The sequence below is a fragment of the Streptomyces sp. NPDC048606 genome (assembly GCF_040650855.1).
Taxonomy (GTDB): domain Bacteria; phylum Actinomycetota; class Actinomycetes; order Streptomycetales; family Streptomycetaceae; genus Streptomyces.
Genome location: NZ_JBEZIB010000006.1, coordinates 170,195 through 226,877, shown reverse-complemented (window position 1 = coordinate 226,877; position 56,683 = coordinate 170,195). Strand labels below are relative to the sequence as shown.

At 73.7% G+C, this 56,683-nt stretch carries 52 protein-coding genes, 3 tRNA genes, 1 pseudogene and 1 riboswitch (2 of these 57 cut by a window edge); of the genes and pseudogenes, 37 read left to right on the top strand and 19 right to left on the bottom strand.

Annotation, left to right across the window (positions count from 1 at the left end; translation table 11 throughout):
- Both AB0D01_RS09395 and bcp read right to left on the bottom strand, forming a co-directional pair.
- Positions 1-357, bottom strand: partial view of an HNH endonuclease gene (locus AB0D01_RS09395; RefSeq protein ID WP_363054485.1) — the 5' portion only. Its footprint begins 270 nt before the window's first position; the window shows 357 of its 627 coding nt (coding positions 1-357); its start codon is at positions 355-357; the stop codon falls past the left edge of the window.
- Positions 358-494: 137 nt separating this feature from the next.
- Positions 495-962 carry a thioredoxin-dependent thiol peroxidase gene (gene bcp, locus AB0D01_RS09390; protein ID WP_363054484.1) on the bottom strand — a complete coding sequence of 156 codons (468 nt, stop codon included), beginning with the start codon at positions 960-962 and terminating at the stop codon, positions 495-497.
- Positions 963-1,068: 106 nt separating this feature from the next.
- Here bcp and AB0D01_RS09385 point away from each other — a divergent pair, with 106 nt between their 5' ends.
- The 3 genes from AB0D01_RS09385 (at position 1,069) to AB0D01_RS09375 (ending at position 2,247) form a co-directional block, all read left to right on the top strand.
- Positions 1,069-1,386, top strand: a complete 318-nt coding sequence (locus tag AB0D01_RS09385; protein ID WP_363054483.1) for a DUF3618 domain-containing protein — start codon at positions 1,069-1,071, stop codon at positions 1,384-1,386.
- Positions 1,387-1,432: 46 nt separating this feature from the next.
- Positions 1,433-1,774 (top strand): co-chaperone GroES, encoded by a 342-nt coding sequence (locus AB0D01_RS09380; protein ID WP_030239046.1) that lies wholly within the window; start codon positions 1,433-1,435, stop codon positions 1,772-1,774.
- 47 nt (positions 1,775-1,821) lie between these two features.
- Positions 1,822-1,895, top strand: a riboswitch (guanidine-III (ykkC-III) riboswitch).
- A 31-nt stretch (positions 1,896-1,926) separates the two neighbouring features.
- Positions 1,927-2,247: a multidrug efflux SMR transporter gene (locus tag AB0D01_RS09375; RefSeq protein ID WP_030158619.1), complete on the top strand. Its 321-nt coding sequence runs from the start codon at positions 1,927-1,929 to the stop codon at positions 2,245-2,247.
- 21 nt (positions 2,248-2,268) lie between these two features.
- On the opposite strand, the gene AB0D01_RS09370 is transcribed toward AB0D01_RS09375, so the two are convergent.
- Positions 2,269-4,725 carry a transglycosylase domain-containing protein gene (locus tag AB0D01_RS09370; protein WP_363054482.1) on the bottom strand — a complete coding sequence of 819 codons (2,457 nt, stop codon included), beginning with the start codon at positions 4,723-4,725 and terminating at the stop codon, positions 2,269-2,271.
- A gap of 175 nt (positions 4,726-4,900) precedes the next feature.
- Between AB0D01_RS09370 and AB0D01_RS09365 the strand changes: the two genes are divergently transcribed.
- The 5 genes from AB0D01_RS09365 (at position 4,901) to AB0D01_RS09345 (ending at position 9,907) form a co-directional block, all read left to right on the top strand.
- Positions 4,901-5,716: an ABC-2 family transporter protein gene (locus tag AB0D01_RS09365; protein ID WP_363054481.1), complete on the top strand. Its 816-nt coding sequence runs from the start codon at positions 4,901-4,903 to the stop codon at positions 5,714-5,716.
- Positions 5,709-6,590: an ABC transporter permease gene (locus AB0D01_RS09360; RefSeq protein WP_363054480.1), complete on the top strand. Its 882-nt coding sequence runs from the start codon at positions 5,709-5,711 to the stop codon at positions 6,588-6,590. Before AB0D01_RS09365 ends, AB0D01_RS09360 begins: the two co-directional genes overlap by 8 nt.
- Complete coding sequence (locus AB0D01_RS09355) at positions 6,590-7,552, top strand: ATP-binding cassette domain-containing protein (protein WP_363054479.1); 963 nt, start codon at positions 6,590-6,592, stop codon at positions 7,550-7,552. The genes AB0D01_RS09360 and AB0D01_RS09355 overlap by 1 nt, the downstream gene beginning before the upstream one ends.
- Positions 7,553-7,644: 92 nt before the next feature.
- Positions 7,645-8,412 (top strand): DUF1707 domain-containing protein, encoded by a 768-nt coding sequence (locus tag AB0D01_RS09350; RefSeq protein WP_363054478.1) that lies wholly within the window; start codon positions 7,645-7,647, stop codon positions 8,410-8,412.
- Between the two features lie 280 nt (positions 8,413-8,692).
- Positions 8,693-9,907, top strand: a complete 1,215-nt coding sequence (locus tag AB0D01_RS09345; protein WP_363054542.1) for a DUF445 domain-containing protein — start codon at positions 8,693-8,695, stop codon at positions 9,905-9,907.
- A 193-nt stretch (positions 9,908-10,100) separates the two neighbouring features.
- Here the strand turns inward: AB0D01_RS09345 and AB0D01_RS09340 are convergent, their stop codons facing one another.
- Positions 10,101-10,400: a hypothetical protein gene (locus AB0D01_RS09340; RefSeq protein WP_363054476.1), complete on the bottom strand. Its 300-nt coding sequence runs from the start codon at positions 10,398-10,400 to the stop codon at positions 10,101-10,103.
- Positions 10,401-10,470: 70 nt separating this feature from the next.
- Positions 10,471-10,647 carry a hypothetical protein gene (locus tag AB0D01_RS09335; RefSeq protein ID WP_363054475.1) on the bottom strand — a complete coding sequence of 59 codons (177 nt, stop codon included), beginning with the start codon at positions 10,645-10,647 and terminating at the stop codon, positions 10,471-10,473.
- Between the two features lie 160 nt (positions 10,648-10,807).
- Between AB0D01_RS09335 and AB0D01_RS09330 the strand changes: the two genes are divergently transcribed.
- Genes AB0D01_RS09330 through AB0D01_RS09320 form a run of 3 tightly spaced genes read left to right on the top strand, consistent with a single transcriptional unit; the run spans position 10,808 to position 12,893 of the window.
- A complete protein-coding gene (locus tag AB0D01_RS09330) occupies positions 10,808-11,356 on the top strand; it encodes a GNAT family N-acetyltransferase (protein ID WP_363054474.1) in 549 nt (182 codons plus the stop codon).
- A gap of 36 nt (positions 11,357-11,392) precedes the next feature.
- A complete protein-coding gene (locus tag AB0D01_RS09325; RefSeq protein WP_363054473.1) occupies positions 11,393-12,409 on the top strand; it encodes a hypothetical protein in 1,017 nt (338 codons plus the stop codon).
- 49 nt (positions 12,410-12,458) lie between these two features.
- The gene (locus tag AB0D01_RS09320; RefSeq protein WP_363054472.1) at positions 12,459-12,893 is read left to right on the top strand and encodes a very short patch repair endonuclease; all 435 of its coding nucleotides are present in this window, start codon (positions 12,459-12,461) and stop codon (positions 12,891-12,893) included.
- A gap of 79 nt (positions 12,894-12,972) precedes the next feature.
- Here AB0D01_RS09320 and AB0D01_RS09315 read toward each other — a convergent pair whose 3' ends face one another.
- The 5 genes from AB0D01_RS09315 to AB0D01_RS09295 all read right to left on the bottom strand — a co-directional run bounded on the left by AB0D01_RS09315 (position 12,973) and on the right by AB0D01_RS09295 (position 21,049).
- A complete protein-coding gene (locus tag AB0D01_RS09315) occupies positions 12,973-14,304 on the bottom strand; it encodes a DNA cytosine methyltransferase (protein ID WP_363054471.1) in 1,332 nt (443 codons plus the stop codon).
- Positions 14,305-14,382: 78 nt separating this feature from the next.
- On the bottom strand, positions 14,383-17,340 hold the full coding sequence (locus AB0D01_RS09310; protein ID WP_363054470.1) for a Z1 domain-containing protein: 2,958 nt from the start codon (positions 17,338-17,340) through the stop codon (positions 14,383-14,385).
- A gap of 16 nt (positions 17,341-17,356) precedes the next feature.
- Positions 17,357-18,343 (bottom strand): PD-(D/E)XK motif protein, encoded by a 987-nt coding sequence (locus AB0D01_RS09305; RefSeq protein WP_363054469.1) that lies wholly within the window; start codon positions 18,341-18,343, stop codon positions 17,357-17,359.
- Between the two features lies 1 nt (position 18,344).
- On the bottom strand, positions 18,345-19,877 hold the full coding sequence (locus AB0D01_RS09300) for an ATP-binding protein (RefSeq protein WP_363054468.1): 1,533 nt from the start codon (positions 19,875-19,877) through the stop codon (positions 18,345-18,347).
- Between the two features lie 164 nt (positions 19,878-20,041).
- A complete protein-coding gene (locus AB0D01_RS09295; protein WP_363054467.1) occupies positions 20,042-21,049 on the bottom strand; it encodes an SEC-C domain-containing protein in 1,008 nt (335 codons plus the stop codon).
- Positions 21,050-21,105: 56 nt separating this feature from the next.
- Here AB0D01_RS09295 and AB0D01_RS09290 point away from each other — a divergent pair, with 56 nt between their 5' ends.
- The 4 genes from AB0D01_RS09290 to AB0D01_RS09275 all read left to right on the top strand — a co-directional run bounded on the left by AB0D01_RS09290 (position 21,106) and on the right by AB0D01_RS09275 (position 24,366).
- Positions 21,106-22,017, top strand: coding sequence for a class E sortase (locus AB0D01_RS09290; protein WP_363054466.1), 912 nt, complete (start codon positions 21,106-21,108; stop codon positions 22,015-22,017).
- 91 nt (positions 22,018-22,108) lie between these two features.
- Positions 22,109-22,483, top strand: a complete 375-nt coding sequence (locus AB0D01_RS09285) for a DUF6412 domain-containing protein (RefSeq protein ID WP_363054465.1) — start codon at positions 22,109-22,111, stop codon at positions 22,481-22,483.
- 216 nt (positions 22,484-22,699) lie between these two features.
- Positions 22,700-23,386, top strand: a complete 687-nt coding sequence (locus AB0D01_RS09280) for a YidC/Oxa1 family membrane protein insertase (protein ID WP_363054541.1) — start codon at positions 22,700-22,702, stop codon at positions 23,384-23,386.
- Between the two features lie 122 nt (positions 23,387-23,508).
- On the top strand, positions 23,509-24,366 hold the full coding sequence (locus AB0D01_RS09275; protein ID WP_363054464.1) for a fumarylacetoacetate hydrolase family protein: 858 nt from the start codon (positions 23,509-23,511) through the stop codon (positions 24,364-24,366).
- Between the two features lie 122 nt (positions 24,367-24,488).
- Here the strand turns inward: AB0D01_RS09275 and AB0D01_RS09270 are convergent, their stop codons facing one another.
- The gene (locus tag AB0D01_RS09270; protein WP_363054463.1) at positions 24,489-25,631 is read right to left on the bottom strand and encodes a Gfo/Idh/MocA family oxidoreductase; all 1,143 of its coding nucleotides are present in this window, start codon (positions 25,629-25,631) and stop codon (positions 24,489-24,491) included.
- 55 nt (positions 25,632-25,686) lie between these two features.
- Between AB0D01_RS09270 and AB0D01_RS09265 the strand changes: the two genes are divergently transcribed.
- The 13 genes from AB0D01_RS09265 (at position 25,687) to AB0D01_RS09205 (ending at position 38,839) form a co-directional block, all read left to right on the top strand.
- Positions 25,687-26,805: an ROK family transcriptional regulator gene (locus AB0D01_RS09265; protein WP_363054462.1), complete on the top strand. Its 1,119-nt coding sequence runs from the start codon at positions 25,687-25,689 to the stop codon at positions 26,803-26,805.
- A 464-nt stretch (positions 26,806-27,269) separates the two neighbouring features.
- A complete protein-coding gene (locus tag AB0D01_RS09260; protein ID WP_363054461.1) occupies positions 27,270-28,004 on the top strand; it encodes a hypothetical protein in 735 nt (244 codons plus the stop codon).
- Between the two features lie 90 nt (positions 28,005-28,094).
- Positions 28,095-28,859: a GntR family transcriptional regulator gene (locus AB0D01_RS09255; RefSeq protein WP_363054460.1), complete on the top strand. Its 765-nt coding sequence runs from the start codon at positions 28,095-28,097 to the stop codon at positions 28,857-28,859.
- 148 nt (positions 28,860-29,007) lie between these two features.
- Positions 29,008-30,129 (top strand): TIGR03364 family FAD-dependent oxidoreductase, encoded by a 1,122-nt coding sequence (locus AB0D01_RS09250; protein WP_363054459.1) that lies wholly within the window; start codon positions 29,008-29,010, stop codon positions 30,127-30,129.
- 5 nt (positions 30,130-30,134) lie between these two features.
- Entirely contained in the window at positions 30,135-30,917 is a 783-nt protein-coding gene (locus AB0D01_RS09245) for a phosphonatase-like hydrolase (protein WP_363054458.1), read from the top strand.
- Positions 30,914-31,963: an ABC transporter ATP-binding protein gene (locus tag AB0D01_RS09240; RefSeq protein WP_363054457.1), complete on the top strand. Its 1,050-nt coding sequence runs from the start codon at positions 30,914-30,916 to the stop codon at positions 31,961-31,963. The genes AB0D01_RS09245 and AB0D01_RS09240 overlap by 4 nt, the downstream gene beginning before the upstream one ends.
- The gene (locus tag AB0D01_RS09235) at positions 31,956-32,939 is read left to right on the top strand and encodes a 2-aminoethylphosphonate ABC transporter permease subunit (RefSeq protein ID WP_363054456.1); all 984 of its coding nucleotides are present in this window, start codon (positions 31,956-31,958) and stop codon (positions 32,937-32,939) included. The genes AB0D01_RS09240 and AB0D01_RS09235 overlap by 8 nt, the downstream gene beginning before the upstream one ends.
- Complete coding sequence (locus tag AB0D01_RS09230) at positions 32,926-33,723, top strand: ABC transporter permease subunit (protein WP_363054455.1); 798 nt, start codon at positions 32,926-32,928, stop codon at positions 33,721-33,723. Before AB0D01_RS09235 ends, AB0D01_RS09230 begins: the two co-directional genes overlap by 14 nt.
- A 24-nt stretch (positions 33,724-33,747) precedes the next feature.
- Positions 33,748-34,827: a 2-aminoethylphosphonate ABC transporter substrate-binding protein gene (locus tag AB0D01_RS09225; protein ID WP_363054454.1), complete on the top strand. Its 1,080-nt coding sequence runs from the start codon at positions 33,748-33,750 to the stop codon at positions 34,825-34,827.
- Between the two features lie 134 nt (positions 34,828-34,961).
- Positions 34,962-36,509, top strand: coding sequence for an alkaline phosphatase family protein (locus AB0D01_RS09220; protein ID WP_363054453.1), 1,548 nt, complete (start codon positions 34,962-34,964; stop codon positions 36,507-36,509).
- Positions 36,510-36,630: 121 nt separating this feature from the next.
- A complete protein-coding gene (locus AB0D01_RS09215) occupies positions 36,631-37,410 on the top strand; it encodes an HAD-IIA family hydrolase (RefSeq protein WP_363054452.1) in 780 nt (259 codons plus the stop codon).
- Between the two features lie 147 nt (positions 37,411-37,557).
- Positions 37,558-38,157, top strand: coding sequence for a hypothetical protein (locus tag AB0D01_RS09210; RefSeq protein ID WP_363054451.1), 600 nt, complete (start codon positions 37,558-37,560; stop codon positions 38,155-38,157).
- Positions 38,158-38,170: 13 nt separating this feature from the next.
- The gene (locus AB0D01_RS09205; RefSeq protein WP_363054450.1) at positions 38,171-38,839 is read left to right on the top strand and encodes a class F sortase; all 669 of its coding nucleotides are present in this window, start codon (positions 38,171-38,173) and stop codon (positions 38,837-38,839) included.
- Positions 38,840-38,899: 60 nt separating this feature from the next.
- Here AB0D01_RS09205 and AB0D01_RS09200 read toward each other — a convergent pair.
- A tRNA-Lys gene (locus tag AB0D01_RS09200) sits at positions 38,900-38,973 on the bottom strand.
- A 220-nt stretch (positions 38,974-39,193) separates the two neighbouring features.
- Here AB0D01_RS09200 and AB0D01_RS09195 point away from each other — a divergent pair.
- From AB0D01_RS09195 to AB0D01_RS09175, 5 genes are all read left to right on the top strand, one after another.
- Positions 39,194-40,579, top strand: coding sequence for a peptidoglycan-binding protein (locus AB0D01_RS09195; RefSeq protein ID WP_363054540.1), 1,386 nt, complete (start codon positions 39,194-39,196; stop codon positions 40,577-40,579).
- 632 nt (positions 40,580-41,211) lie between these two features.
- On the top strand, positions 41,212-43,200 hold the full coding sequence (locus AB0D01_RS09190; RefSeq protein WP_363054448.1) for an SPFH domain-containing protein: 1,989 nt from the start codon (positions 41,212-41,214) through the stop codon (positions 43,198-43,200).
- Between the two features lie 239 nt (positions 43,201-43,439).
- The gene (locus tag AB0D01_RS09185) at positions 43,440-44,057 is read left to right on the top strand and encodes a lytic polysaccharide monooxygenase (RefSeq protein WP_363054539.1); all 618 of its coding nucleotides are present in this window, start codon (positions 43,440-43,442) and stop codon (positions 44,055-44,057) included.
- Positions 44,058-44,083: 26 nt separating this feature from the next.
- Positions 44,084-45,838 carry an AMP-binding protein gene (locus tag AB0D01_RS09180; protein WP_363054446.1) on the top strand — a complete coding sequence of 585 codons (1,755 nt, stop codon included), beginning with the start codon at positions 44,084-44,086 and terminating at the stop codon, positions 45,836-45,838.
- Between the two features lie 65 nt (positions 45,839-45,903).
- Positions 45,904-45,977, top strand: a tRNA-Lys gene (locus AB0D01_RS09175).
- Between the two features lie 101 nt (positions 45,978-46,078).
- On the opposite strand, the gene AB0D01_RS09170 is transcribed toward AB0D01_RS09175, so the two are convergent.
- Positions 46,079-46,837: an IclR family transcriptional regulator C-terminal domain-containing protein gene (locus tag AB0D01_RS09170; protein ID WP_363054445.1), complete on the bottom strand. Its 759-nt coding sequence runs from the start codon at positions 46,835-46,837 to the stop codon at positions 46,079-46,081.
- A gap of 239 nt (positions 46,838-47,076) precedes the next feature.
- On the opposite strand from AB0D01_RS09170, the gene AB0D01_RS09165 reads away from it, so the two are divergent.
- Together AB0D01_RS09165 and AB0D01_RS09160 are read left to right on the top strand one after the other, a co-directional pair.
- Positions 47,077-48,213, top strand: a complete 1,137-nt coding sequence (locus tag AB0D01_RS09165) for an LLM class flavin-dependent oxidoreductase (RefSeq protein ID WP_363054443.1) — start codon at positions 47,077-47,079, stop codon at positions 48,211-48,213.
- A 254-nt stretch (positions 48,214-48,467) separates the two neighbouring features.
- A complete protein-coding gene (locus tag AB0D01_RS09160; RefSeq protein ID WP_363054441.1) occupies positions 48,468-50,162 on the top strand; it encodes a glycosyl hydrolase family 18 protein in 1,695 nt (564 codons plus the stop codon).
- Between the two features lie 32 nt (positions 50,163-50,194).
- Here AB0D01_RS09160 and AB0D01_RS09155 read toward each other — a convergent pair whose 3' ends face one another.
- Positions 50,195-51,964 (bottom strand): bifunctional diguanylate cyclase/phosphodiesterase, encoded by a 1,770-nt coding sequence (locus AB0D01_RS09155; RefSeq protein ID WP_363054440.1) that lies wholly within the window; start codon positions 51,962-51,964, stop codon positions 50,195-50,197.
- Positions 51,965-52,427: 463 nt separating this feature from the next.
- Here AB0D01_RS09155 and AB0D01_RS09150 point away from each other — a divergent pair, with 463 nt between their 5' ends.
- A complete protein-coding gene (locus AB0D01_RS09150) occupies positions 52,428-53,663 on the top strand; it encodes a M6 family metalloprotease domain-containing protein (protein WP_363054439.1) in 1,236 nt (411 codons plus the stop codon).
- A gap of 86 nt (positions 53,664-53,749) precedes the next feature.
- On the opposite strand, the gene AB0D01_RS09145 is transcribed toward AB0D01_RS09150, so the two are convergent.
- The 4 genes and pseudogenes from AB0D01_RS09145 to AB0D01_RS09130 all read right to left on the bottom strand — a co-directional run bounded on the left by AB0D01_RS09145 (position 53,750) and on the right by AB0D01_RS09130 (position 55,565).
- A tRNA-Lys gene (locus tag AB0D01_RS09145) sits at positions 53,750-53,823 on the bottom strand.
- Positions 53,814-54,404, bottom strand: a pseudogene (locus tag AB0D01_RS09140) (bifunctional DNA primase/polymerase). Before AB0D01_RS09140 ends, AB0D01_RS09145 begins: the two are co-directional and overlap by 10 nt.
- 178 nt (positions 54,405-54,582) lie before the next feature.
- On the bottom strand, positions 54,583-54,930 hold the full coding sequence (locus AB0D01_RS09135) for a hypothetical protein (protein WP_363054438.1): 348 nt from the start codon (positions 54,928-54,930) through the stop codon (positions 54,583-54,585).
- Between the two features lie 77 nt (positions 54,931-55,007).
- Positions 55,008-55,565, bottom strand: coding sequence for an NAD(P)H-dependent oxidoreductase (locus tag AB0D01_RS09130; protein WP_363054437.1), 558 nt, complete (start codon positions 55,563-55,565; stop codon positions 55,008-55,010).
- Between the two features lie 136 nt (positions 55,566-55,701).
- Here AB0D01_RS09130 and AB0D01_RS09125 point away from each other — a divergent pair, with 136 nt between their 5' ends.
- A complete protein-coding gene (locus AB0D01_RS09125; protein WP_363054436.1) occupies positions 55,702-56,190 on the top strand; it encodes a MarR family transcriptional regulator in 489 nt (162 codons plus the stop codon).
- A 101-nt stretch (positions 56,191-56,291) separates the two neighbouring features.
- On the opposite strand, the gene AB0D01_RS09120 is transcribed toward AB0D01_RS09125, so the two are convergent.
- Positions 56,292-56,683 carry the 3' portion of a DoxX family protein gene (locus AB0D01_RS09120; RefSeq protein ID WP_363054435.1) on the bottom strand. The gene runs 157 nt beyond the window's last position, so the window shows 392 of its 549 coding nt (coding positions 158-549); its start codon lies off the right edge, out of view; its stop codon occupies positions 56,292-56,294.

Here is a 56,683-nt window from a genome sequence, read left to right as displayed (position 1 = left end):
GGAACCCTTCGGGCGGGCCTTCCGCGCGGTCGCGAAATGGGACGTGTCGATGCCGAGGGCCCTGATCCTCCGGGCGATGTGCGCCTGGTTGCCGCCGACGTTGCCGACGCCCAGAAGGCCGAGCACCTCCGCGAGGGACGTACTCGCGGCCACGACCTCCCTCAGCCGCTCCTCCGTGTGCCGTGCCCATCGCGTGGGGAAGTGGGAGTGGTCTATCCCCGCCTCCCTCATCCTCGACCGCAGATAGCGCCTGCTCCCGCTGCTCGGCGTGCCGCCGCACCAGCGGACGGCGTCGTCCCAGGTGCTCGTCTCGCGGGCCGCCGCTTCCAGCAGTTCGCGCGTGTACCGGACCGCCATCGATCCACCCTCCCGACCGTACGTTCAGCTCTCGTACGGAGTAACGGTTCGGGGTCGGGGTGGTCACGGGGGATTTCGTGGGATAAGCGGAACGTCCCGCACCGGTGGGGCGGGACGTTCTGAGGGGTGGGGCGGTGTCAGATGCCCAGGTCCTTGATGATCTTGGCTACGTGGCCGGTCGCCTTGACGTTGTAGAAGGCGTGCTCGACCTTGCCCTGCTCGTCGACGACGATCGTGGAGCGGATGACCCCGGTGACCGTCTTGCCGTAGAGCTTCTTCTCGCCGAAGGCGCCGTAGGCGGTCAGGGTCTCCTTGTCGGGGTCGCCGACCAGGGTGACCTTCAGGTTCTCCTTGTCGCGGAACTTCGCGAGCTTCTCCGGCTTGTCGGGCGAGACGCCGATGACGTCGTAGCCGGCCGTGGCCAGGGCGTCCAGGTTGTCGGTGAAGTCGCAGGCCTGCTTCGTGCAGCCGGGCGTCAGGGCCGCCGGGTAGAAGTAGACGATCACCTTGCGGCCCTTGTGGGCGGCCAGCGACACCTCGTTGCCGTCCGCGTCGGGCAGGGTGAAGGCGGGGGCGGTGTCGCCCGGCTGGAGTCGCTCGCTCATCGGTGGTCTCCTCGGGAGGGGAACGGTACGTCACGAGACTAAGCTGACAGACTGTTCACGGCGGTCCGCATCCGCCGAAGACGACCACGACGACGGAGGCAGCGCGGTGCCGGAAGCCAGGACCCCCGCACAGATCGAGGCGGACATCGTCCGCCGCCGCGAGCAGCTCGCCGAGACGCTCGACGAGATCGGCGTGCGCATGCACCCGAAGACGATCGTCGGGGACGTGAAGGCCAAGGCCGTCGGCGCCGTGGACCACACCGCGGGCCGGGCCATCGTGGCCGTGAACCGGCTCGTCACCGACGTCAGGGGCGGTCTGCGCCACGAGGACGGCGCACCGCGCGTGGAGCGGATCCTGCCGGTCGCGCTCGTCGCGGTCGGTGTGGTGGGCCTCCTGGTGGTCTCCGTCCGACGCAAGCGGTGAGGACCCGCCGGCGGACGGGGCGGGCGGGGGCAGGTAGGTTCGGGGCGTGAGCGAGAACACCACCCACGACAAGCTGCCCATCCGCATGCTCCACGACCGCGTGCTCGTGAAGTCCGACCTCCCCGAGGGGGAGCGGCGCTCGGGCGGCGGCATCCTGATCCCGGCGACGGCCGCGGTGGGCAAGCGGCTCGCCTGGGCCGAGGTGGTCGCGGTCGGACAGAACGTACGGAGCGTGGAGCCGGGAGACCGGGTGCTCTACGACCCCGAGGACCGGGCCGAGGTCGAGGTCCGCGGGGCGACGTACGTGCTGATGCGCGAGCGGGACCTGCACGCCGTGGCCGCGGAGCGGCTGGAGGGGTCCAAGGACTCCACCGGCCTGTACCTGTAGGGACGCGGCGGACGAAGGGCCGGTGACCGAGGTCACCGGCCCTTCGTCGTGCGCTTTGCTACGGTGGGGGAGAACCCCCGACGAGACGCGCCGTACCGGGTTGACGACAAGACGACGCACCCCGTTCCGCTCTCGTCCCGGAGGTGTCCGTCATGGCCTGGGTTCTTCTTCTCGTCGCCGGTCTGCTCGAGGTCGGCTGGTCGATCGGCATGAAGTTCACCGAGGGCTTCACGCGTCTGTGGCCGTCCGTCTTCACCGGCGCCGGCATCGTCGCCAGCATGGTGTTGCTGTCCTACGCCGCCAAGACCCTGCCGATCGGTACGGCGTACGGGGTGTGGGTGGGCATCGGCGCGGCGGGTGCGGCGGTGCTCGGCATGGCGGTGCTGGGGGAGCCCGTCACCGCCGCCCGGATCTTCTTCATCTGTCTGCTGCTGGTCGCCGTGGTCGGCCTGAAGGCCACCTCCGGCCACTGACGTCGTCGCGCGGGTCCCCGGTCACTCCAGGTAGTCGGCCGGGGGTCGGCGTCCCCGGTCGGGCGATCCGGTGCTCTCCCCGCCCGTCGTCTCCCCTCCGGTGCTCTGGCCGCCGGTGTTCTGTCCGCCGGTGCTCTCGCCGCCGGTCGTGTCCCCGCCGCCCGTGTTCTGACCCCCGCTGTTCTGGCCCCCGGTGTTCTGGCCGCCGTCGGTCTGGCCGCCGTTGTTCTGGCCTCCGCTGTTCTGGCCTCCGGAGTTCTGCCCGCCGGTGTTCTGGCCGCCCGAGTTCTGTCCGCCGGTGTTCTGGCCCCCCGTGTTCTGTCCGGGCGTGGTCTGGCCGCCCGTCGAGGGGCTCGGGGGGAAGGGGGGACGGCTGCCGTCCTGCGGCTGTTGCGGGGTGCTCGGCTGGACCGGCGGGGGCGGCGCGATCCGGTCCGCGCCCGGCTGGAGCTCCAGGTCGAAGTCCACCGGGTCCGACCCCTCCAGGGCCGCCTTCGTGTACGCCGCCCAGATCCGGGCCGGGTAGCCGCCGCCCCCGATGCGGTTCTCGCCCAGGGCCCCGTAGAGGGACTGGAGCGTGCCCGTGTCGGGGTCCTGGCCCATCATCGAGACCACCGTCACGAGGTCCGGGGTGTACGCGGCGAACCAGGCGGCGCGGTCCAGTTCGGCGGTGCCCGTCTTGCCCGCGGCCGGCCGGCCGGCGGCCAGGGCTTCCGTCCCGGTGCCGTTGTCCACGACGCTGACCAGCATGGACGTGGTCGTGTCGGCGGCTTCGCGGCTGATGGCCTCGCGGCCGGTGCGGTCGGGCAGGTCGACGTCCTCGCCGTCCTTGGAGATCTTCTCCAGCAGGGTGTACGGGGTGTACCGGCCGTGGTCGGCGAGGGTCGCGTAGGCCACCGTCATGTCGAGGACGCTCGCCTGGAGGGTGCCCAGGGCCATCGCCGGGACGGGCGGGAAGTTCGGGGTGTTCTCGGGGATGCCGAGGGCGATGGCGGTGTCCTTGACCTTCACGGTGCCGACGTCGACGACCATCTGCGCGTACACGGCGTTGACCGACAGGTCGGTGGCGGTGTTGACGGTGATGGGCCCGTAGGAGACCTGCCCCTCGTTCTCGGGGCTGTAGCGGATCCGGCCGCCGACCACCGGCCGCCGGTTGTCGCCGTTGTAGACGGTGTTCGGGGTGATCCGGCGGCCGTCCTGGGTGCGCGAGTCGTTCTGGACGGCCGAGGCGAACACGAAGGGCTTGAAGGTGGACGCCACCTGGTAGTCGTGCCGGGTCGCGTTGTTCACGTACTGCTTCGTGTAGTCGATGCCGCCGTACAGGGCGACGACCTTCCCGGTGGCGGGGTCGATGGAGACGGCGCCGGCGCGGACGTCGCGGTCGGCGGGGCGGGCGGCCGGGTCGAGCTTCTCCACCATCTCCTTCTCGACGGCGGAGACGAGGGCGTTCTCGCGGCGCCGGTCGATGGTGGTGGTGATGCGGTAGCCGCCCTCGGCCAGGGTCTTGTCGTCGAGGATCCTGTTCTCGCCGATGTACTCCTTGACCGCCTCGACCAGGTAGCCGCGCTGACCGGACAGGCCGGCGGCCGGGCGGATCCTCCCCGGTTCGGGGAAGCGCGCGGCGGCGCGTTCCTCGGGGGTCATCCAGTTCTTCTTCACCATGCCGTCGAGCACGTAGTTCCAGCGGGCGACGGCGCGGTCGCGGCTGCGCGGGTGGGCGACGACGTCGAAGGCGCTGGGGGAGTTGAGGAGGGTGGCGAGGTAGGCCCCCTCGACGGGGGTCAGGGCGTTGACGTCCTTGCCGTAGTAGGCCTGGGCGGCGGCCTGGATCCCGTACGCGTTGCGGCCGAAGTAGCTGGTGTTCAGGTAGCCCTCCAGGATGTAGTTCTTCGACTTCTCGCGGCCCAGCTTGATCGCGATGAAGAACTCCTTCACCTTCCGGCTCACGGTCTGTTCCTGGCCCAGGTAGTAGTTCTTGACGTACTGCTGGGTGATGGTCGAGCCGGATTGCTTGCCCTTGCCGGTCAGCGTGTTCCAGGCGGCGCGGACCATCGCCTTGGGGTCCACCGCCCGCTCCGAGTGGAAGTCGCGGTCCTCGGCGGCCAGTACCGCCTCCTGGACGCCGGTGGGGACCTGGGAGAGGGGGACGTTGACGCGGTTGACCTCGCCGTCACGGGCGAGCGGGGACCCGTCCGCGTAGAGGTAGACGTTCGACTGCGCGGTGGCGGCCGCGTTCGCCGGCGGGATGTCGACCAGCAGGTAGCCGGCGACGAGGGCCCCGCCGAGCAGCAGGAGCAGGGCCAGGATCGTGCCGAGGGTGGTGCGCCAGGTGGGCAGCAGGCGGCGCGGGCCGGTGCGGCGGCCCTTCCCGCGCGCGGGTCCGGCGGGCCCCGTCGGGGGCGCGGTGTCCGCGGGGGGTCGTCCGGGGGTGTCCGGGTCGCGAGGCGTCCAGCCCTGGGGTGGTGACTGGTCGCTCATCTCCGGAACTCCTCGGCGCCGTACGAAACGTCCACACAAGTACCTCATGGTGTCTACCCGATGGCCGGTGATTCCGTGCCGGACGGGTGGAAATCGGTCGCGTGGCTCGCTCCTCCGCACTAAGCTCGCGCGCTTTGACCGACGTGGGAACGACGGGGGGAAACGGAGGGATACGGTGCGTCAGCGAGCCCGGCTCTACCCGGCCGTGGCGGCCGGCGGTTTCCGGCGGTACGCCACGTACGGGACGGCGACGGCCGCGGGGGTGTTCACCAACACCGTCTTCGGGTTGATCGTCGCGTACGCGTACCTCGCGCTGTGGGAGGAGCGCCCCGGTCTGGGCGGCTACGACCGGGCGCAGGCCCTCACCTTCGTGTGGGTCAGCCAGGCCCTGATCGCGGCGGTCGCCCTGATCGGGGGCGGTTTCCAGGAGGAGCTCCAGGAGCGGGTCCGCACGGGTGACATCGCCGTCGACCTGTACCGTCCGGCCGACCTCCAGCTGTGGTGGCTGGCCGCCGACCTGGGGCGGGCCGCCTTCCAGCTGATGGGGCGGGGCGTGGTGCCCCTGCTGGTGGGGGCCCTGGTCTTCCCGCTGGCGCTGCCGTCGGATCCGGCGCGCTGGGCGCTGTTCCTGGTGTCGGTGTTCCTGGGGTTGGTGGTGAGCTTCGCGATCCGCTACCTGCTGGGGTTGTCGGCGTTCTGGCTGATGGACGGCTCGGGGGTCAACCTGATGGCCGCCGTCGTGTCGACGTTCTTCTCGGGGGTGTTGCTGCCGCTCACCCTCTTCCCCGGCGGGTTCGGCGAGGTGGTGCGGTTGTTGCCGTGGGCGGCGATGCTCCAGACGCCGCTGGACGTTCTGTTGGGTACGCACGAGGGGGCGGGGGCGGCCCTGCCCGCGCTGGGGTTCCAGGCGGCCTGGGCGCTGCTCCTGCTGGGTGCGGGCCGGTGGGCGCAGGCGGCGGCGACGCGGAGGGTGGTGGTCCAGGGTGGCTGAGGCGACGCTGACGCGGGAGGACCGGGCCGACGGTCCGCGCGGCGGGGGCGCGGCGCGGGACGGGGGCGGTTGGCGGGAGGGGGTGCGCGGTTACGGGCTGATCGTGGCCATGTGGGTCCGTTCCACGATGACGTACCGGATGTCGTTCGTCCTGGCGACGGTGGGGAACGGGGCGATCTCCCTGCTCGACTTCGTCGCGGTCCACCTGATGTTCTCGCACGTGGACGTGCTCGGTGGGTTCACGCTGCCGGAGATCGCGCTGCTCTACGGGGCCTGCTCGGCCTCCCTCGGGTTGGCGGACCTGTTGCTCGGCAACACCGACCGGGTGGGCGTCCGGATCCGGGACGGTTCGCTCGACACGATGCTGGTGCGGCCGGTGCCGGTGCTGGCGCAGGTGGCGGCGGACCGGTTCGCGCTGCGCCGGCTGGGGCGGATCGTGCAGGGGCTCGGGGTGCTCGGTTGGGCGGTGTGGGCGGTGGACGTGGACTGGACGCCGGCCAAGGCGCTGCTGGTGCCGGTGATGGTGCTGGCGGGCGCGGGGATCTTCGCCGGGGTGCTGATCGGCGGGGCGGCGTTCCAGTTCGTGGCGGGGGACGCGGCCGAGGTGCAGAACAGCTTCACCTACGGCGGTTGCACGATGCTCCGGTACCCGCCGTCGGTGTTCGCGAAGGACCTGGTGCGCGGGGTGACGTTCGTGCTGCCGCTGGCCTTCGTCAACTGGGTGCCCGCGCTGTACGTGCTGGGGCGGCCCGATCCGTTGGGGCTGCCGGACTGGGCGGCGTTCGTGAGTCCGCTCGTGGCGTCGGCGGTGATCCTGCCCGCGTCGCTGGCCTGGCGCGCGGGTCTTCGTTCCTACCGCAGTACCGGGAGCTAGTGGTGTCGGAAGCGTTGATCTCGTTGGACGGGGTGGAGAAGGTCTTCGACGTACGGCGGCGGGTGGGTCCGCTGCGGCGGGAGAAGCGGCGGGTGCGGGCCGTGGACGGGATCGGTTTCGAGATCGCGCGCGGGGAGGTGGTCGGCTACATCGGGCCCAACGGGGCGGGGAAGTCGACGACGATCAAGATGTTGACCGGGATCCTCACGCCGAGCGCCGGCCGGGTGCGCGTCGCGGGGATCGATCCGGCGCGCGAGCGGATGCGGTTGGCGCACCGGATCGGGGTGGTGTTCGGGCAGCGCACCACGCTGTGGTGGGACCTGCCGTTGAGGGACTCGTACGGGTTGATGCGGCGGATGTACCGGATCCCTCGGGCGCGCTACGCCGAGAACCTGGAGCGGTGCGTGGAGAACCTGGACCTGGCGGCGCTGCTCGACGTGCCGGTCCGTCAGTTGTCGCTCGGGCAGCGGATGCGCGGGGACATCGCGGCGGCGTTGCTGCACGATCCGGAGGTGTTGTACCTGGACGAGCCGACGATCGGGTTGGACGTCGTCAGCAAGGCGAAGGTGCGGGCCTTCCTGCGGCGGTTGAACGAGGAGTCGGGCACCACGGTGCTGCTGACCACGCACGACCTCCGGGACATCGAGCAGTTGTGCGGGCGGGTGATGGTGATCGACCACGGGCGGCTGGTGTACGACGGTCCGTTGGCCGGGCTGCACGCGGTGGGGGGCGGCGAGCGGACGCTGGTGGTGGACCTGGAGCGGGAGCTGGCGCCGATCGAGGTGGAGGGGGCCCGGGTGGTGCGGGTGGACGGGGCGCGGCAGTGGTTGGCGTTCCCGGCGGGTTCCTCGGCGGCGCCGTTGGTGGCGGCGGTGGCGGCGCGGTATCCGTTGTCGGACCTGTCGTTGCGGGAGCCGGACATCGAGGACGTGATCGCGCGGATGTACGCGGGGCGGGGGTAGGGGTGGGTAGGGGATGAATCAGGGGCGGCCCCGGGGTGGAGGTCGGGGACGGGCCGTTCTGCGGGGGCGCCCGGGTGCATAGGGTGGTCCACATGAGTGACGAGCGGCCTCAGGAGCCGTTGCCGGAGAAGGCATCGCTGGAGAAGGCCCCCGCGCCCGCCCCCGCCCCCGCGCCCGTTCCCGCCCCTGCGGAGCGGTCGCCGGAGCCGGGCGGGATGAGGGCCTCGGACGCCGACCGCGAGCGGGTGGTGGAGCGGTTGCGGGACGCCGTCGCCGAGGGCCGGCTCGACATGGACGAGTTCGAGGAGCGGCTGGACGCGGCGTACGCCTCCCGTACGTACGCCGAGCTCGAACCCCTGACCCGCGACCTGCCGGCCCCGGCGGGCGAGGCGGGCGCCTTCCCGGTGGTTCCCGCGCCCGGCGCGGCGCCCGCGCCGGCGGACCGGTCCTGGGCGGCGCGGATCGGTGGCGGGGGCACCTCGGCGACGGGGGTCGCGGTGATGTCGGCGTTCCAGCGCAAGGGGCACTGGACGGTGCCGCGCCGCTTCGACGCGGTGGCGTTCTGGGGCGGGGGTGAGATCGACCTGCGCCAGGCGAACTTCGCGGAGCGGGAGGTGGTCATCAACTGCTTCGCGGTGATGGGCGGCATCGAGATCACGGTTCCGCCGGGCGTGGACGTGGAGGTGCGGGGCATCGGCGTCATGGGCGGTTTCGACCAGCGGGGGAGCGACCATCCGGTGGACCCGGCCGCGCCGCGGGTGATCGTCACCGGGTTCGCCTTCTGGGGCGGGGTGGGGATCAAGGTGAAGGAGCCGAAGGGGCGGGGGCGGGCCGGCGGGGGTTCCCGCAAGGAGCTGTGAGGCAGCGGTAGGGGAGCCGTGGGCGAGCGGTGGGCGAGCGGTAGGCGGGCCGTAGGGGCCGTCCGCGGTGCCGTTCGGCGTGCCGGGAACTCCCCGGGCCCGTCGGGAGTCGGAAGATACGCAGACAAAACCGGCCACCGGGGGAAGGCAGGAGCACGTGGACGACGTGGACAGCCGCACGAGATCAGCGGTCGCGGACGCGACCGGGGCGCCCGCCGCGGCCCGGGGAGCCTTCGTCTTCAACGCGGCCGACGAGGAGCGCCGGCGCGGGGTGCGCCGCATGAAGACCACGGCGACGGGCCTGCTGCTCCTGGTCGCGGTGGTGTACGTCCTGGCCAAGTGCGCGCAGCACGCCTGGGGCGCGGGCGGCTGGGCCGGGTACGTCGCGGCAGCCGCGGAGGCCGGCATGGTCGGCGCGCTGGCCGACTGGTTCGCCGTCACGGCCCTGTTCCGGCGGCCGCTGGGCCTGCCCATCCCGCACACGGCGATCATTCCGACGAAGAAGGACCAGCTGGGCGTCTCCCTCGGGGAGTTCGTCGGCGAGAACTTCCTGTCCTCCGACGTCGTACGGGCCCGCCTGCGCGCGCTCGGCATCGGCGGGCGCCTCGGTGCCTGGCTGGCCGAGCCGGCGCACGCCGACCGGGTCACGGCGGAGCTGGCCACGGCGCTGCGCGGGGCCCTGACGGTCCTGCGCGACTCCGATGTGCAGGCGGTGGTGGGCGAGGCGATCACGCGGCGGGCCGAGACCGCCGAGATCGCGCCGGGCCTGGGCAAGACCCTGGAGCGGGTCGTCGTCGACGGCGGTCACCACCGGGCGGTGGACCTGGTGTGCGCCAAGGCCCACGACTGGCTGGTCACGCACGGCGAGTCGGTGATGGAGGCGGTCCAGGGCGGGGCTCCGGGTTGGACGCCGCGCTTCGTGGACCGCAAGATCGGCGACCGGGTCTACAAGGAGCTGCTGCGCTTCGTCACCGAGATGCGGGACATGCCGGGGCACCCGGCGCGCGGGGCGGTGGACCGGTTCCTGACGGACTTCGCGGCCGACCTGCAGTCGGACACGGCGACGCGGGCGCGGGTGGAGCGGCTGAAGTCGGAGATCCTGGCGCGCGGCGAGGTGCAGGACGTGATCGCGTCCGCGTGGACGGCGGTGCGGGCGATGATGATCTCGGCGGCGGAGGACGAGCAGAGCGAGCTGAGGCTGCGGGTGCGGTCCTCGCTGATGTCGCTGGGCGCGCGCCTGGCGACGGACGGGCGCCTCCAGGGCAAGGTCGAGGGGTGGATCGAGGGCGCGCTGGTCTACGTGGTCACCACGTACCGGGCCGAGATCACCTCGCTGATCACGGACACGGTGGCCGGCTGGGACGCCGAGCACACCTCGCGGAAGATCGAGGCCCACATCGGGCGGGACCTCCAGTTCATCCGGATCAACGGCACGGTGGTCGGCGCCCTGGCGGGCCTGCTGATCTACACGATCTCCCGCGCGTTCGGAGCCTGACCCGCGTACGCGGCGGGACCGGCCCGGCGACGCGACACCGCCCCGCGCGGCGGCCCCGCCCGCCCCGGGGTCGGCCCGGAGCGGTCCGGGTCGAGCCCCGTCGGTCCCCCGGCGGCAGGGGTCGGCCGAGGGCGACGCCGGCTCGGCCGGTCCCGCCCCGGGGTCGGGCCGGAGCGGTCCCGGCGGGGCCTCGTCAGGCCCGGTCGGCGACGGCCCAGGCGCCGGCGGCCACCACGGCGGCGGCGCCGATGACGGCCGGCCAGGCGCCGACCTTCTTGGCCAGCGGGTGCGCCCCCGCGAAGCCGGCGAGGTACAGCGCCCCCAGTCCGGCCGCGGCCGGGGTGCCGCCCGCCCGGTGCCACTCGCGGCCGGCCACGAGCCCGGCGGCGCCGAGCACCACTCCGCCGAGCGGCCGCTTCTTGGTCCAGCGGGCGACGGCGTAGCCGCCGACCAGGCCGGCCGCCGCCACCGCGGAACTCGGTACGCGCGCCATGTCGAACTCCCTCGTTCGTTCCTGTGTGTCTGTCGCTCACGTGTCCGTCGGTCACGTGTCCACGGGCAGGCTAACGCGGTCGCCGGGCCGCCCGTCGGGCGCCCAGCGCCCCGAGGGCGAGCACCGCGCCGCCGATCGCGGCGTCCGGCACCGCCTCCCGTACCGCCCTCGGCAGCGTCGCCACCACCCCGAGGACGAGGAGGAAGGCGAGTGCGCAGCGCCCGGCGACCCGCAGCAGTCTGTCCACGGGCTGCTCAACGCGGCGGCCGGGTCCGCGACACGGACACCGGGCGGGCGATTTGTCGCACACTCGCCGGTTCTGCGCACGGCCGGGGCGGGGAACCTCCGGCGCGTAGATTCGGTCTTCCAGGGGGAAACCCGCGCAACCCACCACTGGAGTCGACACCGTGATCTCTTACGGACGTACCGTCCTCGACCTCGCGGACGAGCTGGTCGACACCTATGCCGAGGTGTTCTCCGGCCCGCCTTGGAACGAAGGCGAAGAAACCATTCGCCAGTTCTCGACCCGGCTTCAGTCGGACGTGCGGCGTCCGGGGTTCCGGACGGCCTTCGCCCAGTCCCCGGCCGGCATCGACGGGTTCGCCACCGGCTGGCTGACCCCGGACCCCTTCCCCGCGCACCGCGCCTACCCGCAGGTCGCCGCCCAGCTCGGCGCGGACCGGGTGCGCGGACTCCTGGTCGGGGCGCTGGAGATCGACGAGCTCGCCGTACGCGGCCACGCGCGCGGCCAGGGCACCGGCCGGGCCCTGCTCACCGAGATCACCGCCGACGCCCCCGACGGCCGGGCGTGGCTGCTGACCTCGCGGCTGGCCACGGACACGGTGGCCACGTACCGGCGGCTCGGCTGGCACGAGGTCCCCGCGCTCCCCGGCACCCTCACCGGTGTGATCGTCTTCCTGGCGCCGGGCCACCCGGACCGCCCCGGCGCCCGCTGAGGGGTACGCGCCCCCGGCCCCGGGCATACCCGGGCCATGATCACGAACGGAACCGTCCGCGCGGCCCGCCGCCAACTCGGCCTCGCCACCCGCCACCAGCTCACCGTCGCCGCCGGGGTCCCCGCCGGCACCCTCGCCTCCCGCACCCGGCCCGGCGGGCCCTGGCAGCGGCTGCTGCCCCGGGTGTACCTGCTCCAGACCGGCCCCCCGGACCCACGACAACGGGCCCTCGCCGCCGTCCTGTACGCGGCCGAGCCCACCGCCGACCCGCTGAACGGCGACACCGCCGCCCTCACCGGAGGCGCCGCGCTCACCCTCCTGGGCATCCCGGACGCCCCGCCCGCCCCCGCCGACGTGCTGATCCGCGCCCCGCGCCGGCTCGCCGCCACGGCGCGCGTGCGCCCCCGGGCCACCTCCCGATGGCCCCTCACCCTGACCGTCTCGGGCATCCCCTGCGCCCGCCCCGTCCGCGCCGCCGCCGACTTCGCCGACCGCGCGGCCCCGCCCGGCCCGCTGCCGCCGGCCCGGGCCGACCGGGTGCGCGCGGTGTTGGCCCAGGTCGTCCAGGCGGGCTGGTGCCACCCGGGGGACCTGCACGCCGAACTGCGGGCCGCCCGGCTCCTGGCCCGCCCCGCGATCCGGGCCGCCGCGACGGAACTCCTGGCCGGGGTCCGCTCGATCGCCGAGGCCCGCGCCCGCGACCGCCTCGAAGGCAGCGACCTGCCGACACCCCTGTGGAACGCCCGCCTGCACACCCCCGACGGCGCCTTCCTGGCCGGGCCGGACGCGTACTGGCCCGACGAGGGCGTGGCCCTGGAGGTCGACTCGGCGGAGTACCACTACACCCGCGACTCCTGGCAGGCCACGCTCCGCCGCCGGCTGCGCCTGGAGTCCCACGGCGTCGCGGTGGTCAGCGCCACCCCGGCGATGATCCGCGACACCCCGGCCGAGGTGATCGCGGCGCTGCGCGCGCTCCTCGCCCTCGCCGCCGGCCGCGCCGCACCGCCCGCGGTCGTCGCCCGCGGCCGGCAGCAGCTCACCCTCCCCCTGTGACCAGGGCGGACCCGGGCGTGCTGTCACAGGCCCGGTCCACAATGGGGGCGTGGACAAACTCGTGACGACCGCCGGGGTGCGGGCGCGGATGAGCCGCCAGAAGAGCCGTGACACCTCCGTGGAGGTGGCGCTGCGCAGGGCCCTGCACGCGGCGGGGATGCGCTACCGGATCCACCGCCGGCCGGTGAAGGGCGTGCGGCGCGAGGCGGACATCGTCTTCGGTCCGGCCCGCCTGGCGGTCTTCGTGGACGGCTGCTTCTGGCACGGCTGCCCCGAGCACGCCACCTGGCCGAAGAACAACGCGGAGTTCTGGCGCGCGAAGATCGAGGGGAACCGGCGCCGGGACCTCGACACCGACGCCCGGTTCGCCGAGGCGGGGTGGCTGGCGCTGCGCGTGTGGGAGCACGAGGAGGTGGACGAGGCGGCGGCGCGCGTGCTGGCGGCCGTCACCGACCGCCTCGCGGAGCGCGCCGCCCGCCGCTGACGGCGCGGGCACCGGCGGCGCGGGCACCGGCGGCGCGGGCACCGGCGGCCCCGGCGCGGGCGCGCTCCCGCGCCGGTTCCTACGCCCCGGGCGTCAGGAAGGTGTGGATGGCGCGGGCCAGCGCCGTGCCGAGGCCGACGGGGACGGCGTTGCCGATCTGTCGCGCGATCTCGATCTTCGTCCCGTACCAGCGGAAGGTCTCCGGGAAGCCCTGGATCAGGGCGGCCTCGTAGTGGGTGATGGGGCGGTCCTCCGTGGGGTGGAGGTAGCGGCCCTTCTCCGGCTTGTAGAACTCGGTGCGGATGGTCACCGAGGGCTGCGCCCCGCGCAGGCGCCCCATCACGTCGCCGGAGCCGGAGTTGTGGTTGTCCCAGCTCTCGGTGGACAGGTAGAACTGCTCGCCCTTGAGGCGGTTGTAGCCCTTCTCGGTGGACAGCCGGATGGCTCCCGTACGGTCGAGCCGGTAGAAGAGGCCGCGCAGGTCCTTGCGGTTGCCGTTCTCGGGGATCGCCCTGTACCGGGCGCGGGAGAGGTCCTCGGGGGACCGTCCGAAGTGCAGGTCCGAGGTGAGGTAGTGGCCCGGGACGGGGCCGGCGGCCTCGCCCGTGTCGCGCGGGTCGGGCATCCGCTCCAGCAGCGGGCGCCGCGCGGAGAGCTCGAAGACCTCCGAGACGGGGGTCCAACGCGGCAGTGACGTTCCCCCGGAAGCCGAAGCCGAAGCCGAACCCGAAGCCGAGCCGGAAGCCGAACCCGAGCCGGTACCGGTGCCGAACAGGGCGTCCTGCCCCTCGCCGGGCAGGACCCCGTGCTTGTGGTGCGTCGGCGCCGGGTGGCGCAGCGGCTCGGCGAAGTCCTTGTGGGTGCAGATCACGATGACCCGGCGGCGGGCCTGCGGCACCCCGTAGTCGGCGGCGTTCAGCACGGCCGGGACCACGGTGTAGTCGTGCAGCGGGTGGCCGGGGGTGGTGGAGGCGGAGACCAGTTCGGCGTACTGCGGGGACTTCAGGAAGCGGTCCACGTTCTCGATCACGAAGACCTTGGGGTGGACCTTGGCCACCACCCGCACGTACTCCTGCCACAGCTCGTTGCGCGGGTCCGTCGGGTCCTCCTTGCCCAGGCCCGAGAAGCCCTGGCAGGGCGGACCGCCCATGATCACGTCGACCTGGCCCTTGAAGGGCGTGGGGTCGAAGTCGGTGATGTCGCCTGCGTAGACGTGGGAGCCGCCGAAGTTGGCCGCGTACGTCGCCGCCGCGGCCCGGTCGAACTCGACCGCGGCGACGGGCACGAACGGACTGGGGCCCCCCGACGGCGCGTACCGCCGGAACCCGGCGGAAAAGCCGCCGGCACCGGCGAACAGGTCCATGACGCGGATCTGCCCGGGAGGGGACTGCCGGTGCTGCGTGCTGGTCATGGGGGTCAAGTGTAATCACCGGGACCCCGCGGGCCGTGCCCTCCCGCGGGGTCGTAAAACGCTCTCGGGACGCCGCCCTCAGCGGGCGTCGAGCTCCGTGACGTCGATGATCGGATCCTCCTTGGAGGAGATCGTGGTGAACCGGACGACCTGCCCGTTCGCGCTGTGTGCCGAGGCCGGCGCCACGAAGGTGAACGCCATCACCAGCCGGTCCGCGCCGATCCGCCGGTCGGCGTCGAAGGAGCCCTGGTGGGCGCTCTGCACGATCGGGTAGAGCACCAGGGCGCCCCGCCGCTCGGCGACCAGGGCCTCGGTCGCCGGGTCCGAGGAGGGGCCGAGCGCCCCCGCGATCCGGTGCGCGACGCCGCGGTGCTTGCGGTCGCTGATCGCGCCGAAGAGCGGCCCGCGGTCCGCGCGCCGGTCGCGCGAGAACCACGCGTACGCCCGACCCCCCTCGCCGAGGACCACGCTCTTCGCGTCCGTGGTCGTGGCGTGCTGGGGGGCCAGGACCATCCAGTCGTCCACCTTCCCCGCCTCGGTGATCTCCCGCAGGTAGCGCAGGTGCGGAAGGAACTGGTCGGGCAGCTCCCAGCGCAGCTGGCCGAGGGTCTCCAGCAGGGCCGGCGCCGCCAGCGTCCCGCGCAGGGCCCGGAAGCGGTGCGTGACGTTCTCCTCCGGGAAGCGGTAGCCGAACGTCTCCACCTCGGGCCCGAGGCCTTCCAGGACCGGCAGCCACAGCCCGGTGTTGTGCCGCAGGTCCGCGCCCTTCTGCGGGTAGGCGGTCGGCTCCTCCCAACGCCCGGCGGACCGCACCAGCTCCAGTCGGGCGTTGTACATCTTGTTCGCGCTGGTCGGCTTCAGCCAGGGCAGGTGCTGCGAGACCAGCGGGGGGATCTGGGCGGGGGTCACCTGGGGGCGGCCGTCCACCATGTGCGCGTACCGCCCGAGCTCCGCGCGGAAGGCCTCCTCGTCGAGGCAGATCGCCTGGAACGCCTCGTACAGGTCGACCTCGCTGCGGCCCATGGTCTCCTTGCGGCCCAGGTAGAGGCGGACGAGGTCCCGGTAGCCGTGGCGGAAGCCGAACCAGCGGCCCATCTGCATCAGGGTGGAGGCGTTCCCGGCGCGGCGGCGGAAGAAGGACACCGTCAGGCCCTCGACGGTGAACCCGCGGGCCAGCTTCTGGCCGCCGATCAGGATCTTCCAGATGGGGCGCTTGTCGAAGTCGGCCTCGCCGGTCTCCAGGTCCTGGTCGCCGTTGACGACGACGATCGGACGGTCGTCGCCGCCGATGCGCACGCTCGCCGGCCCGACGTAGGGCATCAGCTCCTCGTACGAGGCCGGCACCGCGTGCCCGTCGGCGCGGACCTCCGAGACCGGGGCGACGTCGGCGTCGAACAGCTCCCGCAGCCGGGCGTGGCCGCGCGGGCCGGTGTATCCGGCGTCGTGCCACAGGCCCAGCACGCGGTCGTGCAGTTCCCGGTGGACGCCGGTGCGCACCGATTCGTGGATGAGCATCGTGTGGTGCGCGAAGTGGCCGTCGCCCAGCTCGCCCACGTCCTCGCGGTAGAGCTTCATCGCGGCGGTGAGCACGAACATGTCCATGGCCCGCTGGAGGCAGGTGTCGTCCTCGTCGTCGTCGACGATGTCGCGGACGTGCGCCTTCTCGTTGGAGTTGGCGTAGGTGCGCTCGGCCTCCTCCAGGTCCGAGTCCAGGTCGTGGAAGTCGCGGGCGCCCATGTACCCGGTGGGGCGGGGCAGGGAGATGAGGAAGTCCTTGGGGAAGATGTCCTCGGTGTCGCTGGGGTCGACGAAGACGTTCGCGAAGGGCGTCGCCGTGTAGCCGACGTACTGGGCCCGGGGCAGCATGTGCAGGAGCTTGGAGATCTGCTCGTTGATCGCGCTGCGCTGCACGTCGGGCTTCGAGGTGTTGACGGAGGCCTCGTCCGACTCGTCGTCGATGATCAGGACGGGGATCTCCGCGAGCGGCGTCTTGATCTTCCCGAGGTCCTTGACGAGCTTGGACAGGACCGTCTTGTTCTTCTTCACCACCATCAGGCGGGCCGAGGAGCGGTGCAGGTTCTCCTGGTCGTACAGGGGCAGGGCCGGTTCGCGCTTCTCGAACTCCAGCGCCGTGATCCCCTGGAGCAGGCTCTTGTAGTCGTCGTCGCGGGTGGTCATCCGGACGATGTCGAAGGCGCCGAGCGCGGAGGGCGGACCGCCGAAGCTCACGAACTTCCCGGCGGTCCAGGCCGGGTCGTCGGCGTAGTCCGACTCCGACTCGTCCGCGCCGCGCAGGATGTTCTCCCGGCCGACCAGTTCCATGTCCAGGCGGCGCTGGGTCTGGGCCCGCAGCATGTTCAGGGTGCCGCCGAGGACGATCACCAGGCGGTAGCCGGCGTCGACGGCCTTGGCCATGACACCGGTGAAGTTGGCGGTCTTGCCGGACTGCACGTAGCCCACGACCAGCCCCTTGGACTGGTAGACCTCCGAGTCGGTGGGGTCCGCGAGCCGTTCCACGACCTGGTCGGTGGCCGCGTCCAGCGCCGCCACGGCGTGTTCGGGCCAGCCCTTGTCGGTGAGCAGGCGGCGGTAGGCGGGCCAGTAGTGGGGGCGGCTGAGCTGTGACTGCGGCGTGTACCAGGGCTTGTGTTCGGGGCTGATGACGACGGCGCCGTCGGTCTTCGCCACGGGGATCAGGGCGTCGAGCAGCGCCGCCGTCGCGGGCTGCAGGCGCAGCAGGGCGTGGACCTCGGCGCGGCGCTCGTCGGTGCGCGGCGCGGTCGTGCTCCAGGCCGGCTGTTCGACGTAGTCCCAGCGCACGAGCTGCCTGCGCCACAGCTCGACGAGCCGGTGCGTGGAGTGGGCCTCCTCCAGGGCGCTTTTGAAGTCGCTCTCGTCGGCGCAGGCCTCGGCCCCGGGGTCGAGGTCCTCCGCCTGGTAGGCGAGGGCGCGCGCCAGGCTCTTGGGCCGGCTGCCGTCGAGGTCGGACAGGACCGCGCCGTGCAGGGCGAGGCGCAGGGATTCGATGTTCGTCACGATGGGTCCTCGTCGGTCACGGAAGACGGAAGTCGGTGAGGTCCACGGGTGAACCCTCGATGGTGGTCAGGTGGTCCACGTGGATGCGGTAGTCGATCGACGAGAGGTGCGCGCGCACCTCGGGCGCGATCATCTCCGCGGTGAGGCGGGGCAGGTGCTCGGCGGGGACGACCAGGGGTGCGCTGCGCGGGGTCCAGCGTTCGTCGTCCTCGGCCGGGTCCTCGGCCGCGGTCCGGTGCCACCCGCAGGCGGCGAGGGCCTCGCGCAGACGGTCGGCGGCGCGGGGGTCCTGCGCGCGGGCGGCGGCCAGGGCGGCGGTCGCCGACTCGCCGAGGGAGCGTCCGCCGGCGCCGCCGCGGGTCAGCTGGATCGAGGCGAACCACAGCGGGCGGCCCCGGCTCCCGGTGAGCTGGCGCAGTCCGTGGACGGTGTGCGCGCGTTCCTCGCCGGAGGTGGTCTTCACCTCCAGGTCGCAGGTCGGCAGGGCGAAGTCGTGCTGTTCGGCCCGGGGGCCGGTCCAGGAGTCGACGGCGCGCGTCCAGCCGTGGGAGCGGGCCACGGCGGCCAGCACGGCCAGTTCGCCGTGCAGGCCGACGCGTCGCTCGACGCCGAGGCCGCGCGGTCGGTCGAGCAGCCTCTGCCAGGCGGCCACGGTCTCCTCGAAGGCCCGCCCGAGGTCGCGTCCGCCGGTGACGACGCGGTCGGCGATGGCCAGCAGCAGGTCGTGGAAGTCCCGCATCAGCGCCACGTCGGTGGTGCGGACGCGGGCCATGCGCCGGCCGTCGCGCAGGACCTGGTCGATGGTGACGGCGGGCAGGGGGGAGCGGGGGAGCCGCCCGCGCGGGTCGAGCGCGACGCGGAGGCTGATGTCGCGCCCGCCGTCCCCGATGTCGTACCAGACCGCGCGGGGGGCCCCGGGCGGGGAGAGCGGGTAGCTGGTGGCCTGTCGCGCGCCGAGGTAGTGCTCGACCGCGGACCAGGGCAGTTCGGGGGGCCCGGCCACCTCAGTCGTCCTCGCCGACGCGTTCGATCTCGGTGCGGGCGGCGGCGACCAGGACGGACTGCCACAGCTGGAGGTTGTCCTTCTCGCGGCTGCCGCTGTACTCCTTCTCGAACACCTGGTGCAGGAGCAGGTACATGAGGGACTTGAGGGTGGGGGCGTCGTCCGTGCCGCCGCGCCGGCCGCCGAGGATGGCCGACCGGTAGTGCCGGTTGAGTCCGATCGTGCGGTTCTCCCGGTCGATGTCGAAGAAGACGCCGTTGTCCAGCTCCCGCCAGTGGATCGAGACGGGGTCCTCGCCCGGGATCAGGGGCAGTTCGTCCTCGATGGCCTCGCGGACGGCCGGGTCGAAGCCCTTGCCGGGCCCGATGACCGGCTTGCGGGTGGTGCCGGCGCGCTTGCGGGCGTCGCGGTAGACGCCCTCGCAGGAGCCGATGTAGTCGAGGAAGCGTCCGCCGTCCGCGTCCTTGGCCTGCTCCAGGGCGGTGACGAACTCGGGGGAGACCTCGACGCCCTCCTTCTTCACGGTCAGCCGGAAGACGTCGTTGCGGGTGGTGGGGAGGTCGATGGCGATCCGGGAGAGGGCCAGGTGCTGGTCGGGCTGGCGGAAGTTGTTCCAGCCGCCCGCCTGGACGAGCCGGTCGTGGCGGTAGAAGTAGAAGCCCTGGCGTTCGAGGACGGAGCCGACGGCCTTGTACCCGTCGAGGGTCGACTTCGCGGGCCAGACGTGCGCGTCGAGGGCGACCGGTTCCAGCGAGGGCAGGTGCGCGGTGTAGCGGCGCGGGTAGTCGGCGTGGCCCGGGACCGGGTAGCCGAACGGGTCGAGGGGTTCGACGCCGAAGTTCATGTACTCGGTGCCGGTGTTGACGTCCTCGACGGCGATCGTGATGTTGAAGTCCTCGCGGGCGAGGAAGCGGTGCAGGTACAGGCCGAGCTGGAGGCCGAGCCGGTTGATGGTGCGGTGCAGGTAGCGGTCGGTCTGGCCGCCGCCGCCGGAGCGGGGGAAGTTCTTGACCCCGTCCCAGCGGATGACGGTGCCCTGCCAGGTGATCGGCCGCTCCGCGTAGCGGTCGATCAGGGTCTGGGCGTAGTCCTGCGCGACGATGTCGCACTGGTGGCCGTTGACGGCGTGTTCCATGAGCCAGCGGCGGCCGACCGCGCGCGTGCGGCGGGTCTTGGTCACGACGGTGACGGAGGAGGCGTGGCTGAGCGACGCGGACTTCAGGCCGGTGCCGAACATGCCGAGGGCGCGGGGGTCGTAGTCGCGGCGCCCGCCGACGGTCATGGCGACGTCGAGCTCCTCGTCGGTCATGCCCTTGCCGTCGTCGATGACGAGGAGGCTGACGAGCCGGTCGTCGTCCCGCAGGAAGTGGATCACGACGTCCCGGGCGCCCGCGTCGATGGAGTTGTCGACGAGATCGGCGATGGCCACCTCGAACCCGTACCCCTGGCTGCTGAGCGCCTCCATGTAACGGGCGTCGGGCGGGAGGTGCTTGCTGCCCGTGGTGGGTACGTCGAACTGCCAGTCGCCGGTCATGCCTGCCTCAAAGTCGTCGAAACGAGGACGAGCCTAAACCGGGGGCCGGCCGGCGTCGTGGGTGGGCAGCCCCGGGTGACCCGCCGCCCGGGAGGCGGGTCGGCGGGTCGGCGGGTCGGGGCGCGCGGGGTGCGGGTCGCGGGGTTCGGGCGGGGCCGGTCCGCTCAGGCCGCGGTCGGGCCGCCGTGGCACTCCGGGTAGGGCTTGGTGGAGCCGCACCAGCAGGGGCCGGTGGAGGTGGGGGGCCAGGTGTCGGCCTTGCCCCGGGCCGCGAGGGTCGTCGCGTACTCGGCCAGCAGGGAGGGGGAGGCCGGGGAGGTCTTCTCCGAGGCGGCGAAGGCCTCGTAGGAGGGGACGCTGCCCGTGACGATGCCGAGGTTCGTGGTGCCCGAGGCGGCCAGGGCGCGCAGGGAGGCCTCGATGTGGGCGAGGTGGGCGTCGTGGGAGGGGTACTCGGCGGCCAGGGTGGGGTAGGCGGTGACCAGCTCGTCCAGTTCCCGCTCGGGCCAGTGCAGCATCGCCACCGGGAACGGGCGCGAGAGCGCGGCCCGGCGGTCGCCCAGCTCGGCGCGCAGCCGGGCGATCTCGGCCCGCAGTTCCGCCGGGTCGTCGGAGCCCAGGGCCCAGATGCGCTTGGGGTCGTGGAGTTCGTCGAGGGGGATCGGGCCGATGTGGCGGGTGTCGGCGACCATGTCCCAGTCGTCGTGCGGGAGTCCGAGCAGCCGGCGGACCCGGTGGCGGCCCGTGAGGAGGGCGGTGGTGGCCGGGGTGAGCGGGGCGGCGTCGGCCACGAGGAGGGTCGCCGCCTCGTTGAAGCAGTCGAGCGAGGCCTCCAACTCGTCGTGCGCCTCCAGGGATTCCGCGATGACCTCCCAGGGCGCCGGATCCGCCGGGGCGGCGGTTCGGATACCGGAGATCAGGGCGCGGGCCTCGGCCTCGTGGCCGTACTCCCACAGGTTCGCGGCCTGGAGGGCCTTGATCAGGTGGGGGTCGGCCGGAGAGCCGGCGAGGAGCTGGTCGTAGAGGGTGCTCGCCCGCTCGCGTGCGTCGGCCAGTTCGAGGTGGGCCGCGGCCTGGAGGAGCAAGGGCTCCTGGTCCTCGGGGTAGCGGGTCGCCGTGCGGATGAGGCGCTCGGCTTCGGCGATGTGCTCGGCAGGCGTGTCGGGGCGCATGGTTCACACCGTACTGCCGCTGGTCAGTTGAGGGGGCAGGTCTTAGGGTGCGGGCCGTGCGGGATCGGGTGCGGGTGGTGGTGCAGAGGGGCGGCCGGGAAACGGGCCGGGCGGGGCTCGCGCGGCTGCTGTGGGCGGGCGCCGAGCTGATCACGACCGTCGGGGTGGTGGTCGCGTTGCTGGTGGTGCACCAGGTGTGGTGGACGAACCGGCAGGCCGCCGTCGCCGCCCGGGACCGGGTCCAGGCCCTGGAACGGGAGTGGGCCGCGGCCGGCGCCGCCCCCGACGGGCTCGCGGACGGGACCGGGGGAACCGGCGGGACCGACGGCGTGGACGGGGCGGACGGGGTCGGAGCCGGTGCGCTCGACCCCGGCGGCGGACCCGGTGACGCGGCCGGCTCCGGGGACGGGACCGGGGACGGGACCGGGTCGCCGACCCCGGGACCCTCCGGGCGGCCCCCCGAGAGCGGACCCCGGAGCCCGACCCGGGCCCCGACCGGCGGCCCCGCGCCGACCCGGGCCCCCGCGCGCCAGGAGACGTACGCCGTCCTGCGCATCCCGCGCCTGGGCCTGTCCGTGCCCGTCGCCGCGGGCGTCGACAAGCGGGCCGTCCTCGACAAGGGCTACGCCGGGCACTACCCCGGCACCGCCGGGCCCGGCGAACGCGGCAACTTCGCGCTCGCCGGACACCGCAACACCCACGGCGAACCGTTCCGCCGCATCGACCGGCTCCGGCAGGGCGACGAGCTGATCGTGGACGTGCGGGGGCGCCGGTACGTGTACGTGGTGGGCAAGGTGCTGGAGCGGACCACCCCGCGCGACACCGGGGTGATCGCCCCCGTGCCGCGCAGCACGGTGAGGCCGGAGTCCGGGTACGCCGAGGCCGGCTCGTACATCACGCTGACGACCTGCACGCCCGAGTACAGCTCCGCGTACCGCCTGGTGGTCTGGGGAACGCTGAGGTCGTAGCCGTCCTGTCGGCGGGTGCCGTTACCATCGATCACGAGTGCCCCGACGCGTACGGAAGTTCGGGGCGGCGACAGGAGAGGGGGTGGACCGCGTGGCCGGATCCTCCGATGGGCACCGCCCGTCCTTCTCCGCCTCCCTGTCCGTCTTCTCGCTCCTCTCGCGGGCCCGGCGGGCCCCGCGCCTGCTCCTCGGCCTGTTCCTCACCCTGCTGCTCCTCGGCGGGGCGCTCGGCCTGATGGCGGGGGAGGGCGGGCTCGCGGGCGCCGTCGTCACCCTGGCCGTCGCCGTCGCGGCGGGCGCGGCGGCCCTGACCGCCCGCCTCGTGCGGCCCGTGCCGCCGCACCGCATACGCACCGCGATCCGTGATCGCGAGCGGCGCACGGCGTTCCTGCCGCAGCGCGATCCCGACGCCTCGGGCCGATCCAGGCCCCGGGCTCCCGGCCGTCCCCTCCCGACGGCCGCGTAGGGGCGATCGGTTCCTCCCGTTCCTCCGCGACCCCGGACCACCACGACCGACGGCTGATCTCCGATCACGATCACCGATCACGATCACCGCTCCGGTCCCGGGTCGCCCCCCACCGTCGTCCCTCGCGGGTCGTCACGCCGAAACGCACCTCTTTCGACGTTCGACGAGACCCCTCGGAGGGCCCACGTGTCCGTTTTCGTCAATCTTGTCTCCCAGTTGGGCCGGCTCCTGGAGCCGTTGCTCGCCGAGTCCGCGACCGCCGCCGCGATCGTGCTGTTCACCGTCCTCGTACGGCTCGCCCTGCACCCGCTGAGCCGTGCCGCCTTCCGCGGCGCGACCCCGGCGGCGGGCTGCCTTCCGCTACTGCTCCAGCTGCCGGTGTTCTTCGTGATGTACCAGGCCTTCTCCTCCGCCGACATCGGCGGGCGCGCCAACGAGCTGCTGGGTCACCGGCTGTTCGCCGCGCCCCTCGGCGCCCGCTGGACCGGGGCGCTCGCCGACGGCGGGCTCCTCGGGGGCCAGGGGCTGGTGTTCCTCGGGCTGTTCGCGGCGATCGGGGTGGTCGCCGCCTGGAGCGCGGTACGGGGCCGGCGGGCCGCCGCCGCCGCGCCGGTGCCCGCGCCCGTGCCCGCGCGAGGTCCTGCCGGCCGGGGCGCGGCCGGAGCTGCCGGGGCGCGGCCCGCGCCGACGCCCGAGCAGCTGGAGGCGATGCGCAAGCTGGGCGGCGTACTGCCCCTGATGTCGTTCGGCACGCTGATCACGGCGGCCGTCGTCCCGCTGGCCGCCGGGCTGTACCTGCTGACCACCACGGCCTGGTCGGTGGCCGAGCGGGCCTGGCTCCAGCACCGCAAGGAGCGCGCCGCGGGGCCGGCGGGTGACGGAGCCGCGCGTTCCAGTCTGTGAACAGGGTCTTGCGGATTGGTCGGACATCTTGGAGGATCAGCCAATCCTCCGATGGCCGCAACCCATCGGCCGGCCCCGGGCACGCCCGCGGGCCGACCACCCACGACCACGGGAGAATGCCCATGAAGCTGCTGCGTGTCGGACCCGTCGGGTCGGAGCGCCCCGCGCTCCTCGATGAGGACGGGATCCTGCGGGACCTGTCCGGCCTGGTCACGGATGTGGACGGCGCCCTGCTGGCCGACGACTCGGCGCTGTCGCGGGTGCGCGAGGCCGCGGCGGCCGGCGAGCTTCCCGCCCTGGACGCGGAAGGGCTGCGCCAGGGATCCCCGATCGGCCGGATCGGCAAGATCGTCGGCATCGGGCTGAACTACCACGGGCACGCGGCGGAGGTCGGCGCGGAGGCTCCGGCGGAGCCGATCGTCTTCCTGAAGTCCCCGGACACCGTCGTCGGCCCCGACGACACCGTGCTGATCCCGCGCGGCAGCGTGAAGACCGACTGGGAGGCCGAACTCGGCGTCGTCATCGGCAGCACCGCCCGCTACCTCGACTCCGCGGAGCAGGGCCTCGCGCACGTCGGCGGCTACGTGCTGGCCAACGACGTCACGGAGCGCGCGTTCCAGACCGAGCGCGGCGGCACCTGGGACAAGGGCAAGAACTGCGAGACCTTCACCCCGCTCGGCCCCTGGCTGGTCACCGCCGACGAGATCCCCGACCCCCAGGTCCTCGACGTACGGCTGTGGGTCAACGGCGAGCGGAAGCAGGACGGGCACACCTCGGACCAGATCTTCGCCGTCGGCGAGGTCGTCCGGTACCTGAGCCACTTCATGACCCTGTACCCGGGCGACGTCATCGTCACCGGCACCCCGGCCGGTGTGGCCGCGGGGCAGCCGGAGCCGAAGCCGTTCCTGCGGGCCGGTGACGTGGTCGAGGTGGAGATCGAGGGCCTCGGGCGCCAGCGCCAGGAGTTCAAGAGCGCCTGATCGGGGCGCGTGCCGCGAAGGTTCCACGGGTGAGGGGCGGGCTGCCACGGGCGGCCCGCCCCTCACTCCTTCCCCGGCGCGGGGGGAGCGGATCAACCCCGGTCGGGGCCGGGGGGAGCGGATCAGCCCCGGTCGGGAGCGCCCAACTCCACCACGACCCCGTCCCGCGAGGAGGTGCGCGCCGCCTCCAGGACCGCGAGGCAGTGCGCCGCCTCGTCCGCCGTGACCGGGGCCGGGCCGCCGGTGCGCAGGGCCCGCGCGACCGCCGCGTAGTAGGCCGGGTAGTCGCCCGGCACCGTCCGTACGGGTACCCCGCCGCCGGTCAGCGGGGACTCGCCGGAGCCCAGGCGCCCCCACAGGTGTTCCGGCTCCTCCCCCCACGGCTGCCCGTCGGCGCCGGGGCGCAGGCCCTCCCGCAGGGCGGCCTCCTGCGGGTCGAGGCCGTACTTGACGAACCCGGCGCGCGAGCCGAGGACGCGCAGGCGCGGGCCGAGCTGGGCGGTGGTGGCGCTGACGTAGAGGTGCGAGCGGACGCCGCCGGCGTGGGTGAGGGCGATGAAGGTGTCGTCGTCGGTCTGCGCGCCCGGGCGGCGCACGTCGGTTTCCGCGTAGACCCGTACGGCCGGGCCGAACAGCACCAGGGCCTGGTCCACGACGTGGCTGCCGAGGTCGTAGAGCAGACCGCCGATCTCCTCGGGAGCCCCGGACTCGCGCCAGCCGCCCTTGAGCCGGGGCCGCCAGCGCTCGAAGCGGGACTCGAAGCGCTGGACCTCGCCGAGCTCGCCGGCGTCGAGGAGGCGGCGCAGGGTCAGGAAGTCGTTGTCCCAGCGGCGGTTCTGGAAGACGGACAGGAAGGTGCCGGTGCGCTCGGCGAGGGCGGCGAGCGCGCGGGCCTCGTCGGCGGTCGCGGCGAGCGGCTTGTCCACGACCACCGGGATCCCGGCGTCGAGGGCGGCCGTGGCGAGCGGCACGTGGGTCTTGTTCGGGGAGGCGACGACGATCAGGTCGGGGGCGTCCGGGGTGCCCGCGCGCGCCCACACCTCGTCGACGGAGGCGGCGACGCGCACGCCCGGGTAGGCGTCGCGGGCCTGCTCCCGCCGGCCGGGGTCGGAGGTGACGACGGTGTCGAGGACCAGGCCCTCGGTGGCGTGGACGAGGGGGGCGTGGAAGACGGAGCCGGCGAGCCCGTAGCCGACGAGCGCCACGCGCAGGGGGGCGGAGGCGGCGGGGGAGTCGGTGGTGGGGGCGGTGGGGGAGGCGTTCATGCGACCACTTTGGCAACAGCGTTGCGTAAGTGCAAGGAGGGTGGACAATGGGCCTGTGAACAGGGGCGACGAATCGGGTGGACGGGGCGGGGCGAACCTGCCCGCCCTGCGCGGGCACAACGACGCGCTGCTGCTGGACCTGCTGCGCGCGGCCGGCCCGCCGGGGCTCGGCCGCGCCGAGATCGCCGACCGTACGGGGCTCACCCCGCAGGCCGTCAGCAAGATCACGGCCCGGCTCGCGGCGGAGGGGCTCGTCGCCGAGGCGGGGCGCGACGCCTCCACCGGCGGCAAGCCGCGCACGCTGCTGCGGCTGGTGCCCGGGGCCCGGCACGCGATCGGGGTGCACGTCGACCGCGACGAGCTGACGGCCGTACGGGTCGACCTCGCCGGCCGCGTCCTCGCCCGGACGGGCGGACCGCTGGACTTCGGGGCGGGCCCGGACCCGGTCGTGGACGCCGTGTGCGCGGCGGTCCTGCGGGTGCGGGGGCGCGCGGAATCGGAGACCGGACCGCTGCCCGAGCCGCTCGGGGTGGGCGTCGCCGCCCCGGGCCCGCTCGACTGGCGCGGCGGGGTGCTGGGCCCGGTGACGGGCTTCCCCCAGTGGGCGGGATACCCGCTGCGGGAGGTGCTGGAGGGGCGTCTGGGGCTGCCGGTGGTGCTGGACAAGGACACCAACGCCGGGGTCGCGGCGGCGCCCGCCGGGCCCGGAACGGCCGCCTCGGCCTACCTCCACGTCGGGACCGGCCTCGGCGCCGGGCTGCGCCTCGACGGCGCGATCCACCGGGGCGCGCGCTCGACGGCGGGGGAGTTCGGCCACCAGGTGCTGCACCTGGACGGGCCGCTCTGCCGGTGCGGGGCGCGGGGCTGCCTGGAGGTGCTCTGCCTGGAGGCGGTGGCCCGGGGGGACGTGGCTTCGGCGGCGCGGATCCTCGGGGAGGGGGCGGCCAACCTCGTCGCGCTGCTGGACGTGGACGCGGTGCTGCTCGGGGGTCGGGTGGTCGACGCCGACCCGGAGGCATTCGTGACCGGGGTGCGGGCGGCCCTGGCCGGCCGGGGCGCGGGCCACGCCGCCACCACCGTCACCCGCGCCGCCCGCGACGTGGCGGAAGGCGCCGCCGAACTGGCCCTGTCCCCCTTCTACGCCACACCGCCCCCCTTCACCCCCCGCGCCTGACGACCCGGGCCGGGGGCCGCCCTGCCTGCGCCGCAGCTCCCCGTTCCGCCCTTTCTCCGTTTCCCCGGGCTTCACCGCGGACCCCGAGCATCGAACGCCGGCAGTTCCAGCCCCGCCGGCGCTTGAGGCGGAAACGGAGAAGGGGCGGGGCGGGGGGGGCAGACCGGCCGGGGCGGCTCCGGCCCGGAGCCCGATCCCGCGCGGGCCGGAGCCCGATCCCGCACGGCCCGGAGCCCGATCCCGCGCGGGGCGCGGGCTCCGGCCCGGGGGTGGGGCCCCCGACCCCCGGCGTGGTCCCGGATACGGGACCCCGCTTGACCCTGTGCGCCGATCAGGCGTAAACCGGGAGGTCCGAGGCGCGGCGTGCCGGAGGGTTCGCGCGCGCGTGGCAGGGTGCGGACAGGCCGGGGCGATTGTCACCTCGTCCGATCATCTTTCCGTCCGGCGAGCAGCGAAGGTCTTCCATGCGACTGCGCAAAGCCCTTGCCCTCACCGCCGTCCTCCTCGTCTGTGCCGCGCCCACCGCCGCCGCGGACATCGGTACCGGCGGCGGTGCCCGCCCCGCCCCCGCGCTGCCCTCCCGCGCGCACGCCACCTGCGGCGACGGCAAGAGCCCGGCCTTCCCCATCGGCGCCCGCATCCGCGGCGGCCCCGCCGTCTACCGGGCCGGCGGCGCACCGCAGACCTGGCTGCTCGACCTCACGAACACCACCGGCGACACCTGCACCGCGATCCACCCCGTCGTCGTCCTCACCGACCAGGCCCGGGCCCTGCGCCCCGCCCACCTGCGGATGGAGTTCGACGCCCCCGGCGGCTCGTACCCCGTCAGCCTGGAACGCACCGACCGTGACGAGATCATCGCCGTGTTCGACGGCGGCGACGCCTTTCCCGGGTTCTCCGTCGGCGCCGGCGGCTCGCTCACCGTCAAGGTCCGCCTCGCGTTCTCCGGCGCCGCCCCGCACGGCGAGGTCCTGGCCGACGCCGCGCTCGTCCAGCGCAAGGGGGAGCACGGCGACGACGGGGAGTGGGTCGGCGAGGCCGGCGGCTACCGCTTCTCCGTCGAGGGCCCGGACGGGGAGTCCGCCGACGCCGCCTCCCTCGCCCACACCGGTCCGCGCGACTGGGCGTACGGGACCGCCGCGCTGGCCGCCCTCACCGCCGGCGGCGGCCTGCTGCTCGGCGCCCGCCGGCTGCGCTGATCGCGCCCGGCCGCCGCCCGGTCGCCACCGCGCGCCGCCGCCGCCCGCCGCCCGCCCGAGCCGTTCACCCGCCCCGCGTACAGTCCGAGCGTGGAAGAACGGATCCAGCCCCATCGCCCCGGTTCGCCCGTCCGCTCCGGCATCCCCGAGCACGGTCGCGTCCCCAAGTACTACGCCGTCAAGGCCCGCGTCGCGGAGCTCCTCGACGAGCTCGGGGAAGGCGGCACGCTCCCCACCGAACGCGACCTCGCCGAGCGCTACGGGGTGTCCCGCGAGACCGTCCGCCAGGCCCTGCGCGAGCTGCTCCTCGAAGGGCGGTTGCGCCGCGCCGGGCGGGGCACCGTCGTCGCCGGACCGAAGCTGGAGCAACCGCTGTCGCTGGCGAGCTACACCGAGGGCGTCCGCCGCCAGGGCCGCCGCCCCGGCCGCAACCTCATCGGCCTGGAACGCTTCCCCTGCCCGCCCGAACTGACCCGGGGCATCGGGGCCGAGATCGGCGAGCCCGTCTGGCACCTGGAGCGCGTCCTGCTGGCCGACGACGAGCGCGTCGGGCTGGAGAGCACGTACGTCCGCGTCGCCCGCGCCCCCCACCTCGACGTCGATTTCAAGCCGGACTCCTCCTTCTACGGGTACCTCCACGACCACCTCGGAATCTCCTTCGGGGACGCCGACGAGAAGCTGGAGACCGTCCTCGCCACCCCCCGCGAGGCCCTGCTGATCGGCACCCCGCCGGCGCTGCCGATGCTGCTGATCCACCGCTTCTCGCGGGACCGGGACGGCCGCCCCCTGGAGCGGGTGCGTTCGCTCTACCGTGGCGACCGGTTCAGTTTCACGACCCGCCTGAAGCCGGAGTAGCGGCACCCGATCCCACCCGTACGCACCCAAAAAGGGCACCTCAACATCACAAGACGATAACGGGTCTGGTCCAAACGTCGGAGCCTGTTCACCGACCCGTCGCCACCGCGATCCCCCCGGGTCACGGGCCCCGCCCACCGTGGTCGGCGTGAGAGTCATAGTCGTCGGAGGCGGCGTGGTCGGCACCATGCACGCCTGGCAGGCAGTGGAACGCGGCCACGAGGTCGTACAGATCGAGCGAGAAGCGGAGGCCCGTGGCGCGTCGCTACGCAATTTCGGCCAGATCTGGGTCAGTGGGCGGGCCGGGGGAGAGGAACTCGACACCGCCCTGCGCGCCCGCGAGCTCTGGGAGCGCATCGGCGCGCGGGTGCCCGGCCTGGGCTTCCGCGCCATCGGCTCCCTCACCCCCGTCCGCACCCCCCGGGAGTACGCCGTCGCCGAGGCGGCCGCCGCCCACCCCGACGCCGCCGCCCGCGGCCACGAGCTGATCACCGCCGCCGAGGCGCGGCGGATCAACCCGGCACTGCGCGGCGCGTTCGACGCGGCCCTGTGGTGCGAACGGGACGCCGCCGTCGAGCCGCGCACCGCCCAACTCCACCTGCGCGAAGCCCTGCGGGCCTCCGGCCGCCACACCTTCCTGCCCGGACGTGAGGTCCGCGAGGTCGTCGGCCCCGGAGCCGTCCGCGACGACCACGGCGACGTCCACCGCGGGGACGCCGTCGTCCTCGCCACCGGCGCCTGGCTGTCCGGCCTGGTCCGCGAACTCGCCCCCGAACTGCCCGTGCGCCGCGTACGGCTCCAGATGATGCAGACCGCCCCGCTCGGCGAACCGCTCACCACCTCGGTCGCCGACGCCGACAGCTTCCGCTACTACCCCGCCTACCGGAGCGACGCCCTCGACGCCCTGGACGCCGAACAGGCGCAGGCGCCGATCGCCGCCGCGCACCGGATGCAGCTCCTGATGGTCCAGCGCCTGGACGGCGGACTGACCATCGGCGACACCCACGAGTACGAACACCCCTTCGCGTTCGACACCCTCGAAGACCCCTACGAGCACCTCACCGAGGTGGTCGAAGCCTTCCTGGGCCGCCCGCTGCCGAAGATCAGGCACCGCTGGGCGGGCGTGTACGCGCAGTGCACCGACACCACCCGCGTCGTCCACCGCCAACAGGTGGCCGACGGCGTCTGGCTGGTGACCGGACCCGGCGGACGCGGCATGACCTGCTCGCCCGCCATAGCCGAGACCACCGCGAACGAACTGGGCTGGTGAGCCACATGACCGACACGACCGACCCGACCGACCCGACCGACCGCACCCCCACGACCGACCCGACCGGCACCGACACCGACACCGACGGCGCGAGCACCCCCCGCCACCGGCTCGTCGTCCTCGACATGGCCGGCACCACCGTCGCCGACGGCGGCCTCGTCGAGCGGGCCTTCGAGCGCGCCGCCGCCCACCTCGGCGTCGAACCCGGCAGCGCCGACCACGCCGCCAAGCTCCGCCACGTCCGCGACACCATGGGCGAGTCGAAGATCTCGGTGTTCCGCCGCCTCTTCGGCACGGAGGCCCTCGCGCGCCGGGCCAACACCGCCTTCGAGCAGGCCTACGGGGAACTCGTCGACGGCGGACTCGTCGCCCCGGTCCCCGGCGCCCGCGCCGCCATCGAGAAGCTCCGCGCCGACGGCCGCACCGTCGTCCTGACCACCGGCTTCGCCCGCGTCACCCAGGAGGCCATCCTCGACGTCCTCGGCTGGCGGGACCTCGCCGACCTCACCCTGTGCCCCGCCGATGCCGGCGGCCGGGGGCGCCCGTACCCCGACATGGTGCTGGCCGCGTTCCTGCGCACCGGCGCCGCCGCCGACGTCCGCGAGGTGGTGGTGGCCGGCGACACGGCGTACGACATGCTGAGCGGCCGGCGCGCCGGGGCCGGGATCGTCGCGGGCGTCCTCACCGGGGCCCACGACCGCGCGGCGCTCGAAGCGCACGGCGCGACCCACGTCCTGCCCTCCGTCGCCGACCTGCCCGCACTGCTGGAGCGGGAGACCCGGGCGTGAGCGGCATCCGCTTCGATTCCGTGTCCGTCGCCTACGCCGGCAACACCGTCCTGGACTCCCTCGACCTGACCGTCGAGCCCGGCGAGGTCATGGCGCTGCTGGGCCCCTCCGGCTCCGGCAAGACCACCGCCCTGCGCGCGGTCGCCGGTTTCGTACGGCCCGCCTCCGGCCGGGTGCTGATCGGCGGCCGGGACGTGACCGCCCTCCCGCCGCACAAGCGCGGCATCGGGATGGTCGTCCAGCAGTACGCGCTCTTCCCGCACCTGCGGGTCGAGGAGAACGTCGCCTTCGGCCTCAAGGCGCACAAGGCCCCCAAGGCCACGATCCCGGCCCGGGTCGCCGAGGCCCTGGAGATGACCGGCATGGCGGCGTACGCCAAGCGCCACCCCCGCGAACTGTCCGGCGGGCAGCAGCAGCGCGTCGCCATCGCCCGCGCGCTCGCCATCCGCCCCGGGGTGCTCCTGCTCGACGAGCCGCTGTCCGCCCTCGACGCGCAGTTGCGCTCCGGGATGCTCGCCGAACTGGCCCGCCTGCACCGCGAACTGCCCGACGTGTCCATGCTGTACGTCACGCACGACCAGGTGGAGGCGCTCACGCTCGCCGACCGGATCGCCGTCATGGACCGGGCCCGGCTCCAGGACTGCGGCACCCCGCAGCGGCTGTACCGGGCGCCGCGCACGGAGTTCACCGCCTCCTTCGTCGGCAACGCCAACCTGCTGCCCGTCACCGTGGCCGAACGCGGCGCGGTCTTCGAGGGCCGGACGCTGACCCTCGATCGGGGGCGCGCCGCCCCGGGCGCCGCGGCCACCCTGTGCGTACGGCCGCACCTGATCGGCCTCGGGGCCGGCCCGAACGCGCTGCGCGGCAGGATCACCGAGGTCCAGTGGCGGGGCTCCACGCACCGGCTCCACGTCGACGTGGCCGGCCACGGGCTCAAGGCGGACCTGCCCGAGCTGCGCGAGACCCCGGCCCTCGGCGACGAGGTGACCCTGCACTTCGAGCCCCGCGACGCCGTGCTGCTGGCGGCGGGGGTGTCGGATGCCTGACACCTCGCACCGGGCCGCGCCCCCGCCGGCCGCCACCGCGCGACCCGCCGTCCCCGGACCCACCACCGACCCCACCCCCACCCCCGGGCGCGACCCCGCGGCCGACCCGGCTCCCACGGCCGCCGCCCCGACCCCCGCCCCCCGGCCCGGCCGGCTCCGCCTGCCGCGCGGCGCGTGGGCGGTGCCCCCCGTCGCCGTGCTCGCCCTGGTGTTCCTCTACCCCCTGGCCCTGGTGGTCCGGCAGTCCCTCACCCCCGAGGGCGGCGGCGGGGCCTTCGACGCCTACGCCTCCGTGTTCGCCTCCACCGCCTTCCACGAGGCCCTCGGCACCACCGTGTGGCTGGCCGTCGGATCCACCGTCGGCTGCCTGGTCCTCGGCTTCACCCTCGCCCTGATCATCGCCTTCGTCCCCTTCCCCGGGGCGAGGGCCGCCGCCAGGTTCATCGACGTCTTCCTCTCCTTCCCCTCCTTCCTCATCACCCTCGCCCTCCTCTTCCTCTACGGGACGGTGGGCATGGCCAACGGGCTGTGGAGCGACCTGACCGGCGCCCCCGACGGCCCCTTCCACTTCCTCACCACCCCCTGGGGCGTCCTCCTCGCGGAGATCACGTACTTCACGCCCTTCGTGATGCGCCCGCTCCTCGCCGCCTTCTCCCAACTGGACACCGCCCAGCTGGAGGTGGCCTCCTCCCTCGGCGCGGGACCGGCCCGGATCATCCGGCGGGTCATCCTCCCCGAGGCCCTGCCCGCCCTCGCCGCCGGCGGCAGCCTCGTCCTCGTCATGTGCCTCAACGAGTTCGGGATCGTCCTGTTCACCGGAGCCAAGGACGTCACCACCCTCCCGATGCTCGTCTACGGCAAGGCGATCCTCGAATCCGACTACGCGGCCGCCTGCGTGGTCGCCGTCGTCAACATCGCGATCTCCCTCGGCCTGTTCGGCCTCTACCGGGTGGTGGGCAAACGTGCTGGTGCATAGCAAGACCGGCCGCCGGGCCGCCTGGGCCCTGTTCGGCCTCCTCTTCCTGCCCCTCTTCGCCCTGCCCCTGCTCGTCGTGGTCGCCGCGTCCTTCTCGACGCACTGGTCCGGCGCCTTCCCCTCCGGCCCGACCACCGCGCACTACGCCTCCGCCGTACGCGGCGAATCCCTGCGCGCGCTCACCACCTCGCTGGTCACCGCCCTGGTCGCGAGCCTGCTCGCGCTCACCGTCGGCGGCTGGGCGGCCCTGGCCGCCGCCGGGCTGAAGGCGCGCGGGAAGCGCGTCCTGGACGCCCTGTTCATGCTGCCGGTGGCCGTGCCGTCCGTGGTCGTCGGGCTGGCCGTCCTGGTCGCCTTCAGCCGGCCCCCGCTGCTGCTCAACGGCACGAGCGCGATCGTCTTCCTGGCCCACGCCGTCCTCGTCACGGCCTTCGCCTACCAGTCCGTCTCGGCGGCCGCGGCCCGCCTCGACCCCGCCTACGAGCAGGCGGCCGCCTCCCTGGGAGCCGGGCCCGCGTACGTGCTGTGGCGGGTCAGGATCCCCCTCCTGCTGCCCTCCCTGACGGCCGCCGCCGGCCTCTGCTTCGCCCTGTCCATGGGCGAGTTGAGCGCCACGATGATGCTCTACCCGCCCGACTGGACGCCGCTTCCCGTCCGGATCTTCACCGCCACCGACCGGGGGTCGCTCTTCGCGGGCTCCGCCGTCGCCGTGGTCCTGATGGCCGCCACCCTGCTGGTCCTGTACGCGGTCTCCCGCGTCCGCACCAGAGCCACGTACCGCTGACCCCCTTCCCCGTAAGGAAGTTCCATGACCGCCAACCTGCACCCGCGCCTCGCCGCCACCGTCACCGGCGGCCTCGTCCTGGCCGCCGCACTCACCGCCTGCGGGGGCTCCGGCTCCGGCACGGACTCCGCGGCGGGCGGCGCGAAGGTCGTCACCGTCTACAGCGCCGACGGCCTCAAGAGCGAGAAGGGCGACGGCTGGTACGACAAGGTGTTCGCCGCCTTCACCCAGAAGACCGGCATCGAGGTCAAGTACGTGGAGGGCGGCTCGGGCGAGATGGTCCAGCGCGTCGTCCGCGAGAAGACCAACACCCAGGCCGACGTGCTGATCACCCTGCCCCCCTTCATCCAGCAGGCCGACGGCAAGGGGCTGCTCCAGGCCTACGCCCCGCAGGGCTCCGACAAGGTCGGCGGCGGCGACAAGGCGCCCGACGGCAAGTGGACCTCCGTCGTCAACAACTACTTCGGCTTCGTCTACAACAAGAAGGAACTCGACCGGGCCCCCAGGACCTGGGAGGAACTGCTGGACGCCAAGTACAAGGGGAAGCTCCAGTACTCCACCCCGGGCGTCGCGGGCGACGGCACGGCCGTCCTCATCAAGTCGATGCACGACTTCGGCGGCAAGGAGCCGGCGATGGAGTACCTGAAGAAGCTCCAGGCCAACAACGTCGGCCCGTCCTCCTCCACCAGCAAGCTGGCGCCGAAGACCGACAAGGGCGAGCTGCTCGTCGCCAACGGCGACGTCCAGATGAACTTCGCCCAGTCCAAGTCCATGCCGAACCTCGGCATCTGGTTCCCCGCCAGGGAGGGCGGGAAGCCCACCACCTTCGCCCTGCCGTACGCGGCCGGCCTCGTGGACCGGGCGCCGCACGCCGAGAACGGCAGGAAGCTCCTCGACTTCATGCTCGGCGAGGAGGCCCAGAAGCTGGTCAGCGAGGTCGGCGGCGGATTCCCCGCCCGCTCCGACATCAAGCCGACCGACGCCAACGCCGTCGAACTCACCAGGATCATGGCGGGTGTCGAGGTGTTCGAACCGGACTGGGCCGACATCGACGGGAACCTCACGGGCTACGTCGACGCGTGGAAGTCGGCGACCGGAAGCTGACCGGTCACTTCCCGGTCACCCCCACCCGCCAGAGTGACGCTTGCATAACGGGTCTGGACCGAAGACCGCACCTTCGGTCCGGACCCGGCGCACACCCCCTCGCACCTCTCCCACGACCACTCCCGGAGGAGTACGTGCCCACTGTCCCGTCCGGACGCGCCCTCGCCGTGGCCGCCACCGCCACGGCCCTGCTCGCCGCCGCGCTCGCCACCCCCACCACCGCCGCCGCGCTCGCCACCACCACCGCGGCCAAGGTCGCCCCCGCAGCCGGCACCGACAAGGTCCTCGTCATCGGCCTGGACGGGGTGGTCCTCGACCGCGTCAAGGCCGCGAACGCGCCCCACCTGAAGGGCCTGATGGCCCAGGGCCTGACCGCGAGGAGCTCCCTGTACGCGAACCCGATGGCCGCCACCTCCTCCGGCCCGGGCTGGTCCACCATCGCCACCGGCGTGTGGCCCGACAAGCACGGGGTGAGGGACAACTCGTTCGTCGGCAAGAACTACACGGCCCACCCCGACTTCCTGACCCGCGTCGAGAACGCCCGGCCCGCGCTCAACACCTACGCGGCCGCCGACTGGGAACCCGTCACCTCCACCGACGCGGGCGGCCCGATCTTCTCCGCCAAGGTCGACAAGAGGATCGGCCTCAAGGGCGACCGCGACGGCTACGGCAACGAGGACCCGAAGATCACCGCCGCCGCCGTCACCGAACTGCGCGACCGGGACCCCGACGCCTCCTTCGTCTACCTCGGCCAGGTCGACTCCGCCGGCCATTCCCACGGCGCCGCGAGCCCGCAGTACCTCGACGCCGTCGCCCGCGTCGACGCGATGGTCGGCCAACTGCTCACCGCCGTCCAGAGCCGCCCGACGTACGCCCGGGAGAACTGGAAGGTCCTGGTCACCACCGACCACGGCCACACCGACGCCGGCGGCCACGGCGGCTCCACCCCCGCCGAACGCGCCACCTTCGTCATCGCCAGGGGCGCCGGCATCCCCGCCGGTTCCGTGCGCGAGGACGTCAGGCTCGCCGACGTCGCCGCGACCGCCCTCGCCCACCTCGGCGTCCCCACCACCGGCCTGGACGGCGTCCCGCTCGACGCCCCCGACGCCGACCCCTTCGACACCCTGCGCCCGAACCTCCGGTCGCGGGTGGACGAGACGGGCATCCCGGCCGCGGTGAAGGGCTTCACCCGCACCCCGCCCGCCGGCTGGTCCGTCGACGATTCGCGGATGGGCACGGGCGGCGTCACCGAATGGGCCGGCTGGTCCTTCGCGACCGACGAGTTCTGGACCCAGGCCCAGCGCGACCAGTGGCGCGAGTCGAACGTCCGCTCGCGCGACGTGTTCGCCGTCGCCGACTCCGACGAGTGGGACGACAAGACCCACACCGGCACCTTCGACTCCACCCTGATCACCCCCCGGTGGCCCGTCGCCGGGGGCACCACGAAGACGCTGAGCTACCGGACGCACTACCGCCACGAGGCCGGCCAGACCGCCCAGGTCCTGGTCTCCTACGACGGCGGCGCCCCGACCGTGGTGAAGACCCACACCGCGGACGCCCTCGCCCAGGTGGAGTCCCTCGCCCTCCAGGTCCCCGCGGGCACCACCGACGTCCAGGTCCGCTTCCGCTACAGCGGGAACAACAACTGGTTCTGGGCCGTGGACGACGTCCGCCTCGGCTAGCCCGTACGGGGTAGGAGGTCCGGGCCGTGGACGCCCACCGCGTCCGCGGCCCGAGCCCGCTAGGGTAGTGGTACAGACCACAGACCCACAGGTCAGAGGCCCCCAGAGCGGAGAGAAATCCGTGGCAGAGCGCAAGCCGATCGAATCCTGGCTCACCGACATGGACGGGGTCCTCATCCACGAGGGCACGCCGATCCCCGGGGCCGACGCCTTCATCAAGCGGCTGCGTGAGTCCGGCAAGCCCTTCCTGGTGCTGACCAACAACTCCATCTACACCCCGCGCGACCTCCAGGCCCGGCTCCACCGGATGGGTCTGGACGTGCCCGTCGAGAACATCTGGACCTCCGCGCTCGCCACCGCGAAGTTCCTCGACGACCAGCGCCCCGGCGGCACCGCCTACGTGATCGGCGAGGCCGGCCTGACCACGGCGCTGCACGACATCGGCTACATCCTCACCGACCACGAGCCCGACTACGTCGTCCTCGGCGAGACCCGCACCTACAGCTTCGAGGCCATGACCAAGGCCGTCCGGCTGATCAACGGCGGCGCCCGCTTCATCTGCACCAACCCCGACGAGACCGGCCCCTCCACCGAGGGCCCGCTCCCGGCCACGGGCGCCGTCGCCGCCCTGATCACGAAGGCCACCGGCAAGAAGCCCTACTTCGCCGGCAAGCCGAACCCGCTCATGATGCGCACGGGCCTCAACGCCATCGGCGCGCACTCCGAGAGCAGCGCGATGATCGGCGACCGCATGGACACCGACGTGCTGGCCGGGCTGGAGGCGGGCATGCAGACCTTCCTCGTCCTGACCGGACTGACCTCCGTCGAGGACACCGAGAAGTTCCCCTACCGCCCGACCAAGACCGTCGACTCCATCGCCGACCTGGTCGACCTGGTCTGAGGTCGACCGGGGCCGTACGGGTGGGCCCGGTCCGGGCGCGCGCCTGCGGCATTGGTGCGTACGGCTGACTCTTACGGGCCAAGAGGGCGCCGCTCCGGATGCGGAGCGGCGCGTCGCGCGTGAATCTCCTTGTCGAGGAGGTTCACCATGCGCAGTTCTCTGCTCGCCGTCCGTGCCGTCGGGGTGGCCGTCGCCCTGGCGGCCTGCACCGTCGTGACCGCCCCCGTCGCCTCCGCCAACGAGTGGGACCGGGGAGGCGTCTCGGCGGAACCGAACCCGGCCGACCCGCGGACGGAGGTCAAGATCCGTGTCCGCGGCTGCAACGCCGACTGGGCGGTGGCGCATTCCTCCGTCTTCGTCTCCGAGGTCCGGCTCTCGTCCGGCCACGGGGACGGTCGCACCCTGTTCGGGGAGGCGCGGATCGCCGCGCACGCCCAGCCCGGCTGGCACGAGATCCGGGTGAAGTGCGGCGGCCGTGACGAGGGCCTGCGCGGGTCCATCGAGGTCCGTCGCGGCCACCACCCCGATCCCCACCGCAGTCCGGTGTGGCCGATCCACGCGGGTGGCGGCGGGATGTCGGCCGAGATCGCCGAGACCACCCGGCTCGCCGCGGCGACCAAGAAGCACCACGACACCGACGGCCCCGGCCTGCCGCACACCGTGATCGGCGCCGTCCTCGCCGCCGCGGCCACCCTGGCGGTCGCCGGCCGGGCCCTGACCCTGCGCCGTCGCCGCAACGGCGGATGAGCGGGGGCGCGGCGTGAGCGGGGGCGAGGCGAAGGCCGGCGCCGGCGGTCGGCTGCTGACCTTCGCCGCCTGGTCGGTGCTGGTGCTGGGCCTGTGGCTGTGGGGCAAGGAGATCACCGGCGTCCCGGCCGGGACGCCCGCAGGGCAGGCCGCCGCCCCGCCGGCGGCGGGGTTGCCGGTCGCGCACGTCCCGCTGTCGGCGGCGATGCCGGCACGGGTCGACGTACCGGCCATGGGCGTCCAGGCGCCCGTCATCGCCCGGGGGCTCGACGCCGAGGGGGCGATCGACCCGCCGCCCTACGAGCTGCCGGGCACCGTCGGCTGGTGGGGCGCGGGCCCCGCGCCGGGCGCGGCCGGCGCCGCGCTGATGGTGGGGCACGTCGACACGAAGTCCAAGCCGGCGGTCTTCTACGGCCTGTCCGCCCTGCGGCCGGGGGAGAAGATCCGGGTGTCGCGGGCGGACGGCACGGTCGCGGAGTTCACCGTCGAGGACGTACGGGTCCACGAGCGCGCCGGCTTCGATCCCCAGGCGGCGTACGGCCCCCGGGTCAAGGGGCGCGCGGAGTTGCGGCTGGTGACCTGCGGCGGCAGCTACGACAAGGCGGCCAAGCGGTACTCGGCGAACGTGGTGGTCTCCGCCTATCTGACGGGCGCGGGAGCCCGCGCGGGCACCGCCGCGTAGCAGGAGAGCACAAGAGGAAGCCCCTCACAGCTTTCGCTGTGAGGGGCTTCCTCTTGTCTGTGCGCCGCCAGGGACTCGAACCCCGGACCCGCTGATTAAGAGTCAGCTGCTCTAACCAACTGAGCTAGCGGCGCTTGCTGACAGGGAAAACTCTACCCCACTTCCAGTGGTGCTCATGACCGCCAGTGTGTGTTCTGTCCGATTAACCCATGTTTAGGGGTTTTGTCGTGCACGATATGTCTGGCCGGACGCGGATCTGACGCCCCACCAGACGCGTGCCCGGGCCCAGCCGTGGTGGACGAGCAGAGGAGTGGACGGATCCGCATGACGATGCAGCCTCCGATGCATGTACGGATGCCGATGCCGGCCTTCGAGGAGTTCGAGCCCGCGCGCGACTGCGTGTGCCTCGGGTGCGCCCAGCGCCGTCGGGCCCTCTCCCGGGCGCGGGCCATACCGCTACGGGACGGCGGACACCCGGCGGCGCGCGGGGCACGCCGGGCCCTGGTGCTGGCCACGGCGGCCGGTGTGGTCCTCGGTGGCGGCGGATCGGCCGCCCTCGCCGAGGCAAGGCCCCTGCCCGGCCCGGCACCGGTGGCCCTGGACGACCCCGACACCCCGCAGGGCGGCCGCGCCCCGCTGCACGGCCGACCGGCCACGGGGCAGCGCCCGGGGACGGCGCCGGGAGGACGGCCGGGCGCGCCGTCCGTGGTCAAGCGGATCGACCGGACCACGATCATCAACCGGGCCAAGGTGTGGCTGGAGGCCAAGGTCCCGTACAGCATGTCCGAGTACTGGGTGGACGGCTACCGACAGGACTGCTCGGGCTACGTCTCCATGGCCTGGAACCTCGGCACGAACGAGTGGACCGGCAGCCTCGACGCCTTCGCCACCCGCATCACCAAGGAAGAACTGCTCCCCGGCGACATGCTGCTCTTCCACAATCCGGCGGACCCCAACAAGGGCTCGCACGTGGTCCTCTTCGGCGGCTGGGTCGACGAGACGCGCACGCACTACGTCGCCTACGAGCAGACCCGCCCGACGACGCGCAAGCAGGCGACGCCCTACGCGTACTGGAACAACTCGGCGAAGTACCTCCCGTACCGGTTCAACGGGGTGACGGGCGTGACCGCGCCCGAGGCCCCGGCCCCCCAGACCCCGGCCCCCCAGGTGCCGGCCCCCCAGGTGCCCGCGCCGGGCGCCGGGCCGGTGGGCGCGACCCCCTTCCCGGGGGCGGCGAAGTTCGGCCCCGGAGCCGACAACGCCCACGTCCTCGAACTGGGCAGGATGCTGATCGGCCGGGGCGCCCTGCGCTTCTACCCCAAGGGCGCGAGCACGGTGTGGAGCGAGGCGGACCGGCTGGCCACCCAGGCCTTCCAGCGCGCGCAGGGCTGGACCGGCGCGGACGCGGACGGGATGCCCGGCGAGCACACCTGGCGGCTGCTGGTGCGCAAGGAGGGCAAGGACATCCCGCCCGAGCCGGGCCGGGCGGGACCGGCCGGGGTGCCCGCGTACCCGGGGCTGAAGGTGTTCCGCCCCGGCCAGACCCATCCGGCCGTCGCCGCCCTCGGCCGCCGCCTGCTGCAGAAGGGCTTCGGCAAGCACTACACGTCAGGTCCCGGCCCGCGCTGGAGCGAGGCCGACCGCCGCAACGTCGAGGCCTTCCAGCGCGCGCAGGGCTGGCGCGGGGCCTCGGCCGACGGCTACCCGGGCCCGGAAACCTGGCGCCGGCTGTTCGCATGACGGAGGCAACGATGTACCCGACCCGCACCACGTCGACGACGGGCACCTTCCACCCGCCCACCCGCCCGCCGGCCGCCCCCGACCAGGCCGCCGCCGCGCCGGCCGGCCGTGTGCCCGCCGCCCCCGCGCCGGTCGCTCCGGCGTCGGTCGCTCCGGCGTCGGCCACCTCCGACCCGGCCGCCGTGTCGGCCGGGGCCACGCCGGTCACTCCGGCGCCGGTCGCTCCGGCGTCGGCCGCCGCCGCGTGGGCCGGACCGACCCCGGCTGCCGCCGTGCCGCCCGGCCCCGTGTCGGCCGCCCCTGTGTCGGTCGCCGCCGCGTGGGCCGGACCGACCCCGGCTGCCGCCGTGCCGCCCGGCCCCGTGTCGGCCGCCCCTGTGTCGGTCGCCGCCGCGTGGGCCGGGCCCGCCCCGGCCACCCACGCTCCGGTAGCCGCCGTGCCGGCCGGCCCCGACCGGGCTGCCGCCGCGCCGTTCGCCGGAGCGTCGGCCACCTCCGGCTCGGTCACCCCTGCCCCGGCCGCCGCCGTGCGGGCTGCTCCCGTGTCGGCCACCCCTGCGCCGTTTGGCCCAGCGTCGGCCGCCGCCGCGTGGGCCGGGCCCGCACCGGCCACCCGTGCTCCGGTCGCCGCCGTGCCGCCCGGCCCCGTGCCGGCCGCCGCGTCGTTCGGCGCAGCGACGGCCACCCCCGCATCGGTCGCTCCCGCGTCGGCGGGCGCCGGGCCGGGCGCCGCGCCGGGCGCCGTCCTCGCGCCGGAGCCGCGGGTCCACGGGGGTGCTCGGGAGTCCGACACCGAGCACGCGGTGCGGGGCGGGCACGCCGTTCCGGCGCCGGGGCATCCCGCGCCGGTCGCGGAACCCGTGGCCGCGCCGGTCGCGGCCCCCCGCCCCGGCCGCTGGATGGCCCTGCCGGAACCCGCCGTCCGGGAGCGGCCCCGCCCCGCCGCGCCCGGTACGGAACCGGCGGCCCCGTACCGGCCCCCGGCCCTCGCCGAGTTCGGCGCCCGCGGCGCGACCCTCGCCCCGCAGGAGCCGCCGCCCGAGCCGGTGGTGGTGCCGTTCCCGGAGCCGGCCGCGTCCACGCGCAGCGCCGGGTGGACGCCGTTCCCCGAACCGGCGGAGCCCGCGACGCTCCACGACCGCACCCCCGTCAGCGCCGTGCCCGAGCCCGTCCGCGCGGGACACGACCCCGCCGCGCGCCCCGAGCCGTGGCCGGCCCCGAGGGAGCGGGCCCCCGAGGGCGCGGCGGGCGCCGGCGCGTCCCGGTACGGGGTCGAGGCCTGGCCCCCGGTCGCGCGGGCGGCGCCCGACGACGACGTTCCCGCCCCCGGGCCGTGGCCCGTGGCGGTCGTCCCGCACCCGGAGCCCGACCCGGAGCCCGCCGCGCACGACGACGAGCCCGACCCGGAGCCCGCCCCGGAAGAGCCGTACGCCCGGTCCGACGCGGAGCCGTGGCCCGCCGCACCCGGGACCGGGGTGCCCGGCCCCGGGGTCGCCGACCTCGTCGCGCGCGCCGTCGAGCGCGGGATGGGGCTGCGGCACGTGGACGGCGACGCCGACACCGCGGGCCTCCCGACGTACGCGCCCCCCTCGCGGGGGACGGCCGTCACGGACATCCCGGTCCACCTCCCCTTCCTCGCCCACCCCAGTCCTCCCGCCCCCACCGCCCCGCGCCCCGCCGCCGTCCGCGCGCCCCGCGCCGCCGCCGGCCGCCGGGTGCCCCGGGGTGACGACCGGCTGCGCGAGCACCGGGGTCCGGTCCTGCCCGGCTGGATCGCCGTGGCCGTCGGGGGCCTCGCCCTGGCCGGCTGCGCGGCCGTCCTGCTGCGGGCCGGGGTGGTGCCCGCCCCGGTGGTGGCCGCCTTCGGGGTGACCCCCCGCGCCTACCAGGGGCTGCGGGCCACGCACTGGCCCCCGCTCGCCTTCCTCGGCATCGTGACCCTCCTCGCGCTCGGCGGCCTGGGCCGGGCCAAGGCGGGCCACGCCTGGGTGCTCACCCTCTTCGGGCGCTACCGGGGCACGGTCCGGCGTACGGGCCTGACCTGGATCAGTCCGCTGCTGCTGCGCCGGCGGGTCGACGTACGGCTGCGGCACTGGCGCAGCGAGCCCATGGCCGCCGTCGACTGCGGCGGGCTCGCGCTGCGGGTCGTCGTGCAGGTCGTCTGGCAGGTCAAGGACACCGCCCGCGCCACCCTCGCCGTCGAGGACCACACGGAGTACCTCGCGGAGCAGGTGGAGTCGGCGATGGCCCGGGTGCTGTCCCAGCTCCCGGCCGACGCCTTCCACGAGGACGCGCCGACCCTGCGCGACGCCGAGGCCGTCGGCGACGCGTTGACGCGGATGCTCGCGGCCGAAACCGAGGCGGTCGGCATCGAGGTGTTCTCCGCCCAGCCCACGCGCATCGAGTACGCCCCCGAGGTGGCCGAGGCGATGCGCCGGCGGCGGGTCGCGGCGATCGACGCCAAGCACCGGGACACCGTGTTGACCTCGGTCGTCGACGCCGTGGACGACACCGTCCGACGGCTGACCTCGCGCGGGATCGTCGAGCTCGACGACTACGAGCGCAAGGCCCTGGTGAAGGACCTCACCGTCGCCTTCTACACCGGGCGTGGTGACCAGTAACGGCGGTCCCACGGGCGCGACGCGGAAACGGATGGCCGGTACACACCGGACCATCCGTTTTCGCATTGGTATAGACATGGCCAACTCCCGTCAATACTGTGGGACTTGGTCTAGACCTGAAACCGTCCTGTTCAGTCTCAGTCGTCTCCCGCACGAGTCATCCCCAGGCGCGCGCACGCTCCCGTCCGACTCGTGACGGCCCCCCACGCCCAAGGAGCAGCCCCATGCGTCCGTTCCGCATGCCCGCACGTCCGTCGTCCCGTCCCGCCCGCGCCGGCGCCGCGGCCACGCTCGGTCTCGGCCTCGTCGCCGGCGTCGCCCTCCTCGGAGCCCCGAGCGCGAGTGGCCACGGCTACACCGACACCCCGATCAGCCGCCAGAAGCTCTGTGCCAACAAGACCGTCTCCGACTGCGGGCCCATCCAGTGGGAGCCGCAGAGCGTCGAGGGCCCCAAGGGCTTCCCCGCGCTCGGCCCCTCCGACGGCACGATATGCGCCGGCGGCCACGCCGAGTTCGCCCAGCTCGACAACCCGCGCGGAGGCAACTGGCCCGCGACGTCCGTCACCTCCGGCCAGGGCTACAACTTCCGTTGGCAGTTCACCGCCAACCACGCCACCACCGACATCAAGTACTACGTCACCAAGACCGGCTGGGACCCGACCAAGCCCCTCACCCGCTCCGCCCTCGACCCCCAGCCCTTCCTCACCGTCGCCTACAACGGCGCCCGCCCCGCCATGACCACCACCCACCAGGGCGCCCTGCCGAGCGGCAAGACCGGCCGGCACATGATCCTGGCGGTCTGGACCGTCCACGACACCCCGATGGCCTTCTACGCCTGCTCCGACGTTCAGTTCTGACGTAACGTCAGCTAACCTCCGGCGGCATGCGGAGGACGACTGCGCCCGAGACCGTCGCTGAACTCATCGCGTGCCAATGGGGAGACCCGCGGCCCGGACTGCTGCACGGGGCCGACACCGTGCGCACCCCCGGGGCCGCCGCCGTGCCCGCCGCCGGGGCCGACACCGGCGCGGTCACGGGCGCGCCGCCGGGTGCGGTCACCGTCCTCGACCGCCACCACTACGCGTGCGGGGCCGCCGCCCGCGCCGCGCTCCTCGTCGACCTCCTGCCGAGGGGCGCGGAGCCGCACGTGGGGGTGCTGCTCGACAACACCCCCGAGTTCCCCCTCTGGCTCGGCGCGGCGGCCCTGGCCGGGGCCGCCGTCGCCGGGATCAACCCCACCCGGCGCGGCCCCGAGCTGGCCCGCGACATCCTGCACACCGACTGCCGCGTCCTGATCACCGCGCCGGAGCACCTGCGGCTGCTGCGCGGCCTGGACCTGCCCGGCGTACGGATCCTCGTGACCGGCACCGAGGAGTACGCCGCCCTCCTCGCCCCCTACGCCGCCGCCAAGCCGGGCGAGGCCCGCTTCGCCCCGCCCGCGCCCGGCACCCGCTTCCTCCTCTACTTCACCTCCGGCTCCACCGGCGCCCCCAAGGCCGCCATCTGCGGCCAGGGCCGCGTCGCCGCGGCCGGCCACGCCCTGGCCCGCCGCTTCGGCACCACCCCGGACGACGTCCACTACGTCTGCATGCCGCTCTTCCACGGCAACGCCGTCATCGCCGACTGGCTGCCCGCCCTCGCCGCGGGCGCCCCGGTCGCGCTGCGCCCGCGCTTCTCCGCCTCCGCGTTCCTGGACGACGTACGCGCCTACGGGGCCACCTACTTCACCTACGTCGGCCGCGCCGTGCAGTACCTCCTGGCCACCGAGCCCCGCGCCGACGACCGCGCGCACCCCCTGCGCCTGGGCTTCGGCACCGAGGCCGGCGCCGTGGACGCCGCCCGCTTCGAGCGGCGGTTCGGCGTCCGTCTCGTCGAGGGGTACGGGGCCACCGAGGGCGGCGCGTCCGTCCAGCTCACCCCCGACACCCCGCCCGGCGCCCTCGGCCGGGCCGGCGACGGGGACGACCTGGCCGTCGTCGACCCGGAGACCGGCCGCGAATGCCCCGCCGCCCTCCTCGACGCCGAGGGCCGCCTGCGCAACGGCGACGAGGCCATAGGGGAGCTGGTCAACCGGGGCCGCAGCCTCTTCGAGGGCTACTGGCGCAACCCCGAGGCCCAGGCCGACCGCACCCGCGACGGCTGGTACTGGACCGGCGACCTCTTCTTCCGCGACCCCGAGGGCTTCCTCTACTTCGCCGGTCGCACCGACGACCGGCTGCGCGTCGACAGCGAGAACCTGGCCGCCGCCGTGATCGAGAACATCCTCGCCCGCTGGGAGGAGGCCGTGGCCGTCGCCGTCTACGCCGTCCCCGACGAGGCCGCCGGCGACCAGGTCATGGCCGCCCTGGTGCTGCGCGGGGGAGCCCGCTTCGACCCCGGGGCCTTCGCCGCCTTCCTCGCCGCCCAGCCCGACCTCGGCACCAAGATGGCCCCGCGCTACGTCCGGATCCTCGACGCGATGCCCGTCACCGCCACCAACAAGGTCCACCGGGTCGCCCTGCGCCGCGCCGGCTTCCTGTGCCCCGACCCGCTCTGGCGGCGCGCCGCCGACGGATACCGCCCCCTCGACCCGCCCGCGCTGGCCGGACTGCTCGCCCGGTACGAGGACCGGGGCCGCCGCCACCTGCTGGAACGCTGATCACGGGCGCCCGGCGGTAATGGTTTGGAGCACCCCCGGGGACCAGGTAGTATTTTCTCTGTCAGGCGCCGCTAGCTCAGTTGGTTAGAGCAGCTGACTCTTAATCAGCGGGTCCGGGGTTCGAGTCCCTGGCGGCGCACCTGTACTTCGGGCGGTTTCCGGTTCACCGGGAACCGCCCGAAGTGTTTCCCGGCCCTGTCCGGCCCTTCGGCCCTTCGGCTCCGCCCCGGCTTCCCGGTCTCAGAGCGTGAGCGACAGCAGCAGCGGGGCGGCCTTGCGGTTGAGGGTGTCGGCCGCGGCGCGCAGGCGGTGGGCGTGCTCGACGGGCATCGACAGGGCCAGGCAGCCCACGGCCGCACCGGCCGTGATCGGTACGGCGGCGCAGACGGTGCCCACCGCGTACTCCTGGAGGTCCAGCATCGGGACCGTCGCCGGCTGGCTGTCCAGCTTCGAGAAGAGGATGCGCTCGTTCACGATCGTCTTCGAGGTCAGGCGGGCGATCTTGTGGCGGGACAGGTGGTCGCGCCGCGCGTTCTGGTCGAGCTGCGTCAGCAGGCACTTGCCGACGGCGCTCGCGTGGGCCGCCGAGCGGAAGTCCACCCACTCGTGGACCTTCGGGGTGCGCGGGCTGTCGGCGAACTGGGTGATGCGGACCTCGCCGTCCACGTAGCGGCTGATGTAGACGGCCGCGCCGACGGAGTCGCGCAGCCGGTCCAGGGTGTCCTGGAGCTTCTCCTGGAGGGCCTGCTGCCGGTCGACGCCGGAACCGAGCAGGACGAGGGAGTCCCCTATGGCATAGGCGCCGTCGGACACCTGGAGGACGTAGCCCTCCCGACGCAGCATGAGCAGCATCGGGGCGAGATGGACCGCCGGCAGACCGGTCTCACGCGCGATCTGCACGTCGGTCACACCACCGGTGTGCCGCGAGATCGTTTCGAGTACGCGCAGGGCGTACTGCACCGAGTGGAACGGCGCGGTCGGCTCGGGCTTCAGCGCCACGGTTTCCCCCTACCAGGTTGTTACCGCCTGCCGTACCACGATAGCCACCAAGAGGCGCACGTGGAGCGTCTGTTGAAGAGATTGATGGCTTAATCAAGTCCCTCTGCCTGGATCTACCCTTCTGGCATATGCCAGCGGCACGCCCACACGCGGCCGCGTCGGGAATGCCCGACGGAACCGCACGGTTCCACCCATTCGACGCGCAAGGAGCGCACGAGCCGAACGGGACGGGAGCGACGATGAGCGACACCGAGGACGCGGGCCGACGCGCGGACGGGAACGGCACGGACGGCGGCGCCGCGGAGGCGATCCGGGGCGTGGTGCGGGGCGAGGCGCCGGTGCCGCTGTCGGTGCTCGACCTCGTCACGGTCGGCAGCGGCAGCACCGCGGCCGCCTCGCTGCGCACCAGCGTGGCGATATCCCGGCTCGCCGAATCCCGCGGCTACCACCGCCACTGGGTGGCCGAGCACCACTCCATGCCCGGGGTCGCCAGCTCCTCCCCGGCCGTGATCCTGTCCCACCTCGCCGCCCACACCACCCGGATCCGGCTCGGCTCGGGCGGGGTCATGCTGCCCAACCACGCCCCGCTGGCCGTGGCCGAGCAGTTCGGCACCCTGGAGGCGTTCGCCCCGGGCCGCGTCGACCTCGGCCTCGGCCGCGCCCCCGGCACCGATCCGCGGACGGCCGCCGCGCTGCGCGGGCCCGGACGGCTCGACGAGGCGGCGGACGACTTCCCCCGGCAGCTTGCGGAGCTGACCCGCTTCCTCGACGACGACTTCCCCGACGGGCACCCGTACTCCCGCGTGCACGCGGTCCCCGGGCCGGTGCAGGGCTCCGTCGGGCGGCCGCCGATCTGGCTGCTGGGCTCCTCCGGGTTCAGCGCCCGCCTCGCGGGGGAGCTGGGGCTGCCGTTCGCGTACGCCCACCACTTCTCCGCGGCCGGGACCCTGCCGGCCCTCGACCTCTACCGGCAGAGCTTCCGGCCCTCGGCCGTGCTGGACGCCCCGTACGCCCTCATCGGGGTCGCGGCGCTGGCCGCCGACACCGAGGAGGAGGCCCGCGCCCAGGTGCTCACCGGCGCGCTGTCGATGCTGCGGCTGCGCAGCGGCCGGCCCGGACTGGTGCCGACGCCGCAGGAGGCGGCCGCGTACCCCTTCTCGCCGCTGGAGCGGGAGTTCGTCGACGGCTGGATCGCCAACATCGTGCACGGCACCCCCGACGAGGTGCGCTCGGGACTCGACGCCCTGGTGAAGCGGACGGGCGCCGACGAGCTGATGCTGACCGCCAACGCCCACAGCGGGGAGGCCCGGTTGCGCTCGTACGGGCTCGTCGCAGATGCGTACGGGTTCCCGACGGAGGGATCGACTCCGGCTTGAGCGAAGACCAACGGGGTTTGGCTGGTTTGTTGCCGAAACCTTGCCGAGGGATGACCTAAGGCAACCTTAAACCGCTCGTCACCCGGGGTGGCGGGCGGTTTTCGTATTGCCTCCAGCCGTCTGACGAGCCAATTTGCGCGTCGAGTGGTCTAGTCCTTCTTTGGTCCAAACCATTGACTGGGGCCCGCGGTGATCGCTATCACTTCTCTCACCTGAAGCTGATGCCCTTACCTCCCACCCCCCGGAGGCAGTTCATGCACATCCGTAAACCCCTCATCGCGGCCGCCGCCACGGCCGCGCTGGCCGCCGGAGCGCTGGCCACCTTCGCGGGGCTCGGCACCGCACAGGCCGCGCCCGTCTCCCCGACGGTCAGCAGCGGCGGCGTGAAGATCGCCTATTACGACCAGTGGAGCGTCTACGGCAACGCCTTCTACCCCAAGCACCTCGACACGCGGGGCATAGCGGGCAAGCTGGACGTGATCAACTACTCGTTCGGCAACATCCACCCGACCAACCTCACCTGTTTCGAGGCGAACAAGGCGGCGGGCGACGACAACAACCCCAACGCCGGTGACGGCGCGGGCGACTCGTACGCCGACTACCAGAAGTCCTTCAGCGCGGCCGACAGCGTCAGCGGGGTCGCCGACAAGTGGGACCAGCCGATCGTCGGCGTCTTCAACCAGTTCAAGCAGTTGAAGGCCAAGTACCCGCACCTGAAGATCAACATCTCGCTGGGCGGCTGGACGTACTCGAAGTACTTCAGCGACGCGGCCAAGACCGACGCCTCCCGCAAGAAGCTGGTCTCCTCCTGCATCGACCAGTACATCAAGGGCAACCTGCCCGTCGAGGGCGGCTTCGGCGGTCCGGGCACGGCGGCCGGGATCTTCGACGGCATCGACATCGACTGGGAGTACCCGGGCTCGTCCGGCGGCCACCTCGGCAACCACTACGCCCCCGAGGACAAGCAGAACTTCACCCTCCTGCTCAAGGAGTTCCGCGAGCAGCTCGACGCCTACGGCCAGGCCAACGGCGGCAAGAAGCTCATGCTGACCGCGGCCCTCCCGGCCGGCCAGGACAAGATCAAGTACATCGAGACGGACAAGATCGGCGCGTACCTCGACTACGCGAACATCATGACGTACGACATGCACGGCGCCTGGGACGGCGACGGGCCGACGTACCACCAGTCCCCGCTGTACTCGCCGGCCGGCGACCCGACCGACCCGATCGCCCCGGGCACCCAGAAGTACAGCATCGACAACGCCATCGACTCCTGGATCGACGGCAACCCGGCCTACGGGATCGCGGGCGGCTTCCCCGCCAACAAGCTGACCCTGGGCTACGAGTTCTACTACCGCGGCTGGAAGGGCGTCCCCGCCGGGGCGAACAACGGCCTCGCGCAGAGCGCGACCGGCGCCTCCGGCGCCCGTCCCACCAGCCAGCAGGCCGGCATCGCCAACTACAAGGAGCTCGGCGGCATCGTCGACAACGCGGCGACCACCTACTGGGACGACCAGGCCAAGGCCTCCTACTTCTACAAGGACGGCGAGTTCTTCACCGGCCTGAACCAGAAGTCCATCCAGGCCCGCGTCGACTACGGCAAGCAGCGCGGCCTGGCCGGCTCGATGATGTACTCCCTGCTCGGCCTGGACGCCAACACCACCCTGCTGAACCAGATCTCGGACGCGATGGGCGGCGGCACGCAGCCCCCGACCACGCCTCCGACCACGCCTCCCACCACCCCGCCGACCACGCCCCCGACCACGCCTCCGACGACGCCGCCCACCACGGGCTGCACCGCCGCCGCGTACGTCGCCGGCCAGGTCTACACGGGCGGCACCGAGGTCTCCCACAACGGCCGCAAGTACAAGGCCCAGTGGTGGACCCAGAACGAGGTGCCCGGCACCACCGGTGAATGGGGTGTCTGGAAGGACCTCGGCGCCTGCTGATCCCCCCACCCCGCGCCGAGCGCCGAGCCGCCCTACCCCTCCCGAGGGGGTGGGGCGGTTCCGGTTTCCGCGAAGCGCGCGCGGCCGGTCGGGGCGATCATCTCGGCGATCCGCTCCGGGGCCACGGCGCGGGAGTACAGCCAGCCCTGCCCGGTGTCGCAGCCGACGCGGCGCAGCCGGGCCGCCTGGCCGGCCGTCTCCACGCACTCGGCGGTGACGGTCAGCCCGAGCCGGTGCGCGAGCTGCACCAGGGCCTCGACGATGGTCTCGTCGGCCGGGTTCGGGTGGGCGCCCTCCTCGTAGCGGAAGCCGCGCACGAAGGACCCGTCGAGCTTCAGCACGGACACGGGCAGCCGGCTCAGGTAGGCCAGGTTCGAGTAGCCGGTGCCGAAGTCGTCGATGGCGATCCGCACGCCCATGTCGCTCAGGGCCTGGAGCGCCTGGAGGGGCCGCCCGGCCGAGCCCATCACCGCGGACTCGGTCAGCTCCAGCTGGAGCAGCTGCGGGGCCAGCCCGGTCTCGGCGAGGATCTCCGCGACGTCGCCCACCAGGTCGGAGTCCCACACCTGGCGCACGGCCACGTTCACGGAGACGAAGACGGGGCAGTCGCTGGGCTGTTCGATCTGCCAGCGGCGCGCCTGCCGGCAGGCGGTGCGCAGCACCCACTGCCCCAACTGCACGATGGAGCCGTCCTCTTCGGCGATGCCGATGAACCGATTCGGCGTCAGGACGCCGAACTGCGGGTGCCGCCAGCGCACCAGGGCCTCGACCCCGCGCACGGTGCCGCTCTCCAGGTCCACCAGCGGCTGGTACTCCAGCTCGAACTCACCGCGCTCCACGGCCGGGCGCAGCGTGCTCGACAGGGCCTGGCGTGTCATGCGGTGCGCGTTGCGCTCGGGGTCGAAGAGCGTCCAGCGGGCCTTGCCGTCGGCCTTGGCCCAGTACAGGGTCGTGTCGGCCGCCTGCATCAGCCCCGTCGCCGAGGTGCCGGCCGCGTCCCGCTCCACCACTCCGATCGACGCGGACACCGACAGGCGCTGCCCGGCCAGGTCGAAGGGCTCCTGCACGGCGGCCAGCACGCCGCGCGCCAGGTCCGTGAGCTGCTCGGTCCCGGTGGACTCCTCCACGAGGAGGGCGAACTCGTCGCCGCCGAGCCGGGCCACCAGGTGGCCGCCCGTACGCCCGTACCCGGACCGGTCGGCGCACTGGGTCAGCCGGGCCGCCACGGCGGTCAGCAGCCGGTCGCCGACGCGGTGGCCCAGGGTGTCGTTGACGGCCTTGAAGCCGTCCAGGTCCAGGTAGCACAGGCCGATCCGGCCGGTGCCGCCGCCGGGGCCGTACGAGGGGGCCTCCAGCGCCGCCTGGAGCCGCTCGAAGAACAGGGCCCGGTTGGGCAGCCGGGTCACCGGGTCGTGCATCTGGAGGTGGCGCAGGCGGGCCTGGAGGTCGCGCCGGTCGCTGATGTCGGCGACCGACAGCAGGACGTCCCCGGTGCCGGGGACCGGGCCGAGGGTGACCTCGGTCCACAGGGAGTGCCCGTCGGGGTGCTTGAGGCGGCGCGTGCAGCGCAGTCGGGCCTGCCGTCCGCGCAGCACCTCCTGGTACGCCTGCCAGGTGCGGGCCTCCGCCGCCAGGTCCACCAGGTCGGCGGCGCTCCGTCCGGCGAGTTCGTCCGCCCCGGTGCCCAGCAGCGCGGCGAGTGCCTGGTTGGCGGTGATGACCTCGCCGTCGCGACCGACGACGGCCATCGCCAGGTGGGCCGCGTCGAAGGCGGCCCGGTAGTCGTGTGCGGCGTCCGGCACGGCCGGCACCGCCTGGTGACGCTCCGTAAGGGCCGATCGGATGCTGCCGGCCGCCGAACCGGTCCCCTCTGAGGTTCCGCTCACCGTTGGCTCCCGCAGTGCTCGTGAGTGTCCGTGCAGGAAAGTGTGCCGATCATAGAGGCCGGCGGGAGGCGCTATCCAGCCACGTCGCCGTGTGGAACAAGGTCCGTCGCCGTGCTGACGCCCCACGGGGGCTCCGTCGGGGGACTGCTGACGGGGTGTCGGGTCGGGGGAGTGTGATCGTTTCTGTGCGGCTGTGAGCGCATGGCGGCGATGCCTGATCCCGGCTGACCGATAGTGACGGCCCGTAGGCAAACCTGCGTATGGGCCAGGTCACCGGCTTGCCGCATCGCTCACTCGTGTGGGGCAGCGGAACAGGACATTAATAAGACAATCGCCTCAAGGTGGACGAGATGGTACGAATCCACCACCGGAGGTCGATGTGCCGCGACAGCAGACACCCGGGGGAGTGGACCGTTCCCGCGTCCGAAGTGCGGCGGCCGTCCTCACCTCGATGACCGCGCTCGCCGCCATGTCGCTCGTCGCCGGCCCGGCGGTGGCCGACACCGGGGCCGCCCCCTGCGCGCTGACCCGCACGGCCGCGCACCACTCCCTCGGGGTGGACACCTGGAACGGCGCCTACCCCAAGCCCGAGCGCACCCTCGACGCGGTCATGGTCTTCCTCTCCTTCCCCGACCACCGCCCCACCGTCGGCACGGAGGAACTGACCTCCGACTACTTCCCCGCCACCAGCGAGTTCTTCGCGCGGGCCTCCTACGGCCGCTTCCGCCTCGCCTCGCACCCGATGAAGCGGTGGGTCCCGATGCCCCAGCCGTCGACGGCCTACGGGATACAGCGCGACTGGGCCCCCGAGGGTCGGGCCGCCTACCTGCGGGACGCGGTCGCCGCCGCCGACGCGGAGGTCGACTTCAGCGCGTACGACGTCGTCTACTTCGTCGCCGACCCGAACGCGCCCGGGGTGGACTCCGACGCGACGAAGGTCGTCAACTTCGACCGCCCCCTGCGGGCCGACGGCACCGACCTGCGCCGGATCGTCACCGTCTTCGAGCGCCACCCGCCCGACCGCAACGTGCTCGCGCACGAGACGGGGCACGTCTTCGACCTGCCCGACCTCTACCACCGTCCGAGCGACGGCAAGGGCGACTGGGACACCTACGTGGGCGACTGGGACGTCATGGGGAGCCAGTTCGGCATGGCCCCCGACCTGTTCGCCTGGCACAAGTGGAAGCTGGGCTGGCTGGACTCCTCGCAGGTCGACTGCGTACGGTCCGGCACCTCCCTGCACACCCTCCAGCCCCTCGGCCAGGCCCCGCCCACCGGCGGTACGGGCGGGACCCGTCTCGCGGTCATCCGCACCGGTCCGGGCAGCGCCATCGCCGTCGAGGCGCGGGGCTCCGCCGGCAACGACGGCGACACCTGCACCGAGGGGGTGCTCGTCTACCGGGTCCGCAACGAGGCCTCCTCGGGCGGCGGCCCGATCGAGGTGCTGGACGCGCATCCGGGCACGGAGGCCTGCTGGGACCGCTCGGTGTACCCGCCGCTCGCGGACGCGCCGCTGGAGGTCGGGGAGACCTTCACGGTGCCGGGGGAGCGGATCACCATCGAGGTCGCGGACCGGACCCAGTCCGGGGCGTACACCGTGAAGATCACCACGTAGACGCTTCCGGCGGGATGGTGGAACCGCGGTCCCGCCGGACACGAAGAAGGCCCCCACTCCGAAGAGTGGGGGCCTTCTCCCGTCTGTGCGCCGCCAGGGACTCGAACCCCGGACCCGCTGATTAAGAGTCAGCTGCTCTAACCAACTGAGCTAGCGGCGCTTGCTGACGAGGTAGACATTAGCACCCCGGCCGCCGAGAGGAAAAATCGATGCCGGTCAGCGGGCCGCGTGCAGGAACGCCCAGAGCAGCGAGTCCGGGCCCGGCAGCCAGGGAAGACGGGTGTCCGGGGCCACCAGCCAACGGGACGGACCGGGGGGCGGCGTCAGGGCCGGCACCGTCACCGCGTCCCCGTGGCCGTGGCACAGCGGCGTCGGGGCGCCCGGCCCCCACTCCTCCCAGGCCAGCAGGGCCGGCAGTCGCTGGGCGGTGCCCGGGGTCGCGAACAGCAGCATCCGCCCCCGGTGCACGGCGGCCGGGCCGGAGCCGGGGCCCCGCTCCCAGAGCAGGTCCAGCATCCGGCGGCCGAGGACCAACGGGACGTTGACGACGTCGAAGGCGGTCCCGCAGGGCAGCACCGCGGGGGAGGCCGGCCGGTTCTGCCAGGCGGCGAGGGTGGCGCGCGGGTGCGCGGACGCGGAGGCCAGCCAGGCGGCGCCCTGCGGGGTCACCTGGCCGACGGGCGCGGCGTGCGCGTCGAGGCCTTCGAGGGCGGGACAGGTGGCAGCCGTCAGCGTCGTCATATGCCATGGTCTACCCGGCGTAGCGACCCGGTTCCTCGGGGTTACCGAAAACCGGGACAGGGGTGCGGCCGGCGGTGTATGTTGCGCCGCGCATATGCCGCGGGCCGATGGTCGGGGCGCCCGGCCCCCCCGGTGCCCCGCGTGCGGGCGGGGCGAGGGGGTCGGCGGGTCGGGGGCGTCAGTCGAGGTCGGGGGCGGTGCCCCGCTGGAGGTCCTCGCCGAACTCGATCATCCTGCGCGCGTAGTCCTCGGTCCAGTCGGCCGCCGCGGCGATGGCGTCGGGCGCAAGCCGGTCGAACCGTCGGGGGTCCGCGAGCTGGGCGGCGGCCAGGGCCTGGAACTCCACCGCTCTGTCCTGCGCGGCCCGGAAGGCGAGCGCCAGCTCGGTGGCCCGGGCGAGCAGCTCGCGCGGGTCCTCGATCGACTCCAGGTCGAAGAAGTGCTCGGGGTCCGTGGCGGCCTCCGAGGGCTCGAAGAGCAGCGGCGCGGGCCGCAGCCTCCGCTCGGTCCGCTCGGGATCTGCCATGCGTGTCCTCCTGCTGGGCGTGCGAAAAGCTTCCGGGCCACCCACCATTGTCCAACGCCGCGCAAGAGTGCGGCGGGTCACAGCGTGACGGGCTCCTTGGCCAGCGCCGCGACGTCGTCCAGCACGCCGGTCAGGCGGTCGGCGAAGTCCTCCGGGGCCTCGAAGCCCTCGGGTCCGATGAGGGCGTTGACGCCGGGGACGGCCAGGGAGCGCGCGGCGGGCAGCATGCCGACGCGGGTGAGCACCGGGAGCAGCATCTCGGCGGCCGGGGCGCCGCCCGTGGGGCCCGCGCTGTAGCTGACGAGGCCGACCGGCTTGCCGTCCCACTCGCGGTAGAGGAAGTCGATGGCGTTCTTGAACGCGGCGCTGAAGCCGCCGTTGTACATCGGCATCACGAAGACGAAGGCGTCGGCGGCCTCGACGACCGCGCTCCAGTCGCGGGTGTGCTGGTGGGTGTAGATGCCGCTGGAGGCGTACTCGGGCTCGTCGAGGAGCGGCAGGGCGATGTCGGCGAGGTCCACGGGGGTGACCTCGAAGGCGCCGTGGGCGCGGGCCTGCTCGGTGACCCAGCGGGCGAGCGGGCGGCCGGAGGAGGTCGGGCGGGTGGCGGCGGAGACGACGTGCAGGCGGGTCATGGGGTGAACTCCCTTGAGGGTCCGGTGTGGTGTGCCGGACGCATGATGGTGGTTGACGTGTCACCCAGCAAAGCCACACCCGCATGATGTGTCAACTACCTTGTTGACACATCACCGACCTGGTTGGAGTGGATCCATGACCCGAGACCCCGATCCCGCGCCGCGTTGGCTCACCGAATCCGAGCAGCGCGCCTGGTACGCCTGGCGGCGGATGTTCCCCCTGGTCAACGCCGGGATCGCGCGAGATCTCGGGCAGGACAGCGGGCTCTCCGAGGCGGACTACGACGTCCTGTCCGTGCTCGGCTCCACCGAGGGCCACCGCACCAGGATCAGCGCGCTCGCCCTTCTCATGCAGTGGTCGCGCAGCCGGCTCTCCCACCAGCTCACCCGGATGGAACAGCGCGGCCTGGTCCGCCGCGAGGAGGTGGCCTCGGACGGACGCGGCGCGCAGGTGGTGCTCACCCCCGCCGGCGTGGGGGCCATCACCGAGGCGGCGCCGCTGCACGTGGAATCCGTACGCCGCCACCTCATCGACGTCCTCACCCCCGAGCAGCTCGCCACCCTCGCGGAGGTGGGCGAGACCCTCCGGGCCCGGCTCGGCGTCGCCCGCAAGGAAGTCGACTGACCCTCCGGCGTTCCTCCACCGGGTCTGTGCGCGCCGTCCGTCGGTCGCGGGGCGGGGCGGGGCGTGGGTCGTGGGTCGCGGGTCCGGGTCGTCCCGACGGCTCAGTCGCGGATCAGCATGACGACGAACCCCGCCACCAGGCCCGCCAGCACCCCGAGCAGGGACAGTCGGGGGCGCGACTCGCGCAGCACGGGCAGCAGGCGGTCGACCGCGAACCGGCCCGGCCCGGTGAGGGTGAGGGCGACGATCCCCGCGAACAGCACCACTTCGAGTTCCACGCCCTTGGGCGGGAAGTAGTGGCTCAGCCCGCGCACGTCGAGGATGTTGACGAAGACGCCGATCAGCGCCGCGCCGGCGAGCGGCGTGAACAGCCCGAGCGCCAGGGCCAGACCGCCCAGGGTCTCGGAGAGCCCGGCGATGACGGCCATGGCGTCCCCGGCGGGGTACCCGGCCATCGAGAAGCCCTTGCCGGTCGCGCTCAGACCCGGACCGC

Bases quoted from the DNA above. Each gene is read 5' to 3' on its own strand.
- AB0D01_RS09375 (WP_030158619.1), top strand. From the start codon at position 1,927: ATGGCCTGGGTTCTTCTTCTCGTCGCCGGTCTGCTCGAGGTCGGCTGG.
- AB0D01_RS09130 (WP_363054437.1), bottom strand. From the start codon at position 55,565: ATGACCCGCCTGCACGTCGTCTCCGCCGCCACCCGCCCGACCTCCTCC.
- AB0D01_RS09245 (WP_363054458.1), top strand. From the start codon at position 30,135: ATGACCGACACGACCGACCCGACCGACCCGACCGACCGCACCCCCACG.
- AB0D01_RS09165 (WP_363054443.1), top strand. From the start codon at position 47,077: ATGAGCGACACCGAGGACGCGGGCCGACGCGCGGACGGGAACGGCACG.
- AB0D01_RS09315 (WP_363054471.1), bottom strand. From the start codon at position 14,304: ATGACCAGCACGCAGCACCGGCAGTCCCCTCCCGGGCAGATCCGCGTC.
- AB0D01_RS09185 (WP_363054539.1), top strand. From the start codon at position 43,440: ATGCCCGCACGTCCGTCGTCCCGTCCCGCCCGCGCCGGCGCCGCGGCC.
- AB0D01_RS09210 (WP_363054451.1), top strand. From the start codon at position 37,558: ATGCGCAGTTCTCTGCTCGCCGTCCGTGCCGTCGGGGTGGCCGTCGCC.
- bcp (WP_363054484.1), bottom strand. From the start codon at position 962: ATGAGCGAGCGACTCCAGCCGGGCGACACCGCCCCCGCCTTCACCCTG.
- AB0D01_RS09345 (WP_363054542.1), top strand. From the start codon at position 8,693: ATGAAGACCACGGCGACGGGCCTGCTGCTCCTGGTCGCGGTGGTGTAC.
- AB0D01_RS09125 (WP_363054436.1), top strand. From the start codon at position 55,702: ATGACCCGAGACCCCGATCCCGCGCCGCGTTGGCTCACCGAATCCGAG.
- AB0D01_RS09225 (WP_363054454.1), top strand. From the start codon at position 33,748: ATGACCGCCAACCTGCACCCGCGCCTCGCCGCCACCGTCACCGGCGGC.
- AB0D01_RS09135 (WP_363054438.1), bottom strand. From the start codon at position 54,930: ATGGCAGATCCCGAGCGGACCGAGCGGAGGCTGCGGCCCGCGCCGCTG.
- AB0D01_RS09160 (WP_363054441.1), top strand. From the start codon at position 48,468: ATGCACATCCGTAAACCCCTCATCGCGGCCGCCGCCACGGCCGCGCTG.
- AB0D01_RS09260 (WP_363054461.1), top strand. From the start codon at position 27,270: ATGCGACTGCGCAAAGCCCTTGCCCTCACCGCCGTCCTCCTCGTCTGT.
- AB0D01_RS09340 (WP_363054476.1), bottom strand. From the start codon at position 10,400: ATGGCGCGCGTACCGAGTTCCGCGGTGGCGGCGGCCGGCCTGGTCGGC.
- AB0D01_RS09275 (WP_363054464.1), top strand. From the start codon at position 23,509: ATGAAGCTGCTGCGTGTCGGACCCGTCGGGTCGGAGCGCCCCGCGCTC.
- AB0D01_RS09300 (WP_363054468.1), bottom strand. From the start codon at position 19,877: ATGACCGGCGACTGGCAGTTCGACGTACCCACCACGGGCAGCAAGCAC.
- AB0D01_RS09295 (WP_363054467.1), bottom strand. From the start codon at position 21,049: ATGCGCCCCGACACGCCTGCCGAGCACATCGCCGAAGCCGAGCGCCTC.
- AB0D01_RS09195 (WP_363054540.1), top strand. From the start codon at position 39,194: ATGCCGATGCCGGCCTTCGAGGAGTTCGAGCCCGCGCGCGACTGCGTG.
- AB0D01_RS09270 (WP_363054463.1), bottom strand. From the start codon at position 25,631: ATGAACGCCTCCCCCACCGCCCCCACCACCGACTCCCCCGCCGCCTCC.
- AB0D01_RS09180 (WP_363054446.1), top strand. From the start codon at position 44,084: ATGCGGAGGACGACTGCGCCCGAGACCGTCGCTGAACTCATCGCGTGC.
- AB0D01_RS09235 (WP_363054456.1), top strand. From the start codon at position 31,956: ATGCCTGACACCTCGCACCGGGCCGCGCCCCCGCCGGCCGCCACCGCG.
- AB0D01_RS09325 (WP_363054473.1), top strand. From the start codon at position 11,393: ATGATCACGAACGGAACCGTCCGCGCGGCCCGCCGCCAACTCGGCCTC.
- AB0D01_RS09350 (WP_363054478.1), top strand. From the start codon at position 7,645: ATGAGTGACGAGCGGCCTCAGGAGCCGTTGCCGGAGAAGGCATCGCTG.
- AB0D01_RS09370 (WP_363054482.1), bottom strand. From the start codon at position 4,725: ATGAGCGACCAGTCACCACCCCAGGGCTGGACGCCTCGCGACCCGGAC.